46 protein-coding genes, 2 tRNA genes and 1 pseudogene (2 of these 49 only partly in view) are annotated in these 57,671 nt (G+C 52.5%); 30 read left to right on the top strand and 19 right to left on the bottom strand.

The features are described 5' to 3' along the window. The 7 genes from BITS_RS01995 to BITS_RS01965 all read left to right on the top strand — a co-directional run. Positions 1–410: the 3' end of a carbohydrate ABC transporter permease gene (locus tag BITS_RS01995; protein ID WP_026642800.1), read on the top strand. 559 nt of this gene lie to the left of the window's left edge; only the last 410 of its 969 coding nucleotides appear in the window; its start codon lies beyond the left edge, outside the window; its stop codon occupies positions 408–410. Then, a complete protein-coding gene (locus BITS_RS01990; RefSeq protein ID WP_026642801.1) occupies positions 407–1,345 on the top strand; it encodes a carbohydrate ABC transporter permease in 939 nt (312 codons plus the stop codon). Before BITS_RS01995 ends, BITS_RS01990 begins: the two co-directional genes overlap by 4 nt. 115 nt (positions 1,346–1,460) lie before the next feature. Further along, positions 1,461–3,626: a 1,3-beta-galactosyl-N-acetylhexosamine phosphorylase gene (gene gnpA / locus BITS_RS01985; RefSeq protein ID WP_026642802.1), complete on the top strand. Its 2,166-nt coding sequence runs from the start codon at positions 1,461–1,463 to the stop codon at positions 3,624–3,626. A 113-nt stretch (positions 3,627–3,739) separates the two neighbouring features. After that, positions 3,740–4,822, top strand: a complete 1,083-nt coding sequence (locus BITS_RS01980; protein ID WP_026642803.1) for a phosphotransferase enzyme family protein — start codon at positions 3,740–3,742, stop codon at positions 4,820–4,822. Beyond that, positions 4,822–6,306 (top strand): galactose-1-phosphate uridylyltransferase, encoded by a 1,485-nt coding sequence (locus BITS_RS01975; protein WP_026642804.1) that lies wholly within the window; start codon positions 4,822–4,824, stop codon positions 6,304–6,306. The genes BITS_RS01980 and BITS_RS01975 overlap by 1 nt, the downstream gene beginning before the upstream one ends. Positions 6,307–6,308: 2 nt before the next feature. Further along, positions 6,309–7,328 (top strand): UDP-glucose 4-epimerase GalE, encoded by a 1,020-nt coding sequence (gene galE / locus BITS_RS01970; protein ID WP_026642805.1) that lies wholly within the window; start codon positions 6,309–6,311, stop codon positions 7,326–7,328. Positions 7,329–7,379: 51 nt separating this feature from the next. Further along, on the top strand, positions 7,380–8,285 hold the full coding sequence (locus tag BITS_RS01965; RefSeq protein WP_026642806.1) for an ROK family protein: 906 nt from the start codon (positions 7,380–7,382) through the stop codon (positions 8,283–8,285). Between the two features lie 135 nt (positions 8,286–8,420). Here the strand turns inward: BITS_RS01965 and BITS_RS01960 are convergent, their stop codons facing one another. Together BITS_RS01960 and ffh are read right to left on the bottom strand one after the other, a co-directional pair. After that, a complete protein-coding gene (locus BITS_RS01960) occupies positions 8,421–9,614 on the bottom strand; it encodes an endonuclease/exonuclease/phosphatase family protein (protein ID WP_026642807.1) in 1,194 nt (397 codons plus the stop codon). A gap of 150 nt (positions 9,615–9,764) precedes the next feature. Continuing rightward, positions 9,765–11,402: a signal recognition particle protein gene (gene ffh, locus BITS_RS01955; protein ID WP_026642808.1), complete on the bottom strand. Its 1,638-nt coding sequence runs from the start codon at positions 11,400–11,402 to the stop codon at positions 9,765–9,767. Positions 11,403–11,590: 188 nt separating this feature from the next. Here ffh and BITS_RS01950 point away from each other — a divergent pair, with 188 nt between their 5' ends. Then, positions 11,591–12,496: a cation transporter gene (locus BITS_RS01950; RefSeq protein WP_026642810.1), complete on the top strand. Its 906-nt coding sequence runs from the start codon at positions 11,591–11,593 to the stop codon at positions 12,494–12,496. 175 nt (positions 12,497–12,671) lie between these two features. Here the strand turns inward: BITS_RS01950 and cysS are convergent, their stop codons facing one another. Continuing rightward, a complete protein-coding gene (gene cysS / locus BITS_RS01945; RefSeq protein ID WP_026642811.1) occupies positions 12,672–14,273 on the bottom strand; it encodes a cysteine--tRNA ligase in 1,602 nt (533 codons plus the stop codon). 79 nt (positions 14,274–14,352) lie between these two features. Here cysS and BITS_RS01940 point away from each other — a divergent pair, with 79 nt between their 5' ends. From BITS_RS01940 to BITS_RS01930, 3 genes are all read left to right on the top strand, one after another. After that, entirely contained in the window at positions 14,353–15,069 is a 717-nt protein-coding gene (locus BITS_RS01940; protein WP_026642812.1) for a type 1 glutamine amidotransferase, read from the top strand. A 162-nt stretch (positions 15,070–15,231) separates the two neighbouring features. After that, a complete protein-coding gene (locus tag BITS_RS01935; RefSeq protein WP_026642813.1) occupies positions 15,232–15,633 on the top strand; it encodes a GNAT family N-acetyltransferase in 402 nt (133 codons plus the stop codon). 245 nt (positions 15,634–15,878) lie between these two features. Continuing rightward, complete coding sequence (locus BITS_RS01930) at positions 15,879–18,020, top strand: ABC-F family ATP-binding cassette domain-containing protein (protein ID WP_026642814.1); 2,142 nt, start codon at positions 15,879–15,881, stop codon at positions 18,018–18,020. Between the two features lie 241 nt (positions 18,021–18,261). Here BITS_RS01930 and ilvN read toward each other — a convergent pair whose 3' ends face one another. From ilvN to coaD, 7 genes are all read right to left on the bottom strand, one after another. Next, complete coding sequence (gene ilvN / locus BITS_RS01920; RefSeq protein WP_026642816.1) at positions 18,262–18,816, bottom strand: acetolactate synthase small subunit; 555 nt, start codon at positions 18,814–18,816, stop codon at positions 18,262–18,264. 3 nt (positions 18,817–18,819) lie between these two features. Further along, positions 18,820–20,754 carry an acetolactate synthase large subunit gene (locus BITS_RS01915; RefSeq protein ID WP_152571229.1) on the bottom strand — a complete coding sequence of 645 codons (1,935 nt, stop codon included), beginning with the start codon at positions 20,752–20,754 and terminating at the stop codon, positions 18,820–18,822. A gap of 254 nt (positions 20,755–21,008) precedes the next feature. Next, positions 21,009–21,770 (bottom strand): ribonuclease III, encoded by a 762-nt coding sequence (gene rnc, locus BITS_RS01910; RefSeq protein WP_081693600.1) that lies wholly within the window; start codon positions 21,768–21,770, stop codon positions 21,009–21,011. A 79-nt stretch (positions 21,771–21,849) separates the two neighbouring features. Further along, positions 21,850–22,044 (bottom strand): 50S ribosomal protein L32, encoded by a 195-nt coding sequence (rpmF, locus tag BITS_RS01905; RefSeq protein ID WP_026642818.1) that lies wholly within the window; start codon positions 22,042–22,044, stop codon positions 21,850–21,852. A 181-nt stretch (positions 22,045–22,225) separates the two neighbouring features. Further along, positions 22,226–22,846 carry a YceD family protein gene (locus tag BITS_RS01900; protein WP_026642819.1) on the bottom strand — a complete coding sequence of 207 codons (621 nt, stop codon included), beginning with the start codon at positions 22,844–22,846 and terminating at the stop codon, positions 22,226–22,228. 3 nt (positions 22,847–22,849) lie between these two features. Then, on the bottom strand, positions 22,850–23,641 hold the full coding sequence (locus BITS_RS01895; RefSeq protein ID WP_320850624.1) for an ATP synthase subunit B family protein: 792 nt from the start codon (positions 23,639–23,641) through the stop codon (positions 22,850–22,852). Between the two features lie 42 nt (positions 23,642–23,683). Next, positions 23,684–24,169: a pantetheine-phosphate adenylyltransferase gene (gene coaD, locus BITS_RS01890; protein ID WP_026642820.1), complete on the bottom strand. Its 486-nt coding sequence runs from the start codon at positions 24,167–24,169 to the stop codon at positions 23,684–23,686. 212 nt (positions 24,170–24,381) lie between these two features. On the opposite strand from coaD, the gene BITS_RS01885 reads away from it, so the two are divergent. Further along, a complete protein-coding gene (locus BITS_RS01885; RefSeq protein WP_407712186.1) occupies positions 24,382–24,714 on the top strand; it encodes a DUF3039 domain-containing protein in 333 nt (110 codons plus the stop codon). Between the two features lie 121 nt (positions 24,715–24,835). On the opposite strand, the gene BITS_RS01880 is transcribed toward BITS_RS01885, so the two are convergent. Then, on the bottom strand, positions 24,836–26,158 hold the full coding sequence (locus BITS_RS01880) for a nicotinate phosphoribosyltransferase (RefSeq protein ID WP_026642822.1): 1,323 nt from the start codon (positions 26,156–26,158) through the stop codon (positions 24,836–24,838). A 322-nt stretch (positions 26,159–26,480) separates the two neighbouring features. On the opposite strand from BITS_RS01880, the gene BITS_RS01875 reads away from it, so the two are divergent. The 3 genes from BITS_RS01875 to rdgB all read left to right on the top strand — a co-directional run bounded on the left by BITS_RS01875 (position 26,481) and on the right by rdgB (position 28,834). Continuing rightward, positions 26,481–27,104: a Pr6Pr family membrane protein gene (locus BITS_RS01875; RefSeq protein ID WP_026642823.1), complete on the top strand. Its 624-nt coding sequence runs from the start codon at positions 26,481–26,483 to the stop codon at positions 27,102–27,104. A 197-nt stretch (positions 27,105–27,301) separates the two neighbouring features. Next, positions 27,302–28,066, top strand: coding sequence for a ribonuclease PH (gene rph / locus BITS_RS01865; protein ID WP_026642825.1), 765 nt, complete (start codon positions 27,302–27,304; stop codon positions 28,064–28,066). A 111-nt stretch (positions 28,067–28,177) separates the two neighbouring features. Further along, on the top strand, positions 28,178–28,834 hold the full coding sequence (gene rdgB / locus BITS_RS01860) for an RdgB/HAM1 family non-canonical purine NTP pyrophosphatase (RefSeq protein WP_026642826.1): 657 nt from the start codon (positions 28,178–28,180) through the stop codon (positions 28,832–28,834). Between the two features lie 17 nt (positions 28,835–28,851). On the opposite strand, the gene BITS_RS01855 is transcribed toward rdgB, so the two are convergent. From BITS_RS01855 to BITS_RS01845, 3 genes are all read right to left on the bottom strand, one after another. Then, on the bottom strand, positions 28,852–29,853 hold the full coding sequence (locus tag BITS_RS01855) for an AEC family transporter (RefSeq protein WP_026642827.1): 1,002 nt from the start codon (positions 29,851–29,853) through the stop codon (positions 28,852–28,854). Between the two features lie 119 nt (positions 29,854–29,972). Further along, positions 29,973–30,054: transfer RNA gene (locus tag BITS_RS01850), tRNA-Leu, on the bottom strand. A 103-nt stretch (positions 30,055–30,157) separates the two neighbouring features. Beyond that, a tRNA-Thr gene (locus BITS_RS01845) sits at positions 30,158–30,230 on the bottom strand. Positions 30,231–30,462: 232 nt separating this feature from the next. On the opposite strand from BITS_RS01845, the gene BITS_RS01840 reads away from it, so the two are divergent. Continuing rightward, positions 30,463–31,617, top strand: coding sequence for a mannose-1-phosphate guanylyltransferase (locus BITS_RS01840; RefSeq protein WP_026642828.1), 1,155 nt, complete (start codon positions 30,463–30,465; stop codon positions 31,615–31,617). Between the two features lie 32 nt (positions 31,618–31,649). Here BITS_RS01840 and BITS_RS01835 read toward each other — a convergent pair whose 3' ends face one another. Next, positions 31,650–33,053, bottom strand: coding sequence for a DUF6020 family protein (locus tag BITS_RS01835; protein ID WP_152571228.1), 1,404 nt, complete (start codon positions 33,051–33,053; stop codon positions 31,650–31,652). Between the two features lie 261 nt (positions 33,054–33,314). On the opposite strand from BITS_RS01835, the gene pgi reads away from it, so the two are divergent. The 8 genes and pseudogenes from pgi (at position 33,315) to araA (ending at position 43,170) form a co-directional block, all read left to right on the top strand. After that, positions 33,315–35,012 carry a glucose-6-phosphate isomerase gene (gene pgi, locus BITS_RS01830; protein ID WP_026642830.1) on the top strand — a complete coding sequence of 566 codons (1,698 nt, stop codon included), beginning with the start codon at positions 33,315–33,317 and terminating at the stop codon, positions 35,010–35,012. 466 nt (positions 35,013–35,478) lie between these two features. Continuing rightward, complete coding sequence (gene rplS / locus BITS_RS01825) at positions 35,479–35,850, top strand: 50S ribosomal protein L19 (RefSeq protein ID WP_026642831.1); 372 nt, start codon at positions 35,479–35,481, stop codon at positions 35,848–35,850. Positions 35,851–36,145: 295 nt separating this feature from the next. Beyond that, positions 36,146–36,799: a signal peptidase I gene (gene lepB, locus BITS_RS01820; RefSeq protein WP_420795447.1), complete on the top strand. Its 654-nt coding sequence runs from the start codon at positions 36,146–36,148 to the stop codon at positions 36,797–36,799. Positions 36,800–36,826: 27 nt separating this feature from the next. Then, positions 36,827–37,561, top strand: coding sequence for a ribonuclease HII (locus tag BITS_RS01815; protein WP_026642833.1), 735 nt, complete (start codon positions 36,827–36,829; stop codon positions 37,559–37,561). Between the two features lie 117 nt (positions 37,562–37,678). Next, positions 37,679–38,758, top strand: coding sequence for a LacI family DNA-binding transcriptional regulator (locus BITS_RS01810; protein WP_044259258.1), 1,080 nt, complete (start codon positions 37,679–37,681; stop codon positions 38,756–38,758). A gap of 372 nt (positions 38,759–39,130) precedes the next feature. Further along, a pseudogene (locus tag BITS_RS01805) lies at positions 39,131–40,768 on the top strand (xylulokinase). A 108-nt stretch (positions 40,769–40,876) separates the two neighbouring features. Further along, on the top strand, positions 40,877–41,569 hold the full coding sequence (locus tag BITS_RS01800; protein WP_026642836.1) for an L-ribulose-5-phosphate 4-epimerase: 693 nt from the start codon (positions 40,877–40,879) through the stop codon (positions 41,567–41,569). A gap of 83 nt (positions 41,570–41,652) precedes the next feature. Then, positions 41,653–43,170, top strand: a complete 1,518-nt coding sequence (araA, locus tag BITS_RS01795; protein WP_026642837.1) for an L-arabinose isomerase — start codon at positions 41,653–41,655, stop codon at positions 43,168–43,170. 307 nt (positions 43,171–43,477) lie between these two features. Here the strand turns inward: araA and BITS_RS01790 are convergent, their stop codons facing one another. After that, positions 43,478–45,298 (bottom strand): AMP-dependent synthetase/ligase, encoded by a 1,821-nt coding sequence (locus BITS_RS01790; protein ID WP_026642838.1) that lies wholly within the window; start codon positions 45,296–45,298, stop codon positions 43,478–43,480. Between the two features lie 233 nt (positions 45,299–45,531). Here BITS_RS01790 and BITS_RS01785 point away from each other — a divergent pair, with 233 nt between their 5' ends. From BITS_RS01785 to BITS_RS01775, 3 genes are all read left to right on the top strand, one after another. Beyond that, the gene (locus BITS_RS01785; RefSeq protein WP_026642839.1) at positions 45,532–49,230 is read left to right on the top strand and encodes a thiol reductant ABC exporter subunit CydD/CydC; all 3,699 of its coding nucleotides are present in this window, start codon (positions 45,532–45,534) and stop codon (positions 49,228–49,230) included. Between the two features lie 201 nt (positions 49,231–49,431). After that, positions 49,432–50,166, top strand: a complete 735-nt coding sequence (locus tag BITS_RS01780) for a LytR/AlgR family response regulator transcription factor (protein WP_026642840.1) — start codon at positions 49,432–49,434, stop codon at positions 50,164–50,166. Between the two features lie 19 nt (positions 50,167–50,185). Further along, a complete protein-coding gene (locus BITS_RS01775; protein ID WP_160249594.1) occupies positions 50,186–51,451 on the top strand; it encodes an ATP-binding protein in 1,266 nt (421 codons plus the stop codon). Between the two features lie 544 nt (positions 51,452–51,995). On the opposite strand, the gene BITS_RS09420 is transcribed toward BITS_RS01775, so the two are convergent. From BITS_RS09420 to BITS_RS09410, 3 genes are all read right to left on the bottom strand, one after another. Beyond that, positions 51,996–53,096, bottom strand: a complete 1,101-nt coding sequence (locus BITS_RS09420; RefSeq protein ID WP_238556520.1) for a glycoside hydrolase family 3 N-terminal domain-containing protein — start codon at positions 53,094–53,096, stop codon at positions 51,996–51,998. Further along, positions 53,039–53,626, bottom strand: a complete 588-nt coding sequence (locus BITS_RS09415) for a fibronectin type III-like domain-contianing protein (protein WP_238556519.1) — start codon at positions 53,624–53,626, stop codon at positions 53,039–53,041. The genes BITS_RS09420 and BITS_RS09415 overlap by 58 nt, the downstream gene beginning before the upstream one ends. 77 nt (positions 53,627–53,703) lie before the next feature. Further along, positions 53,704–54,828: a glycoside hydrolase family 3 C-terminal domain-containing protein gene (locus BITS_RS09410; RefSeq protein ID WP_238556518.1), complete on the bottom strand. Its 1,125-nt coding sequence runs from the start codon at positions 54,826–54,828 to the stop codon at positions 53,704–53,706. Between the two features lie 472 nt (positions 54,829–55,300). Between BITS_RS09410 and BITS_RS01755 the strand changes: the two genes are divergently transcribed. The 3 genes from BITS_RS01755 to BITS_RS01745 form a co-directional block, all read left to right on the top strand. Continuing rightward, entirely contained in the window at positions 55,301–56,143 is an 843-nt protein-coding gene (locus BITS_RS01755) for an aldo/keto reductase (protein ID WP_034534440.1), read from the top strand. Further along, entirely contained in the window at positions 56,143–56,886 is a 744-nt protein-coding gene (locus BITS_RS01750) for an HNH endonuclease family protein (protein ID WP_026642844.1), read from the top strand. The genes BITS_RS01755 and BITS_RS01750 overlap by 1 nt, the downstream gene beginning before the upstream one ends. 122 nt (positions 56,887–57,008) lie before the next feature. Continuing rightward, positions 57,009–57,671: the 5' portion of an Nramp family divalent metal transporter gene (locus tag BITS_RS01745; RefSeq protein WP_026642845.1), read on the top strand. The gene runs 615 nt beyond the window's last position; only the first 663 of its 1,278 coding nucleotides appear in the window; the start codon lies at positions 57,009–57,011; its stop codon lies off the right edge, out of view.

Raw genomic sequence — 57,671 nt, 5'->3', positions numbered from 1 at the left:
CAAATATCACCACATGGACCTTTACCGGTTACAATATGCTGATCTTCCTCGCAGCATTGCAAGCCATCCCACACGATTTGTATGAAGCGGCACGTATCGATGGCGCCAACGGTTTCCAGATCGCCATGAAGATCAAGCTGCCGAATGTGCGCGGAGCCGCGTTGCTTGCCATGCTGCTGTCCATCGTAGGAACCATTCAGCTCTTCAATGAGCCGCAGATCATGCAAACCGCTGATCCGGGCATTTCCAAATCGTATACGCCAATGATGATGGCTCTCAATACTTCTCAGGGAACGCTCACTCCTGGTGGTGACGGCCCGGCCTCGGCAATCGCCATCGTCATGGCATTGATCGCAGGCGTACTGGCAACCATCTACGCACTTGTCGAAAGGAAGGTGAATGCAGAATGAGCCGCATGACTCCCGAAGCCCGCGCACGCAAGAAGGCAGATCGCATTCGCGAAAAGGCGGCACATGATTTGCCGCGCTCAATGAGGCCCTCGCCGTTGGTCCGCGTCATCACCACGGTCGTATTGATCGCTGCGCTGATCTATTTCCTCTTCCCGATTTATTGGGCAATAATCGCATCCACCAAGACCCCGTCTCAGATGACCGGCAGCAATGGCATGTGGTTTGCGGTGGGATTGGATCAAATCCCTGATGCCATCGCCACGAATTACAGCAAATTGCTGGGATGGACCCGCGGCCAATTCTGGCGCTGGGTGCTTAACTCCTTGATTTACTCAGGTATTTCGGCGGCTGTCGGAACCATCGTCTCGGTTATGGCCGGATATGCAACGGCCAAGTTCAACTTCATAGGCAAGAATGCCGCAATCGGCATCGTTATGGGATGCATGCTGATGCCTGCTGCACTGCTGACCATTCCGCAGTATTCCATCTTCCATGCACTGCACCTGACCAACACCATGCTGGCGGTTATCATCCCCTGCTCGGTCTCGCCTTTCGGCTTCTTCCTCGGGCGCGTGTATGCACAGGGATCGGTACCCAATGAGTTGCTCGAAGCGGCCCGCATCGATGGCGCAGGGGAGGCTCGAATCTTCTTCACCATGGTGCTGCGCATTTTGGCACCAGCCATGGTGACGATATTCCTCTTCCTCTTCGTCGCGACCTGGAATAACTTCCTCCTGCCATTGATGATGCTTTCTTCGGATGCGTTGAAGCCTGTTACCCTAGGCCTCTACGGCATGGTGGCGCTCCCGACATTCACCGATCGAGGTGCATTGATGATGGGTGCGTTGCTGGGCGTATTGCCTGTAATGGTGCTCTTCCTCGGATTGCAGCGTTACTGGCAGGCAGGCTTGGCTGCAGGTGCAGTCAAGGGATAAATCGGTAAGCGGCGGCGCATTGCGCAGTCTATGATCGTCGCCGCAGCCTAACACAAAGACGGTATACAACGGAATTCAACCGAACTCCGTGCAACCATTGAAAAAGGACGGATTCATGACCACCACCGGACGTTTCACGCTTCCCAGTGAAGAGAATTACGCCGAAAAGACCAAAGAACTCGCTGAGTTGTGGGGCGCTGATGCCATTCGCAATTCGGACGGAACCCATCTCGATGAAGCAGTGCTCTCGCTGGGCAAGAAGGTATACAGCGCCTACTTCCCGACACGTGCTCATAATGAATGGATCACCTTGCATATGGATGAAACCCCGCAGGTGTATCTGCTCTCCGAGCGTATTCTTGCCGAGGGAGAGTCCGTTGACATCCCGCTTATGGCAAAGTTCTATGAGGAGCAGTTGAAGCCTAACCGCGATGCTGACCCGCATCGCTACTGGGAGGTCGTCGACCGTACCACCGGCGAAATAGTCGATACCGCTCAGTGGGAGCTTGATGAGCATGAGGATATCGTGCATATCAGCGGTGCTACGCCCATGCACGAATACACGGCTGCCTTCATGGCATACATCATCTGGGATCCGGTGGAAATGTACAATCACCTCACCAATGATTGGGGTGACAAGGAACACGAGATTCCTTTCGACATCTACCATGAAGCAACACGCAACTTCGTATTCGATACCTTCCGCAAGTGGTTGAAGGATAATCCTCAGACCGATGTGGTGCGATTCACCACCTTCTTCTATCAGTTCACATTGCTCTTCGACGAGAAGCATCGCGAGAAGATCGTCGACTGGTTCGGTTGTGCCTGCACGGTTTCCCCCAAAGCCTTGGATGATTTTGAAGCCAAGTATGGGTACCGTCTGCGTCCAGAGGATTTCGTGGATGAAGGCAGCTATAACTCCGCATGGCGAGTTCCCCGCAAGCCTCAGCGTGACTGGATCGACTTCCTGTCCGATTTCGTCCGTGCGAATGTCAAGCAGTTGGTGGATGACACCCACGCTGCCGGCAAAGAGGCCATGATGTTCCTGGGCGACCAGTGGATTGGAACCGAGCCATACAAGGATGGATTCGAAAAACTCGGTCTCGATGCAGTGGTCGGCTCGGTCGGCGACGGCACTACGCTTCGCATGATTGCCGATATTCCAGGCGTGCGATACACAGAAGGTCGATTCCTGCCATACTTCTTCCCCGATACCTTCTATGAGGGCAATGACCCGAGCATCGAAGGTTTGGACAACTGGCGCAAGGCGCGTCGAGCGATTCTGCGCAGCCCCATCTCGCGTATGGGATACGGCGGATACCTCTCCTTGGCTGCCAAATTCCCGAAATTCGTGGATACGGTGACTCATATCGCCGATGAATTCCGCGATATCCATGAACGCACCGGTGGGGTTGCGGCAGAAGGCGAATTGAATGTCGCCATCCTCAATTGCTGGGGAAAGATGCGTTCCTGGATGGCCTTCACCGTGGCCCATGCCTTGCCGAATAAGCAGACGCACTCCTACTACGGAATCCTTGAAGCGCTTTCCGGTATGAGGGTCAATGTTCGATTCATCAGCTTCGACGATATTCGCGAGAATGGGATTGACGAAGATATCGATGTCATCATCAACGGCGGCCCGGTGCAAACCGCATTCTCTGGTGGAGATGTGTGGGCGGATCCAAACATCGTCGAAACTCTTCGCGCCTGGGTTCGCAATGGCGGAGCTTTGGTGGGTGTCGGCGAGCCGACTTCTTTGGCTCGTCAGGGACGATTCTTCCAACTCGCAGACGTCTTCGGCGTGGATGAGGAACGATTCCAAACCCTGTCCGTAGACAAGTACTTCCCGCAGACAGTGAAGGAACACTTCATCACGGCTGATGTGCCAGGTGACGGCAGCATCGACTTCGGCGAGCCGATTCTCAACACCTATCCGATTAACGAGGAAGTGACACTGCTGAAAGCCGACGACGGCCAAGTGCAGCTCGCTGTAAACGAATACGGCAAGGGACGGGGCGTGTATGTTTCCGGCCTTCCGTACTCTGCGGCGAATGCCCGCCTGCTCGAACGCATCCTCTTCTTCGCCAGCCACAATGAAGACAAGTATGATGCGTGGAGCTCCAGCAACCCCGAATGTGAGGTTGCATACTTCCCTGACCGTCACATCTATTGCGTCATCAACAATACGGAAGAGCCGCAGACGACTGAAGTGACCCTTGCCGATGGCGGAACGACACGATTCGAACTTGAACCCAGTGCCATTGCTTGGCGTGAGGTTTGATATGCCGCTCTGGGGTCGCGGATTGCATATGCCGCGACCCCAGAGTGACACGGTGCTTTGAACAGTGCAACGCAGTACTGTTCGGTGCCAGTGAATGCGAGAAAGGAATACCTATGACATCGACAGACAGCGTTCTGCTCAATATTGCACAGCAATTTGCATTGGAAGGTGAAGTGACATCCATTTCACCATATGGCGACGGTCATATCAATACCACATATTTGGCCGTAACCACTGCCAAGCGATACATTCTTCAGCGCATGAACACCAAGGTGTTCCCGGACACGGAAAACCTTATGCGCAATGTCGAATTGGTAACCCAGTTTTTGCGCTCGCGCAATCAGGAAACTCTACAGATCGTGCCTACCAAGGATGGCAGGTCATTTCTCGAGCATGAAAGCGGACGCTATCGCGTATACGATTTCATCGAGGACACCATCTCCTACAATCTTGTGCCCGATGCAGCGGTATTCCGCGATGCCGGTGCCGCCTTTGGGCAGTTCCAGAACGATCTGGCTGATTTCGACGCATCGTTGCTCACCGAAACCATTGTCAACTTCCACAACACCCCGGTGCGTTTCGAGACCTTCAAGAAGGCCGTGGAAGCCGATGCATTGGGTCGTGCAGAAACCTGCCGCAGCGAAATCGACTTCTATATGGAGCGCGCGGATCTGTATGCCAAGATCATGGATGGTTTGCAAGACGGTTCAATACCTCTGCGCGTAACCCATAATGACACCAAATTGAACAATATTCTTATGGACGCTCAAACGCATAAGCCGCGTGCCATAATCGATTTGGATACGGTTATGCCGGGTTCCATGCTCTTCGACTTCGGCGATTCCATCCGCTTCGGCGCATCCACAGCGCTGGAAGACGAGCAGGACCTGGACAAGGTGCATTTCAGCCCTGAACTGTTCAAGGCATATGCCGAGGGCTTTATCGGCAAGCTTCATTCCAGCATCACTGAAACCGAGCTTGATCTGCTTGCATTCGGCGGCAATATGATGACCATGGAATGCGGTATGCGATTCCTGACGGATTATTTGGAAGGTGACACCTATTTCGCCACCAAATATCCTGAACACAATCTGGTGCGCACTCGTACGCAAATCAAGTTGGTGCAGGAGATGGAAGCACAGGCAGAGCACAGCAATGAAACCGTGCGTCAGGTTATGCAAAAGGCGGCAGAATAATGGGAACGCCGGAGCAAATGGAAAAAGTGTACGAATGCGTTGACGCTTTGGTGGATTTCGCGCATCGACATCTGAAGCTCGATGAACGCGATGATGACTGGGCTCATAATCGCCTGTTGGCATTGCTTCCTTTGGATGGATACGCTCCTACTTCAGCCACAGCGGGGGACGCTCCGGTGTCGACTATGCTCCATGATTTCTGTGATGCAGCGGTTCAGGCCGGTTTGTTTGCATCGGAAGAAAGTGGGGCATATGCCGATGCTGTGATGGGCATTCTCACGCCTCGACCCTCACAGGTTCAGGATGATTTCCTTGCTGTTGAGCGCGAAAGCGATTCAATGAAGGCGATGCAATGGCTGTATGACCTATGCGTCAATGATTCGTATGTCAAGAGGGCCCAGCTTGAGGCCAATCCACGATTCGAATCCCACGGTCTGGTGGTGACCATCAATACCGCCAAGCCGGAATTCAAGAATATGGCCAAGGCTGCATCCGGAAACAGCGTTGCCGGCGGATATCCACTATGCACCATATGCCACGCCAATGAGGGATTTGCGGGACGGGCCAAGAGTTCATTGCGCACCATTCCTGTGAATTTGGATGGCGAATCCTGGTTCTGGCAGTTCTCTCCATACGGATATTTCAACCAGCACGGCATATGTGTGAATGACGAGCATACGCCCATGCATGTGGATCGTTCCACCTTTGTGAAACTCCTCGATTTCGTGGACCGTTTCCCTGGATATTTCCTCGGCTGCAATGCGGCTTTGCCTCGTATTGGCGGATCGGTATTGGCCCACGATCATTATCAGGGAGGTGGCGAGCGCCTGCCCATGCATACTGCGCAGGCATGGTGCACATTCTCCACTGGTGTCGAGGATGCGATCGTGGAAATTCTTGACTGGCCGGGAACTGCGGTGCGCGTGGTGTCCAAATCACGTGAGCGCATTGTCGAAATAAGCGATGCGATTCGTCAATCTTGGGTGTCATATGAGAATGCTCAAATTGGCATTCTGCCCGAGGATGAGGATGGAAGGCGTTCAGCCGTGTCGCCAAGCTTGATCATAACCGAACGAGGATATGAAATGAGCTTGATATTCCGCAACAACGCGGTCAGTGAAGAGTTCCCGGAGGGTGTGTTCCACGCCCATCCAGAATTCTGGCCGGTCAAACAGGAACCCATCGGCCTTATCGAAGCGCAAGGATTGTTTATCTTGCCAGGGCGTCTCATCACGCAGTTGGCAGCCATCGAGGATGCCTTGGTCAATGGCGAAGAATTGCCGTCGCAGCTTGAGGAATTCTCCATGGTGTGGGATGAGCTGCAGCGCCAACTCGGTGATGATCGCTCTGCAAATCGGGTTCATGAAGCCGTTCAAGATGAGCTTGGCTCTGTCTGCTTCAGGATTTTGGAAAACACCGCAGTATTCAAAACCAAGGAACTCACAGTCGAGTTCCTTGAAAATCTTGGATTTGTCAAGGAGTAACAATGACAACAGTACTGGTCACCGGCGGCGCCGGATATATTGCAACTCATACGGATATCGAACTGCTCAATAAGGGTTATGACATCGTATCCGTTGATAATTATGACAACTCTTCTCCAGAGGCTTTGGATCGTGTGGAGTCCATAACCGGCAAGTCGATTGTGCGTTATGAAGGTGACGTTCGCGACGAGAAGCTTATGGAACGCATTTTCACTGAGAATTCCATTGATTGGGTCATTCATTTCGCCGGATTGAAGGCAGTGGGCGAATCTGTGGAAAAGCCGATTGAGTATTACGACAACAATTTGTATTCGACCTTGGTCTTGCTCAAGACCATGCGCGCACACAATGTGAAGAAACTGGTGTTCTCCTCTTCCGCAACCGTGTATGGCAAGCCGGAACATTTGCCCTTGACTGAGGAGAGCCCCATAGGCGGTACCACCAACCCATATGGAACCTCGAAGCTCTTCCAGGAGCAGATACTGCGCGATGTGGTCACGGCTGATGACTCATGGACCGTCGTGATTCTGCGGTATTTCAACCCAGTGGGAGCGCATGAATCAGGTTTGATTGGCGAGGATCCCAAGGGAATCCCGGCAAATCTTACGCCGTATATTGCCAAGGTCGCTTTGGGAGAGCTCTCAGAAGTGCAAGTGTATGGCAATGATTACGACACCGTTGACGGAACAGGCGTCCGCGACTATATCCACGTTGTCGATTTGGCCAAGGGACATGTCGCAGTAATCGACAAGGTTGATGAGCCGGGATTGCGGACATATAACTTGGGCACGGGCCACGGATATTCTGTGCTCGAAGTCATCGAGGCATATGAGAAGGCTGCAGGTCATCCCATTGCATATGCCATCCGTCCTCGTCGCCCTGGCGATATCGATGCCTGCTATGCGGATTGTTCAAAGGCCCAAGAGGAATTGGGCTGGAAGGCGACGCTGACCATGGATGATATGGCGGCTTCATCGCTGAATTGGCAGACGCGCAACCCGCATGGATTCGCAAAGAACTGACGGCGAGAAGTCGCTGGCGGTACCGCATATCAAGTCTGTTGGAAGGAGGATATGATGGCGGAAACATTGATTGGCATTGATGTCGGGGGCACCAAAATCGAAGGCACGCTTGTCGATCGATTCGGGCATGTTCTTGATACGTACAAGGTACCGGCTCGAAGTGGCAACGCATGCGTGGTTGAGGATGTTGTCACAGTGGCCCGTCATCTGAGCGATGAGGCATTGCCTGTCGGCATCGGCATTCCCGGACGCGTCGACACAGCGCATGGCATGGTTTGGGATGTGGTCAATCTCGGTATTCTCGAATTGCCGTTGGCCGAGGAGGTGAGTTCGCAGCTGGGGAGCGATGTGCGCGTGGTCAACGATGTGAATGCCGCCGCGCTCGGTGCCTCTGCGGCTCTCGCTTCCGGTGATGTGGGCAATGATGCGCTTGAGGTTATGGCCTTCCTGAATCTGGGGACGGGCCTTGCCGCAGGTGTGACCAGATATGGAAAACTGGATCATGGATTCAGCGGTGCATTGGGTGAAATCGGTCATATTCCTGTGGATCCCAATCAGCTGCCTTGCCCGTGCGGTCAGCGAGGATGTTTGGAAACCGTTGGATCCGGCAAAGGGCTGAGGGAATTGTGGCCTCAGGCGAATCCTGCCATGCCTGATATCATCGCCCGTTGCGAACAAGGTGATGAGCATGCCCAAGAAGTGCTTGCCAAAGTGATGCATGCCATTGGCGATGCCTTGCAGATCATTACGCAGACCTATGATCCACACATCATTGTCATAGGCGGGGGCATTTCCAAAACCGGTGAACCCTTGTTGCAGGCGATATCGAAGGAAATGACTCGGAGGGCATCTTCTAGTCATTTCATCGAGACAATAGATATTCCAAGCAGGTTAAGGCTCGCGCCGAGTGGTGTGCCTATCGGGGCAATTGGAGCGGCCATGTCACTATTGTCATGACGATGAATATGTAGCGACAGTGCTCGAGGCGACACTGGTTGAAACCATAAGCCGTGTGGTGGTTCACCATGAATGCATCAATCGGCTCATGGCAATGCCAGTGTCGCCTCGCTGTCGTTGTGTGTGATGGTCCACTCAGACAAAGTGGAGTACTGTATGCAAGCCCATATGGTCGGTTCCTTCAATGAACAGTGTTTCGACGAGTTCAGGAGTCAGCCCGTTGGTATGCAGCACATGGTCCAGCTCGATGCGCGGCCAGCGCAGCCAGCTGGGATAGGTCATTGCAGCTCCTCGTCCGAGGACCATTGCGGCATCGTACAATCCGTAACGCAGCAGGCGTCTGAAACTTGGATGGTTGAGATTGGCGTTGAAATCACCACATACGACGAGGTCTTGAACGCTTTGATCAGTTGAGCGTGCCGTTGGGGAATCGTTGACGGTTCGGGTCGATTGTGCTGCTGATGTCCGTGACGGATCGGTTGTGGGACTCATTAAGGAACCCAGGGCGATAATGCCCTGCGACCATTCACGGCATCCTCTCATGGGTGATTTTGGATGGGCGGCGGCAATGGTGACCGTTCTGCTTGGACTCACCTCAATGCTGATACTTGGCACGGCTGCCGCAGGGTAATCCGGTATGCCGGAGGGTTGTGAACAACTGATCGGCAGTGAGGTCCAGATTGCATTGAATCCGCCGTTATCCGTGTCCGCGATCGTGCCGATTTGCCTGTGGGGAAGAAGATCCTCAAGACCTGCCTGTTCGAGTCGCTGCACCAAAGCAGAAGTCAGCTCTTCTAGGCACAGTACCGAAATGGATTGCTGCTGAACCGCGTCGATAATGGCTTGTTCATTGGCGCGGCCATAACGACAGTTGATGGTGAGCATGCGTAATGGTTCAAGCGTGTGATTGGTTTCTGGTCGTTCGTCGGATGCGTCGGTCAGATGTGTTTCGGCAGAGCCGTCAGATGTTTCACGGTGCGTTTCACGCGATGCCAATGATGTTTCACGAATTGTTTCACGGTCTGATGCATGGGGCGCGTTTGACAGATGCAACCTGTCGGAATCGGTGGATCCGTTTGATCGATGGCATCTGAAATGAGGCAAGTATTGAAGACATGACCATATCGCCACCACACATGCAGCAGCAATGCTGACACCATCTCCTAACCACAGAGACAGCAGAAGTGCAGGAAAGGTGATGAAGGGAGCGAAAGGCAATAAAGCGATCAGATAGGGGAGAGGATTATGCCCATCGGCTCCGGCAGGGAGCTGGCGCAAACCCAGCCATACTGCGCAAACAAGAATAATGCACCATAGTAATGCGGTCATAGCGGGCTCCTTGCAATATATTGTGAAGCATGTGGTATTCAGGATTGAAATCGAATCTGTGACAGCGCTGTAAGGCATTTGAGAATGCTATGAAGATGGGCATGACACCACATGGTGTGCATGCCCATCTTGACGTTGCGAGGCTATTAATTAGCCGAACAGTCCTGAAAGACCTCCGCCCAGATTCGGTGGCAGATCTGGATTGCCGTTGGCTTCAAGCATATCCTGCAAACCGGCCGGCAAAGCTGGGTTCTGAGGCTTCTTGGCGAATGCGGAGCCGCCGCTCTTCGACTTGCCTGCCAACTTGTCGCGCAATGCTTTTTCTTCGGCTTCCCTCTTCATCGGATTGCCAGAGCGTGACACCTTCTTTTTGTTTTTCTTTCCCTTTTTGCCGCCTCGGGATGCAGGGCCGCCGAATCCTGGAATGCCACCCATTCCTGCGTTGTTTGACATGCGCTTCATCATCTTGGCAGCTTGCTCGAAACGCTGCAACAAGCCATTGACCGCAGAAACGGTGGTTCCGGCGCCATACGCGATGCGTGCACGACGGGAGCCGTCGATTATCTTGGGGTCGCGGCGTTCCTGCGGAGTCATCGAACGGATAATCGCTTCCGTACGATCGATCTCCTTTTCGTCGAATTGCTCGAGTTCCTTGCGGTGCTGGGCCATGCCTGGAATCATGCCGAGCAGGCTCTTCATCGATCCCAGTTTGCGAACCTGTTGCAATTGATCAAGGAAATCGTCAAGACCGAAGGTGCCCTCCGACATCTTCGCGGCGGCTTTGCGGGCTTCCTCTTCGTCGAACTGACGCTGTGCCTGCTCGATAAGGGTCAGGATATCGCCCATGTCCAGGATTCTGGAAGCCATGCGATCCGGGTGGAATACCTCGAAATCCTTCAGTCCTTCACCTGTTGAAGCAAAAAGAATCGGCTTTCCGGTGACACTTGCCACGGACAGTGCAGCACCACCGCGGGCATCGCCATCGAGTTTGGATAGCACAACGCCTGTGAAATCGACACCTTCATCGAAGGCTCGAGCGGTTTGCACCGCGTCCTGACCGATCATGGCGTCTATGACGAAGAGGATTTCATCCGGATTCACAGCATCACGAATATCTCGTGCTTGCTTCATAAGCACTTCATCAACGCCCAGACGACCTGCGGTATCGATAATAACCGTGTCGTAGAGCTTGGTATGTGCCAAAGCGATGGAGTCACGAGCCACTTGAACCGGATCGCCGGTGGTCTCGCCCGGAGCGGAGACTGCATCGCCGCCATCGGATTGCACACCCTTTTCAGGGGCAAACACAGGCACTCCGGCGCGTTCGCCCACAACCTGCAACTGGGTTACGGCGTTGGGGCGTTGCAAATCGGCTGCCACCAGCAGAGGCGTGTGACCCGCATCCTTAAGCCAATAACCGAGCTTGCCGGCGAGTGTGGTTTTACCGGCACCTTGCAAACCTGCCAACATAATCACGGTTGGAGGGTTCTTGGCAAAATTCAGCGGCCTATCAACGCCCTGGCCGAGAATGGAAGTCAACTCTTCATTGACTATTTTCACCACTTGCTGTGCTGGATTCAGAGCCTGTGAAACCTCCGCACCCAAAGCACGTTCACGCACTCTTCCGGTGAAGGAACGCACCACGTCGAGAGCCACATCGGCATCGAGCAGGGCACGGCGAATTTCGCGGATTGTGCCGTCGATATCGGACTCAGAAAGCTTACCTTTGCTCTTGAGATGCTTAAAGGCATTCGAGAGACGGTCTGTCAAAGAACTAAATGCTGCCATAATGGGGTCAAGTCTACCGCAGTGGGCAAACCAAAGCCGCGCTGCGCCATGGAGATTTATGGGGTGAAATGGCCCTTCCTTATGCATACGCTCAGAGCGGATGCCGCTGCCTCGAGTCACATACCATAGATGTGGATACTTATGGACACCCCTGCCGCGGAGAAGCTGTGCAATGACGGAAGGCCCTGATGCAACATAAGAGAATTGAATATAAAGCGTTAATTGTGGGCATTGTGGTGAATGTCCTTATGGTAATTGCCGGAATGGTCGTTTTCTTTATTTCCGGCTTAAAAGCGATGTTTTTGGATGCGGCATTTACCGCAATCTCGGTGCTCTCCGGATTGGTGGCGGCCACGCTGTCGTCACGAACCGTACGCACCACTGAACGATTTCCCAATGGCCTATTCGCCTTGGAACCCATATATGCCATAGGCAAAGCCATGGTGACGATGTCACTGTTGATCTTCACTCTGATCGATGTGACACAAGTGGCATATGACTACTTCGTATTTGGATACGGTTTTCCTATATCCATGGGGCCTGTGGTGATCTATGAAATTGCCACAGTGGCATCGTGCGCGATGCTGTACGTCTATTACACACGTCAAAACGAGTTGATCAACTACTCAAGCACAATGCTTACCGCCGAATCCAAGAGCACGTTCATCGACGGCATGATGTCGCTGGGCATCGGCGTAGTGGCCATTGTCTTGGTATTGCTTCCGCAGGGGACGCCACTTGACTTCCTGCATTACACAGGGGACTTTTTCATAACACTTGCGATTGTCGTCTTCACCATCCGCGAGCCCATTGAGGTGTTGCGTGATGCCTTTGTGGAATTGGTGGGTGGCGTGCATGATAACGATGACATCAATGCATTCGTGGAAGGCAGAGTGCAATCTTATCTGCCGGAAGGCACCGAATTGGATAAGGTGCTGGTGTTCAAAATGGGCATGAGCTATTCGGTGGAAGTGTATTTGACAGGTGTCGGGCCGACGATTTACGTCAACGATATGGTGCACTGCAAAAAGGCATTGGAAGAGGATCTGGCATCCAAACTGCATCTTGTGGATGTGGATTTCGTATTCGATTAGGCCTATTTCGCCTTGGTGGATTTCATCCAGTCAGCCCTATGGTTAGGTCCCTGAGCAATGCATGATTGCTCAGGGACCTAACCATTGAGAACGACAGAAGGGTTGCGGGGCAATCGACTGATATCGATGTGGCTCGGCCCTGTCAATCAATCGCTCAGTCGATCGATACGCGGTTCTATCGACTTATGCTCCATGTGCTGCCGTCAGGCCCGTCCGTGATTGCGATTCCCGAATCCTGCAAGCTGTCGCGTATGGCATCGGCCTTGGCATAGTCCTTGTCTTTGCGCGCCTGCGCTCGTGCGTCCAACTGTTGGCGGATAAGAGTATCCAATACCTGATGTTCGGCTTCGGCCGTTTCATTTGAGGAGTCCGCTTGATTCCAAGGAGACGCTTCAGGATCCAATCCCAGGGTGTCCAGCATTGCGCGGACCTGTATCAGTGCGGTTCGAACGGTTTCACGATCGGCATCTGCTTGGGCAAGCAGGGTATTGCCATTGCGTATGGCGGTGAATATTGCAGCGATGGCGCCGGAGACATTGATATCGTCATTCATCGCAGTGACAAAATCTGCAGGCAACTGATCCGCGGCGATCGCAGCGATTGCGTCACTGCTGGGTTGTTCGCCCGCAACGGCAGTGGCACGTTCGATGAATCCACTAATACGATCAAAGGCCGCTCGAGCCTCATCAAGCGCTTGATCAGACCATTCCAGCATGGAACGATAATGCACAGAACCCAATGCATAACGCACAACCCATGCGCTATTGCTAGCAAGCACCGCGGGAACCGACAGGCCGTTGCCCAGAGATTTGGACATTTTCTCGCCTTTGGCGGTCACCCATGCCGAATGCATCCAACGAGCTGCAGAATCATAGCCGGCGGCCTTGGTCTGAGCCATTTCGTTTTCATGGTGAGGGAATCGCAAATCCAATCCGCCGCCATGAATGTCAAACATGCCTTCAAGATAGCGATGGCTCATAGTGGAGCATTCGAGATGCCAACCTGGACGACCCTTTCCAAAAGGAGTGTCCCATGTAGCGGTTGCAGGATCCGTTTCCTTGGAGGCCTTCCACAAAGCGAAATCCCGGGGATCGTGCTTATCAGGTGATGCGTCCGCAGCGTCAACTGGATTGTATTTGTCATTGCCCGCGTTATCGACGCTCGGTCCCATCTGATCGGCAATAGCAGCGTCTTCATCGGCAATGACGGTTTGCTTCTGGTGGGTGAGCTCGCCATATTGCGGCCAGCTGGGGACGTCGAAATACACGTTGCCGGTGAGCTTTCCGTGTTCATCGCGAACCACATAGCCGTGTCCACGCTTCAAAATGCGTTCAATCAGCGTAACCATATCCCCGATATGGCCAGTTGCGCGAGGTTCATAAGTTGGAGGCAATACGCCGAGTACGTCATAGGCCTGTGTGAACTCGCGTTCGTAGTGATATGCTCGTGCCCACCACTGCTGGCCGGCATCAGCGGCCTTGTTCAGTATCTTGTCATCAATATCAGTCACATTACGAATAAAAGTGACGTCATATCCAAGTCGCATCAACCAACGGCGCACCACATCGAAGGCAACCGCTGCGCGAATATGGCCGATATGGGGAGAGCTTTGCACCGTTGCTCCACACACATACATGCCGACTTTCCCGGGTTTGATTGAAGTGAATGCAGACACTTCGTGGGTGGCGGTGTCATACAACCTCAACCCAGCTGCGGATTCGGATAATACGACAGCTTGGGAAGTATTGGAATCATGCGGTTTTTCGGCATTGCTCATGCTGTCGAGAATATTCAGATTGGCAGACAAAATAACACAAGCGCACAGAAAAACAAGGGGGAGTGTCACAATAGAAAGCATGACGTCACCGCATGTGCTTATCGTCCAACACGCCCCATGGGAGAAGCCGGGGCGCATTTTGGATAACTTAGAAGACTTGGAATTGCCCATTGAGGTGCAAAACGTCGCAGCTGTGAAAAAACCGGAGTTTCCGCATTTTGATGAACTTGCCGGCGTGGTGTTCATGGGTGGGCCCATGAATGCCACCGATTACGACAAATACCCGGGGCTGAAAGCCGAGGCGAAGCTTGCGCGGGCTGCCATAGGAGTGGGAAAACCGGTTTTGGGAATATGCTTAGGGCATCAAATTGTCGCAAATGCCCTGGGCGCCAAGGTCACTCATGCCGAGGAGCCTGAAATCGGCTTCTCGACGATCAAGCGTGTGGACAAACACGATTATTTCGCCATGTGGGGCAAGGAACTCAATGTGCTGCAATGGCATAACGACGAAGTGTCGTTGCCGGATGGTGCACAATTGCTCGCCCGTTCGGCAGCTACGAAGAATCAAGCATTCCGACTTGGCTCAGCGCTGTGCTTGCAATTCCATCTCGAGGTTTCAGCAGCTTTGCTTGAAGAGTGGCTCGATGAAAGCTCAATGGTCAAATGGCTGAAGAAATCCCAAATAGCTCAGATTCGCGAAGATATGAGCCAATATGACGCCCAGATACAACCCTTGGCGGAACAGGTCTTTTCCGGCTTCGCCGCAAGATGCAATACCTATATGCAGAGCCTGTGATTCGTGCCTTATGAGAGGTGCGGAGTCCTTTTGTCCTCTTCTTTTGGCGCATTATTGTCCCCGCTGTGCCAAGTCGATTCCAAAGTTCGGAAAGCTGAGGTATGCGCAATCCATAACCGCTTATTGTTTGACCACGAATAATCGGCTTGTATGGAGGGTGATATGAGCATTTCGTACACAGAAGACAAACGGTTCTCCGAGCATGATGTAGAGGAGCTGTTCCTCTCGGTAGGCTGGGTTTCCGGCCGTTATCCGCAACGGCTCCATAAGGCATTGATGCATTCTTCGACAGTGGTGAGTGCCTGGGATGGCGATACTCTGGTCGGTTTGGTACGGGTTTTGGACGATTCTGCGATGGTGGCGTATGTGCACTATGTGTTGGTCAAACCCGAATATCAAGGTCAGGGCATTGCCGGCACCATGATTGAACGCATCAAACGCAAATACGAGGATTTTCTCTATATCGAGGTTATGCCAGAAGAGAGCAAGAATGCCTCGTTCTATGAGCGGCACGGTTTCCATATCATGGAGGACGGCGTGGCGATGCAGATTGTGCATGCTTAAGCGCGTTGCGAATCCAGACTTCTGTGCATAAGGGGAGTCGAAGGTCGTTGAAGGAACGTTGAAGGAGCATTGAAGGGGCATCGAAGGGACGTTGCCCCAAATATATGGGGACGCTGCTTCAACATATATTGGGGCATCCTTTCTTGAAATGTGTCATATGCCTCTGTCGCTCGAATCAAGGGATCATAATCCTCAGCCTTCGGCGATAGGTAATGGACAAGCATATCGGTAGAATTACCTGCATTATGCCGATTTATGATTTGGGTTTGGAACGAGTATCTCTGGCGTTTGCCACAAAAACCATTTTTACCGATGTGACGCAGGGTGTTTTCGAAGGCGATCGCATCGGTATCGTGGGTCGCAATGGCGATGGAAAATCCACGCTTTTGCACCTTTTCGCAGGCAATCAGGAGCCTGATTCCGGGCGCGTCACCAAGCGTGGCGGTTTGACCTTCGGCATGTTGGATCAGCGAGATCCGTTGGATGATGCCGCAACGGTGAGAGAAGCGGCTTTAGAAGGGCGAGAAGATTATGAGTGGGCCGCAGACACCACCTCTCGCGAAATCGTCGAGGCATTGCTTGGTGGAATCAATCTGGAATCCACCATCGGCTCGCTTTCAGGTGGGCAGCGACGTCGTGCGGATCTGGCTCGTTTGCTTCTGCATGACTGGGATATTTTGGCACTTGACGAGCCCACGAACCACTTGGATGTGGTGACCATTCACTGGCTGGCGGAGCATTTGAAGCATCGTTGGCCTTCTGGGCAGGGCGCACTGTTGTTGGTGACCCACGACAGGTGGTTCCTGGATGAAGTCTGCGAATCCATGTGGGAAGTGCATGACGGACAGATCGATCCTTTTGAGGGCGGATACAGTGCTTACATGCTGCAGCGTGTGGAACGCGAACGTCAGGCGAATGTGCGCGAGGAGAGGCGCAGGAATTTGGCTCGCAAGGAACTGGCATGGCTTTCTCGCGGCGCTCGCGCCCGGTCAACAAAGCAGAAATTCCATGTCAAGCAGGCCCGTGAGCTCATAGCGGATGTGCCTGAAGTGCGCAATTCATTGGAACTGAAACAGATAGCGACCTCTCGTCTGGGCAAGCAAGTGGTCGATCTGATCGATGTCACTCAGGTTTTCCAATCGAGGGAACCGAAGCGTGACCCCGAAAATACCCAGGTATCGGCATCTCATGTGGATGTGGTGACACCTATGGTGAGCGAGCCCAAAATAATGGGGTCAGTCGATATTGCAGTGGACTCCTTGGATGATCCTCGGTTGGTTGATGCGGGATATACCGTAAAGGCTGATTTGCAAGCCGGATCGGAGGAACCAAAGCAAGCCGAAGCACGTGGTGCGTGGGCAGTGCAGGATGCTGAATCCTCTTCGCAAGATGACGAGGCAATGAATGGGGAGATTACCTCCGCGGCTCAGCATGTCACGATTAGTGGCAGAAAAGTCCTTGATGACGTGACATGGCTTATCGGTCCCGGTGACCGTTTCGGCATTGTTGGCGCCAATGGCGCAGGCAAATCGACATTGCTGGGTATTATCGATGGCACCATTACGCCCACTGTCGGCCGGGTCAATATTGGCAAAACCGTCAAATTCGCAGTGCTCTCACAGAGACTTGACGAGCTTGAGGAATTGGGAAAATACCGAATTCAAGAGGTCTTGAGCCGATATAAAAACAGCTATATGGTGGATGGCAAAGAGGTGACTCCGGGCCAGCTTATGGAGCGCCTTGGCTTTGAATCCGCCCAGTTGATGACACCTATCAAGGATCTGTCCGGTGGGCAGAAGCGTCGTATGCAGCTTTTGCTGATTCTGCTTGATGAGCCGAATGTGCTCATTATGGATGAGCCCGGCAACGACTTGGACACCGATATGTTGGCCGTTATGGAGGATTTGCTGGACACTTGGCCCGGCACTTTGATTGTGGTAAGCCACGATCGATATCTTTTGGAACGAGTTACGGATCAACAATTTGCACTTATCGGTGGCAAAATACGTCATCTTCCCGGCGGTGTTGATGATTATCTTGAGATGGTGGAAACACTGCGCAACGGCGGAAGCCTTGATGGCGATGGCAGTGCTTTGCCCGACGCTCCCTCTTCGGAAGATCAGGACGAGCCAAGCCAGAGCGATTCCGGAGAACAGAAGCTTTCTGGCAAGGCATTCCACGAGGCTTCCAAGCGTGTTTCCGCTATCGAGCGGAAGTTGGCAAAGCTTGAGGAATCCAAGGAATCGCTGGAATCGCAGATGGCCTCACATGATCCCAGTGATTTTGAGGGGTTGAACGATCTCAATCAGCAACTCAACGCCGTCAATGAGGAAGTGGAGTCATTGGAAGGCGAGTGGATGGAGCTTTCTGAGCAATTGGAGCAATAATACGGCCGATTCCACACTGTGCCTGAAGCGCTAGGTGTGGATGAGAACAAGGTCATCGGACTGAGATTCAATACCCCGCAGCTCCACTATGTGATGTCTCGCGACATAGTTCAGTGTGTTGAGGGACATTGTCTGTTTGAGCGGTGTTTGAAGTCAGCGGGCGTTGGGAAAGATCTTGTTATGCCTAGAAAACAATTGAGGCTCCCGAAGGAGCCTCAACAGCAAGCAGATCAGTAACGAATTAGCGACCGGTGATCTCTGAACCGATCACCTTTTCGCTCAATGCCTTCGGTCCGCGTGTAACCGCGACGGCGCCAGATCGCACCAATTCGATAACGCCATAATGCTCGAGCAAGCCAAGCAGAGCATCGATCTTGCCTTCGGCACCGGTGGCTTCGATGGTGAGCGAGGCAGGGTTGACGTCTACGACGCGCACACGGAAGAGACGAACGATCTCCAAAACGTCAGAACGGTTGGATTCGTCTGCTGCGACCTTGATAAGCACGAGTTCTCGTTCAACGGTGTTGCCAGGATCAAGGTCGACGATTTTCAACACATGCAGCAACTTGTTCAGCTGCTTGATTATTTGCTCCAAAGGCACGCTATCCACGTCGGCGGTCACCGTAACACGGGAAATGTCAGGACGCTCGGTAGGGGATACCGAAAGCGAATTGATATTGAACGCGCGACGAGCGAACAGTCCGGCGATACGAGCCAGAACGCCAGGACGATTTTCCACAAGAACGGAAAGCGTATGCCGTTCGGAACCTGGTTGTGATGCAGGATAATATGCCATAGGTCACTCATCCTCCTTGTTTTCCGATGCGCTAATGGCCGCTTGTTCAGGAGTCTCATCATTTGCGGCAATACCCTCGGTATTGTGAAAGCGCAATGAAAGTGGCTTGGTGCCAGGCTTGTATGACACCTCGTCATTGGCCTCTCCTGCAGCGACCATGGGGAATACCATGGCATCCTTCCAAACTCTGAAATCAATGAGCACAGGCCTGTCATTGATTTCATTCGCACGTTTTATGGCCTCGATGGCCTGCTCCTGGGTGAAGGCGCGGATGCCGACGCAGCCGTATGCCTCGGCCAGCTTGAGGAAGTCAGGAACATCCATGATGGCATCGGTATTTTCGCCGTCAAGCAGATTGGTTTGCGAATAATGATGTTCATAGAACAAGGTTTGCCACTGGCGCACCATGCCATACACGGAATTATTCAGTATGGCGATTTTCAAAGGCGTATGGTCGAGGAATGCTGTGGCAAGCTCCTCCGAAGTCATTTGGAAGCTGCCGTCGCCATCGATAAGCCATACCGGCTTTTTGCCGTCAAACACCCTGGCCGAACCGACAGAAGCGCCGATTGCCGCAGGCAGACCGAAGCCCATTGTGCCCAATCCGCCCGAGCTGATCCAAGAATGAGCATTCTCAAAGTCAATGAACTGAGAAGCCCACATTTGGTGCTGGCCCACGCCCGAAACCCAGATAGAGGAGGGATCGGCAAGTTTGGAAAGCTGTTGTATTACCCACTGAGGAGCCAAAGTCCCATCATCCGACTGCTCGTAGGTGGGAGGATATTGTTCGCGCCATTGATTGATGGTATTCCACCACGGGGTGAGATCAGGCTTGCCCTGCTGCTCCTGCACTCGCCTGATTTCAGGGATGAGATCATCCAACACTGTGGCGACATCACCCACAATAGGAACGTCGGCATGGCGGTTCTTGCCGATTTCCGCAGGGTCGATGTCAATATGGATGACGCGGGCGCCTGCAGCAAATGCGTCGAGCTTGCCGGTCACGCGGTCGGAGAACCGTGCGCCAATGGCGACCAGCAGATCGCTACGCTGCACAGCACCGGTTCCTGCTATAGAACCGTGCATGCCGACCATGCCCAATACCTTGGGATCGGAATCCGGAACGATACCGCGCGCCATCAATGTGGTGACCATAGGGGCATTGGTGAGATCAGCCAAAGCTTTGACCTGTTTTCCTGCATTCGAGCGCATGGCGCCACCGCCCACATACAGCACAGGACGGTACGAACGGGCGAAGAGTTGAGCCGCGTCAGAAAGAACCCTGCCATGAGCTTTGGTGGTGGGGTTGTAGCCAGGAAGAATCATGCGTTGAGGCCATGAATATTGCATCATGCCTGTTTGCGCAGTCTTGGTGATATCCACGACAACAGGGCCAGGTCGACCCGAACGTGCGATGTAATGCGCTTCCGTGAGCACACGAGGGATATCCTGTGCATCGGTGACCAAGAAGGAATGCTTGGAAATGGGGTAGGTCATCCCCACGATATCGGCTTCTTGGAATGCATCAGTACCGATTGATGCTACTCCCACCTGACCGGTGATGACGATGAGCGGAATGGAATCCATATTGGCATCCGCTATTGCAGTGACCACATTGGTGGCTCCAGGACCTGAGGTGGCGATGCATACGCCGACACGACCGGTTGCCACTGCGTAGCCTTCGGCCGCATGTCCGGCGGCCTGTTCGTGACGCGTGAGCACGAAGCGGAACTTCGTGTCGTCATTAATGGCATGATAGACAGGCAGAATGGCGCCTCCGGGGATGCCGAATACATCCTGAACGCCCAGATCTTCCAAAGAACGCACCAGAGCCTGTGCTCCGGTCATCCTCTCGCCTTCGACGTTATTGAATTGTTCAGTGGTTGACGGTGTTTTTGGCACACCGCTAAATGCTTGAAGTGGCGTTGGTAATGCCATGATCCCTCTCATGATCTTGGGTCAGTCCGTACATGCCGCTGCCCACGCAGGATATGCGCTCAGCCTATAGCTACACGAATGCCGTTTCCGCTTGTGGCGAGGTGCAAACGTGTACAGCGATTCAGTCCATCCTAGATGTGGCATCGATAATTGTGTGCGCGCTGCCCACATCGTGGCACATCTAGTGGCGTAATGCCGCGTAATGGCTCAACCCAACTTCATGATCAGGGAATCGGCCTGTTTCGGCCCATGCGTTATTGCTTATCTCGCTTGTCCAAGGTTTTCCAGGCAACCCGAGCTGCGGCAAGTTGCGCCTTGCGTTTGCTGGTTCCTGTGCCCTTGCCTAGCAATTCGCCGGTGTCGGGAAGTACTGCCCGTGCGGTAAATCGAAGCGCGTATTCAGGTCCTTCGACCGACATGCGATATTCAGGATCAGAAAGACCCATGGAATGAGCCTTTACGGTCAGAGAAGTCTTCCAATCCAATGCCGGGCCTTCGGTGGCCACTTCCGCCAAGGTATCGTCGATAAGGCGGTGCACGACCTCGCGTGCCCCATCGATGCCGTGTTCAACAAAGGTCGCACCGATAAGCGCCTCGACGATATCGCACAGAATGGAATCCTTCTGTGCCCCGCCGGATTCTGACTCTCCATTGCCCAGCAGAATATATGGGCTGACATGCAGCTTCTCTCGTGCAATGGCTGCCAATGACTCCTCGGAAACTGCCTTGGCCCGCATCTTGGCCAACTGTCCCTCATTCATATCGGGGTGTGCGGTAAACAATGTTTCGGTGGAAACCAACTCAAGCACTGCATCGCCGAGGAATTCAAGGCGTTCATAATTCAAGGTGCCGGGGTGTTCGTGGGAGAAGGAACGGTGCGTCAGAGCCTGCATCAGCAATTCAGGGCTGATAGTAGTGCCAAGGGCATCCAGCAGTTCTTGGGTTGCCGAGCGGTCATCATGGCCGTTGACCAATTGTTCATTCGATGCCGTCGATGCTGAATCGGTTGTTGTCATTTGCTAGTGCTCCTTGCAGTACGACGAAGCCCCGCCACCCGTCGATGGCAGGGCTTCGTCAAGACTATTCCAGCTGAACTCACTTGGCGTGAGTGGAGTGGATGGCTTCGCGATAGATGCGGCCACGGAAGGAACCGCAGCTCGGGCATGCCATATGAGGCAATGCAGGAGCGCCACAGTTCGGGCAGGTCACGGTCTGCGCAGCAGACGCCTTCCAGTTGGCGCGGCGCGAATGCGTATTGGCGCGCGAAGTCTTGTACTTAGGCAGTGCCATGGTATTCCTCTATTTCGTTCAAACGTTTGAGCTTAAGCGTTCAGTATCCTAGCGCAACCGTGGTACAAAGTCCACCGCAGCACATGTCGCAGGTGCTGCGACGACACGGGGCTTTGCTGTTTAAGCGCAATCGTGTGGCATTCAGGGCTGCAATCCGGATCATCGCAGCCATCGCCAGACTTCAAGCCTTGTGCTGTTCCTGTTCCAGTTGTGCCTTGAGCTGTGCGAGCACATCGAAGCGGCCATCGGTCACATCATGATGATGGTCAGGATCGTCATTCATGTCGAAACCGCATTGGGAGCATAGACCCAAGCAATCTTCGCGGCACAACGGTTGCAAGGGCAGAGCCTCGACCAGCGCATCGCGGAGCAGCGCCTCGACATCGGCAAAATTGCCATCGGCACTCAGCGGATACATATCCTCGGATTCTTCTTCTCCGGCGACGATATCCGCATCCTCGTCTTTTCCTGTTTTGCCGTTTTTAGTGCCGGCGGAATCAGCCTTGGATTCATAGGGGAAGAATACTGTGACATTCACATCCCAATCACGGGAAATAGGCTTCAAACAGCGTGTGCACTCGGCATGAACCGGAGCAGTAATCGTTCCGCTCAAAATCAGTCCGTCGACAATGGAGGACATCGAACCTTTGAGCGTGAGCTCATCACCCTCGTCAACGCCGATAATATTGTCGCCGATTCCGCTGGGTGCAGGGAATTTCGAGTCAATGACTTCACTTTGTCCCGGTCGTGAGGCGACCTGCATAACGGAAATTGCCCATGGTGAGTCTTCTGGACGTGGCATGAATCAAGCCTCCGGATAGTCGTTGTGTTCAATGTGCGGCAGCTGACTGCTTGCATTCTGCTGCCTTTCATGGAGTACATTCAAACCTGCTTGAACATCTTGGCCGAGCTTGCCGAGCTGCTGTTGCAAGCCTTCCATGACGGTTGTGCAGTACTGGTCGGCCCCTTGAGTGAGCCGATCCGATTTTGCTTGTGCTTGGTCGAGAATAGCACGCGCTTTTTGACGCGCAAGCGCTGTGACATTTTCTTGCCCAGCGAGGAATTGCGCCTGATCCTGCGCCTCCCGAATCATGTCTGCGGCGCGGCTTTGGGCAGAAGACACAATTGCATTCGCCTGCATCTGTGCGCTTTCCAGACGGCGTTCCGCTTCGCGCATCAATGCAGAAGCGCGTTCCAACTGCACGGGGAGCATGTCTTTGAGCTCATCGAGCTGCGAAGAGAATTCATCTCGATCGACTTTGACCATAGAAGCGGTGAACATCACGCCCTTGGCTTCGTTCAGGGTATTTTCCAAGGTGTCGATTATGTCGTACACAGTGGTGAACTCTTCGCGACTGCGATCCTCGCCGGATTCCTCCTCAAGTGTCGGAGAGAATGTGGATCGCAAATCAGGAAGATCCTGCATAGAAACATTGTGACGAACAGGCGAGGCGGTGGTTATTTCGCGTTCCTGGGTATCGTCTGCAACCGATTGCGGCGCATTTTCCCAATCGGTATCCACTTCAACATCCGAGGCTGAGGAACCGAGGTCTGCATTCTCGGTCAAGCCATCGCGATTCAACTCATCATCGTACATATGCTCACCTGCTTTACTTGCATACCCTTTGCGTGCGATCCGCTATTCTGACCGCAATGCCTCAGATAATAGCGGAATGACGCCGTCAGGAACCATTCCTGTGACATCTCCGCCATGTCGGGCCACATCCTTGACTATTGAACTGGAAATATGTTCGAGCACAGGGTCAGCGGGCAGGAACAGTGTCTCCACACCTGCAAGCTTACGGTTGACCAGTGCCATTCCCAATTCGGCTTCGTAATCACCGTTCTGCCGCAATCCTTTGACGATGACGGTTGCTCCCACTCGTTTGCAATAATCGGTGATCAATCCATCCGTTGAAGCCACACGCACTTGCTGATAACCGTCGGCATCTAATGCCGTTCGAATAATATTGACACGCACTGATTCGGAAAACATCGGGGTTTTCGCCGCATTGACAGCCACGACGACGTGGACTTCGTCAAAGAACCGTGCGCATCGTTCGATTACATCCAGATGGCCTGCGGTCACCGGGTCGTAGGATCCTGGGCACACTGCAATTGTCATATGAACAAGACTAGCGCGTCGCGCGACCAATATGAGGTATTGCATGTGTCAGGTGTTTTGCATACGGCTGCTGCTTCGATTCGGAAATTCGTGTTATTGAGCCGACATTTGTATTCATCGTTCTAGGCGAACGCCTTGATGCAACGCAAGGTTTATGATTGGGGCAGATTATGGCAATATGTGCCATGGATATGGCCTGAAAGGACGACGAAATGGTGGATTATGCTGTGATGGCCGAATATGGCAGGAATGACGGCAGAATATTTTGGAATGATGCGGACCCCGCTGAATCAGATCCTGGCTCCGGCACGGGAACGGCGGTGCTCGAACGCCCGGAAACCGAGGAACAAACCCAGCGTGATGACGGTGGCGATGCGGATCGGTTTGCACATTATGTGTCAAAAGACCGTATTGCTGAATCGCGTCTGACAGGTCGGCCGGTCGTGGCGTTGTGTGGCAAGGTCTGGGTTCCCAAACGAGATCCCAAGGATTATCCGGTATGCCCGGATTGCAAGCGCATCTATGAGGAAATGACCAAGATGTGATTGCGCATAAATGAATGGGCGGCAGTGCTCATTCAGTCGCGTCATCGAAAAGCGGGCATCGGCCAGACGGTCGGTGCCCGCTTCATAATATGCGCAATACGCGCATTGAACGGTGATTGCTCTAGAGAACGGTGATCTCCGTTGGAATCGCGGGATCTCCTCGCATCAGACTTTGCGCGGTTATCGGCAATTGGGCGAGCGAGGTTGCGCAATGCTTTTGGGCGTTCATAATGGCATCATGGCCTTGATATGACGAGTCAATGGTGCCGTGATCCACATAGTCGACAAGCAGATTCTTCCAATCCTCAGGCGCGTCGAATGCCGCAAGCTTCTCCTCGGATCCGGAAACAACATGCTCGGTGTCGGCCAAATTGTATTCAAAGGAACGATATGCCAGCTTGCGACCTGGTACCGAAGCCTTGTCCTTCGACTTCTTGGCAACGGGCTGCAACACCCCGTCGCCGTTCTCACGCTCGGTGAGCTTGTAAACCATGGCGCAAGTCGGTGCTCCTGAGCCAGTGACCAGCATGGTGCCCACGCCATAGGAATCGACGGGTGCCGTTTGCAAGGCGGCCAGCGCGTATTCATCCAAATCATTGGTCACGGTGATGGTGGTATTGGTCGCTCCCAAGGCGTCGAGCTGATTGCGCACACGCTGTGCCATGGCGGCCAGGTCGCCGGAATCGATGCGAACACCGCCCAGTTCTGGTCCAGCTACCTCAACAGCGGTGCGGACGGCCTCTTCGACGTTATATGTGTCGACCAGCAGCGTGGTTCCCTTGCCGAGCGCCTTGATCTGCGAATGGAATGCATCGGTTTCATTGTCATGTACCAAGGTGAAGCTATGCGCCGCAGTGCCGATGGCGGGCAAGTCGTAAAGCTGTGCGGCCAGCAAATTGGCAGTGCCCTTGAAACCACCGATCACCGCCGCTCGAGAGGCTGCAACAGCCGCCCATTCGTTGGTGCGGCGTCCTCCCATATCCATGCAAGGACGGTTTTTTGCTGCGGAAACCATGCGGGCTGCGGCAGATGCCACGGCTGAATCATAATTCAAAATCGAAAGCAACAGGGTTTCGAGCAGTGTGCACTCGCCGAAGCTTCCCTCGACCTGAAGGATGGGAGAGTTTGGGAAGAACATCTCGCCTTCGCGATAGCCGCGGATGCTGCCTTTGAATGAGAAGTTTTCGAGCCATGCGATGGTTTCTTTGCTGACGATATGACGATCGGAAAGGAAACGCAGCTCTTCGTCAGAAAGATGGAATTGCTCCAGGGCTTCCAAAATGCGTCCGGTGCCTGCGACTACGCCATAACGCCGCCCTTGTGGCAAATGCCTGGTATAAATCTCAAATACGCAATTTCGTTGCGCAGTGCCGTCCTGAAGCGTGGCATCCAACATCGTGTATTCATACATGTCGGTCATTAATGCCGGCGTATAGGTAACCATCGTCGCCCTCCCTATGCAGTTCGTCAACTCGGTGGGCACCAGTGTAGTCGGCTCTTGTGATTTCGGGGTCGATTAGTTCAGGAATGGCAATGTCGGGAATTGACGGATTTTGCAGCACACTCGTGGACGGCAGTCGTCGCATCGAAATGGCTCAGCGAGTCGTTCCCTCGACTTCGGTACGCCAGACATTCCTGTCGGTTTGGTCCTATGGGGGGCAAGGAAGGGCAAGAATTCGCGCTTGCCCCGAGTGATACCCGCGTCAGGATGGTTTCTCTGTGGATGAGCACACGTCAGAGCACGTCTAGAGGTTAAGCTGGTGGGTATGAGGTTTGTGGCTGCTATTTGGCGATTGGCGATTGCCATCCTGTGCTTTGTGAGCACTATGCATGCGTGGAGCCAGCTGAATTACTGGGTGTATTTCACATATCAGATGGGTTTTGTGCTTGGTCTGGTCATGGCGTGGGCGGGTGCTGCAAGCTTGCTCAACGGGGTGCAGCCTCCGGCATGGCTTAAGGGCTGTTTGACCACATATGCGGTGATTACCGCGTTGGTCGCGTATTTCATATTGCCACCCGACGATCCCGCAACGGCGACGATGGTGTGGGGAATCATGACGAATACGATGTTGCATCGCATAGCGCCGGCCATGGCGGTGCTGGACTTCGTATTATTCGACCGCCATCGGCGGTTTGCCTGGCATGTTCCAGTGACCTGGCTGTCATATTTCCCTATATATCTTGGTTTTGTGATTATTCGTGCGCAATGGTGGCCGCATTCGGGACCGCGTGCCAACGGCAATCCGTATCCATATGGCTTCATTGATGTCAATGAGCTTGGATGGATGCAGTTGGCTGTGAATGCCGCCCAACTTGCTGCCGTATTCTTCGGTGTTGGATTGGCGGTCTTCCTTATCGACCGTATTTTGCCGGCAAAAGTGTTGCTGTAATGAGCATTGATCAGCGATGCGCTCGCGAGCTTTCATGAGCTTTCATGAGCTTATGCAAGGTGCTGAGCTCAAAGCGATCGCTGCTGCTGCGAAGCGAATACAGAGCGTTATGGTTTGCCTGTCTCGGTGCCGTCGAATTCCAAGGCGCTTGCATACGCAAATCCGCAGGCGTTGTTGCCTGATGATAGGTTGAAGGCATGGCTGAAATCAAAGATTTGCTGGGTAATGACACTGTGCTGCGTACTGACGGTCGCAAAACCGATGAATTGCGTCCCGTCTCAATTGTGCGTCATTTTACGGATGCCCCTGAAGGGTCGGTTTTGATTTCCTGTGGCAACACCCGTGTGATGTGCACTGCCACGTTTACCGCAGGCGTTCCGCGTTGGCGCAGGGATTCAGGCCTGGGCTGGGTGACGGCGGAATATGCCATGTTGCCTCGGGCGACTTCTGAGCGCACGGATCGTGAATCGGTGCGAGGAAAAATCGGTGGACGCACCCATGAGATCAGCCGGTTGATCGGGCGTTGCCTGCGTGGCGTCGTCGATATGAAGGCCTTGGGGGAAAACCAAATCCAGCTGGACTGCGATGTGCTGCAGGCCGATGGTGGCACGCGCACGGCCTCGGTTACTGGTGCTTATGTTGCCATGGTGGATGCGTTGAGATGGGCTGAGGCGCACAAGCTGATTCGTTCTGCGGAGAAAGTGGTGAAGGATAGCATTTCTGCAGTGTCGGTCGGTGTCATCAACGGAACTCCTATGTTGGATTTGCCCTATATCGAAGACAGTCAGGCGATGACCGATATGAATATCGCCATGACGGGTGCGGGGGAGTTCATCGAAATCCAAGGGACCGCAGAGCATCGCCCCTTCACCCGCGATGAACTCAATGTCTTGTTGGACCTAGCCCAAACCGGTAACCGCCAATTGCAGGCAGCTCAGCGCAAGGCTTTGGCTGCGGAATAATGCAAGAAGGCCGCGGTCCTGTTGGCAATGTGGGATCGCGGCTTGCCTGTTTTCAGACCGTTAATTCGCTGTAAGACGTACAGGCGCAACGTATCACAGTAAGGAATCCACATGAAGCTCATTGTTGCAACGCATAACGAAGGCAAGCTCGTTGAGATACGGCGTATTCTGGCCGAAAGGCTTGGTGCCGATGGGCAGTCGGTTGAATTGGTCTCGGCGGGTTCTTTGGGATTGCCGGATCCTGTGGAAACCGGTGTGACCTTTGAAGAGAACGCCTTGCTCAAGGCTCGCGATGTGGCGCAACGCACAGGAGAAGCTGCCATAGCGGATGATTCAGGATTGATCGTAGACGTTATGGGTCAGGCGCCGGGCATTCTTTCTGCGCGATGGAGTGGCCGTCATGGCGATGATGAGGCAAACAATGCGTTGCTGCTCGCGCAGATCGAGGATATTCCTGATGACAAGCGCACCGCACGATTCCGTTGTGCGGCTGCTCTTGTGGTGCCCCTTGCCGACGGGGAAATGCGTGAGGTGGTGCGCATAGGAGATATGAAAGGTCGCATTATCCGTCAAGCCCGAGGAGAGCATGGTTTCGGCTATGACCCGCTATTCGTGCCCGATGATCAGCCAAGGCGGGAAGGGGAAGGCGCTACGGAGCTTACGAGCGCTGAGATGACGGCTGAAGAGAAGAATGCAACCTCTCACCGTGGCAAGGCCTTGCGCGCTTTGGCCGTGGATATAGAAGAGATCCTGAAGGCGGCTGACTAAGCCGATCCCCATATAGTTCAGGCGCCGATAATCGTATGGGCTATTACCATCATCGCAGTGCCTAGAATTGCTGTGACCGATAGCGTGAAACCCGCCAGTTTTGCATTGCCGAGCACCTTGTCGGTGAACATGGTGGAGAATATGGCAATGGGGGATAGGCAGCACAAAACCACTGCTTCGCGGATCAATGCGTTGAATGGCAATATGTGCCAGGCGATGAAGGCAAATACTATGGCGCAGGGGATGCGCCATGCCAGCACTTCGAGTACTGTGCGAACGTCATGTCGATTGGCGGGGGCATCGGTGAGCATGCCGACCATAAGCATTGAGCAGAAAGCGTTCGCGGCAGAGAAGGGTTGGGTCATCATCGCCACCCATTGAGGCAGATGGATGTCCAAGCACATGAAGACGATCATGATCAGATATACGTCGAATGAGGGCGAGCCTAGGAATCCTTTGGCCACTGCCTCAAATAGCGATTTTCTCGCAAGCCGTTTTGCCTGTGGGTCAGTGGGCTTGGCATAGGGCACCACAGGTGAGTCTCCTGCATGCTGTTGTGAAAGCGTGATCCCCGGTTGAATATGCAATAACGTCCGGGTGATGACATTGGTTCCTGCCGCAACCATGACACAATTGCCGATATCGAACATTGCAGCGGGGATTATGGCGCTTGATCCAAGGAGTACTTGCAGCATGGGGAAACAGAAGCATCCGATATTGAATCCGGCTCCGTTCAGCATAAGGAAAGCACGATCGGCCACGGGTCGACGCCTGGTGGACAGGAAAATCATAACCGGTGGAAGCGCCGCTGCGATGAATGCATACACCGAGATCCACAACAAACTGATTTCATGTGGATTGGTCGCGAATGAGTAGATGATAGCGCCCGGGAGAATCAAATCGAATTCGGCGGTCTGCAGCACTCGGTAATCCTTTGGGGAAAAAAGCCCGGTGCGTTTGAATACATATCCCGCGGCGATGATGAGCAGCAGCGTAAACGGCTGGATAATAACGGACATAATCTCCTCGGTCTGCGGCGACGATACGCATGGTTGCACAGCAGGTATTGCTTGTGCAAGGTCAACGTTGTTTGTGCACAGTCAACGATAGCCGTGGAGGGTGTCATGAAAGAACAGAGTGCGCGAGATGGGACTTGAACCCACACGTCCGAAGACACAGGAACCTAAATCCTGCGCGGCTACCAATTACGCCACTCGCGCTCTTCAGCCGCATCACGGAGCAGTCCTTGCCCATTCACATGCGGTTATCGGTGTGAGAGTGGAGTGTGAAACACGAAAAACCGTGCACTCCACAACACCTGAGAGCCACTTGACAGAATCGAACTGTCGACCTGCTCATTACGAGTGAGCCGCTCTACCGACTGAGCTAAAGTGGCTTTTTGCCCGAGCAGCATTCGCTACCCGCGCACAAATAGAAAAGTATACCGACGCACAGTGACTTTGTCCACGCGCGTGTTGAGTGGTTAAAAGTGTCGATTTGGCCGAACCCGTGGTATGCGAAACGGCATTATTATTGCGAGCGTTTTGTGATCCGTCGAGTCGCCATTGATTGTGCAGGCATATTGCGGCAGAAAGCCGTTGTTTGAGGGATGCGTGAGAATGGAGCGCATGGATGATGCGATGACTGATGACTGGTATGCCGTTATCCCTGCAGGGGGAACAGGGAGCCGCTTATGGCCCATAAGCCGTCGCAATAAGCCGAAATTCCTCTACGATATTTTGGGGCAGGGGCGCACGCTTTTGCAGTCGACATATGATCGCTTGGCGAGGCGTATGGACCCGGATCATATTTGCGTGGTGACGGGTTGGCGACACGTCGACGAGGTTCGTCGTCAATTACCTCAACTGCCGACTCGCAATATTCTTGCCGAACCGGTGCAACGTGATTCAACGGCAGCCATAGCTTTGGCCGCTGCGGTTATGGCGAAGCGACACGGCAAGCATATTGTGATCGGATCCTTCGCTGCGGATCACGTTATTCGTGGCATGGACGCCTTCGATGAGGCAGTGGAGCAGGCGGTGGTGGCCGCGCGAGCCGGATACCTTGCCACTATTGGTATTGCGGCATCACGACCTTCTACGGCATTTGGATATATTCATGAAGGCAACTCGCTGGCTGATGAATTGCCTGCGGCATCCAGAGCTAGGAAAGTACTTCGTTTCGTGGAGAAACCTGATGCGGTAACCGCTCAGTCATATTTATCCACTGGGGAATACCGTTGGAATGCCGGCATGTTCATGATGCGTGTGGACATGTTGTTTGATTTTTTGAGGTCTCATAAGCCGCAAATCGCAACGGCCATTGAGGAGATCGCCGATGTGATTGTGCAAGCCGATGACGGATCCCAAGATGCTGCTGCACGCATCGATGAAGTCATGGCTAGGCACTGGCATGGCATCGAGAAGATTGCCTTCGACTACGCTGTGGCGGAACCCTTGAGCTTGAACGGAGGCGTTGCTGTCGTCCCGGGAGACTTCGGCTGGGATGATGTCGGTGATTTCAATTCGGTAGCAGCCTTATTGCCAAGCGCGAATGAACGCAATGTCAAAATCGTTGGCAATGAAGATGACGTGGTGTTATTGGACAGTGCAGGAGATGTGGTGGTACCGGCAAGTGGACGAACCGTTGCATTGCTTGGCGTCAACGACATGGTGGTCGCCGATACGCCGGATGCGCTGCTCGTTGCGCCGCGTGCTCGCAGCCAAGAGGTCAAGGATATGGTCAAGGTATTGGCCCAGCAAGGCAGAGGCGAAGTACTGTAGCCAGTGGATGCCTGATAGGCGGATTTGCATTATTACATCGGGTTGATTTCTTCCCGCTGCTGTGACGCAGTCTTGTCCAGAATCAACGCAGCTAAGAATGGTATGAGGATGATGGCTCCGAGCATGAGTCGGATCTGAACCGCCAAAGCGGCCAGCATCAAGGAAATGGCGATCCCCAGTGGAATGAGGAATAGCGGCAGCAGATGCTTTTTACCGCGCCGAACCGCGACAATCGCCAATGCGATCAATGCCCAATCGAATGCGGCGAGATTGAACACAATTCGTGGAATCGGGGCCAGCGGCGATTGCGATGCGCTCGCCTTATCCGTGCCGAGCACCGCTGCCAGAATGCTGTACTGATCGTCGGCGGTCTGCATGGGGTTGATAAGCGATCCCTCAAAAAGCACATAAGCGTGTACGCATGTGCCGAAATTGGCGAAGCATAAAGAGCTCCAATTGCTCAGGAATGACCCCAGATCGCTGCTGGTCAGGGATTCCACCTTATTGCTCATGACAAAGCTGCGTTCGATGTCATAATTGGATGACCATTGTTCCGCAGGGCGGATGGCTTGGAAATACGCATCCGCTTCAGAGGGGAGATTCTGCGGATTGCCATGCAGATTTTCATAATAGATATAGGAAACCTGCATCAAAGGAACTCCCAGCATTTCGGTTGTGGGAGAAGGCGTTGCTTTGAGTCCGTAATCGCAGTAAGCGCCCCACGCAACGCTGAGCGAGACGAATATCAAGAATGACGCCATCAAGCGTTTCCAATAATTGCGAAATGCGATCAGCAAGAAGACGATTATGGCAAATACGAAGAGAAAATTGTTTTTACGCAGCTCATTGGTGACGAAGAGCGTCAATCCAAGACCTGTCAAGAACCAAGGACTACGCAGTATTGCCCCATGTGAGTCAATCGCTTCGAACACTTCTATGCACAGCAGCAATGTGAAACCTGCGCAGAGCACATCTTTGGTGCTGGAAACTGCATATGCAGGGAACAGGGGAAAGAAAGTCCATGCCAGTGTTGTTATAAACAAGGCCGTCCGACTCACCCGAGAGGAGAGCACCATCAAGGCAGTGATGATACAGGCGGAGAAGATGAACACTTGCAAAAGGTTGGCAAGCCGCAATTCGTTGCGTGCAATGAAGCCGAGAAAGAACGTGTCCAATATGGAATGCTGTTTGTTGAAGGTCCAGGTGGCGTATTGTTGCCGCTGATCCGAGGCATCAGGCGAGTCGATGCCGGGAAAGACCACTGCATAGGTGAGCAGGTTGACAATAAGCGGCGCGAGAATGAACCAATGTTGGTGCCACGAGAAACGGAGATTGCGGGTTGCAGGTGTGTTGCTGATGGTATCGGTCCCGGCATTGCCCATAGATGCGGTGTTATATGAGCTCAATCCCGCATTTGTCCGTCTACTTGAATCCATGTCCTCTATCTTAAAGAAACGATGTGAAGGTTTACGGGGCTGGGCAGCATGGAGAACAATCCTCTACATTCTGCGAGGGAGCAGGACAGAGTGCATACGTTTGCATGCCGGAAGATTGCAGGCCCGTCGCTGTCCTATTTCATGAGTACCGTGTGAAGAGAAGATACCGGCGTGCAATGCTGTAACGGTATGGCACCGACGCACAGGTGCCGCGAGTCAGAGGCGCGCCGCTTCGTCTGATGATGAAAGGACCTAGTAACCATGGCCATCAATCCTCCCGTTGACGCAACGCAGACCCCTGCTTGGGCTGCACTGCAGAAGCATTACGATGAACTTCAGGCTGAGGGCATCAATCTCAAGCAGTGGTTCGCTGATGATGACTCCCGTGTGGAGAAGCTGAGCTTCGAAGCTGGCGATCTGCACTTCGATCTGTCCAAGAATCTGATCAAGCCTGAGACTTTGAAGCTCTTCGCTGATCTCGCCAAGGATGTGAAGCTGGAAGAGCGCACCAAGGCCATGTACACCGGTGTGCATATCAATAACACCGAAGACCGCGCAGTGCTGCACACCGCATTGCGTCGCCCCGTGGAAGACGAAGGCAAGTACATCGTCGACGGACAGGACACCGTCAAGGATGTGCGCGAGACCCTCGACCGCATCTATGCCTTTGCTGAGAAGGTGCGTTCCGGTGAGTGGACCGGCGTTTCAGGCAAGAAGATCACCACGGTGGTCAACATCGGCATCGGCGGTTCCGATTTGGGTCCCGTAATGGTGTACGAAGCATTGAAGCCATATGCTGATGCAGGCATCGACGCTCGTTACATCTCCAATATCGATCCTAACGATCTGGCGGAGAAGACCAAGGGTCTTGACCCTGAAACCACGCTGTTCATCATCGTCTCCAAGACCTTCACCACTCTGGAAACCCTGACCAATGCCCGTGAGGCACGCACTTGGCTGCTCGAAGAGCTCAAGGCTGCAGGCGCCATCGACGGTTCGGACGAAAAGTCCGCTGAGGCAGTGCGCAAGCACTTCATCGCAGTGTCCACCAACCTTGAGAAGGTTGCTGAATTCGGCATCGATCCAGAGAATGCATTCGGATTCTGGAACTGGGTTGGCGGTCGTTATTCCGTTGATTCCGCTGTCGGCACCTCTCTCGCAGTGGTATTCGGACCGGCACGTTTCGAGGAGTTCCTGCACGGATTCCACGAGATCGATGAATACTTCGCCAACACGCCTTTTGAGAAGAACGTCGTGGTTCAGTTGGGCATGCTGAATGTGTGGTATCGCAACTTCTTCAAGGTCGCTTCCCATGCTGTGCTGCCTTATGACCAGTATCTGCATCGCTTCCCGGCATACCTGCAGCAGTTGACCATGGAGTCCAACGGAAAGTCCGTGCGCTGGGACGGCACCCCTGTGACCACCGAAACCGGTGAGATCTTCTGGGGCGAGCCTGGCACCAACGGTCAGCACGCCTTCTATCAGCTGATCCATCAGGGAACTCAGCTGATCCCCGCTGACTTCATCGCATTCGTGAATACGCCAAACCCCGTCAAGGATGGCGATCAGGATGTGCACGAGCTCTTCTTGGGCAACTACTTCGCACAGACCAAGGCATTGGCCTTTGGCAAGACCGCCGACGAGGTGCGTGCTGAGGGAACTCCTGAGGAGATCGTACCTGCTCGCGTGTTCACCGGTAACCGCCCGACCACTTCTATCTTCGGTGTGGCGCTCACCCCATTCGCAGTCGGTGAGCTGATTGCTCTCTATGAGCACATCACCTTCGTTGAGGGCACCGTTTGGGGCCTTGACTCCTACGATCAGTGGGGTGTTGAACTCGGTAAGCAGTTGGCAAAGCAGATCACTCCTGCCATCTCCCAGGATGATGAAGCTTTGGCTGCTCAGGATGCTTCTACGCAGAGCCTGATCAAGTTCTATCGTTCCAAGCGTGAGTTCTGATTGAGACGTTATCGTCGCCAAGCCGGCGATAGCCGTTGATATTCGAGGCCTGTTCGCATGATTGCGGCAGGCCTCGAATCGTTTATGCGTTGGATTATGCCTTAGGGTGACCTGGTTGTCATTGCGGAATCTCCCACTCAGAGAACACTGATCGTGTGCGATGCATGAGCTTGTCAAGCATTGGATAAGACGAAGACTCATGCTCAGAAACTCAGACTGTCCCGCATATTCGGTAAAATCGTCCGTTGCTATGCCGAGAAGCGTGATGCCGCATAATCATGCTTTTCTTTTGGTCCAGCCGGAACGGTCACAAGACTGCGCAGTAGCGGTTTTCGGCGGATTGGCGAAACTTTGCAGGCAAACCTGTAAAGAACAAATAGGCGTGTGAATCCGAATGGATGAATCGTGCAATGCGCGGGCACGCCCCAACCAGTGCACTGATATGCGGCAGTGACCGAGGAATAGCATGGTTAATGCTGTTGAGGCATTTGATGCCAAGCATATGAAGGCTGCCGAGGAGATCCCGGCATTCCGTCCTGGCGACACCGTTGAGGTCAACGTCCGGATCAAGGAAGGTAACAACTCCCGTATTCAGGCATTCACCGGTGTGGTGATTGCCCGTCACGGAGCTGGCGTGCGTGAATCATTCATCGTGCGCAAGATCAGCTTCGGAACCGGCGTTGAGCGTCGTTTCCCGCTGCACTCTCCGGCAATCGATTCCATCAAGCTGCTGCGTCGCGGTCGCGTGCGTCGTGCGAAGCTGTATTACCTGCGTAAGCTGCGCGGTAAGGCTGCTCGTATCGTTGAGCGTCGTGACAACAGCGCCAAGGCTGCCTGATCATAGAGCTTTCGCGAAATTTGCGATGAACGGTCTGATTCCTAACCCGGAATCAGACCGTTTTTGCATAGAGGGACGCTATGATGGAGTCCGTGCATGCGTGGCACGGTGGCAAAGGTAATCGAGATGCCGCAATGTGTGGCGTATCGATGTGTAACCGCACCTAGGAAGGGACATGATGCCTGTTCGATCTGGTCATGCAACGGCTGGCGTTGTCGATGGGGAAGCCACGACATCCGAAGAGCATGATTCGCGCATACTTGCCATTTCTGACCACGGGGTGGATCCTTCCCCTATGCCGCGCGGACGTCATATGCGCAGTGAAGCGGATGACCAACAAGGCGGTGGATGGGGCAGCCTGCTGATTTGGTGCGGGGTTCCAATAATCGTCATGCTGCTGATTCGTATGTTCCTGTTCGGATTCTATGTGATTCCTTCGGGATCGATGCGTGACACGATTGAAGTCGGTGACCGTGTGATAACCACTTTGTTGGCTCCCAAACATATCGCTTTGCAACGTGGCGATATTGTTGTGTTCACCGATCCGGCGAATTGGTTGCAATCAGAAGACAATACATATGGCAGTAACAGATTGATCAAACGGTTGATTGGAATGCCGGGGGACACGGTGGCGTGTGCGGGGCCTGGCCAGCCCGTGACCATCAACGGTGTGGCCATTGATGAAAGTTCCTACATTCGCCCAGGAGTGGATCCCAGCAGCTTTGCGTTCAATGTGACCGTCACTGCTGATCATGTGTTTGTGATGGGTGACAATCGTTCAAATTCCGCAGATTCCAGATATCATCAGGATGATGGATCCAATGGCTTGGTTCCTATCGATGATGTCGAGGGTGTGGCACTGTTCACCTATTGGCCGATAAGCCGAATGGGTGTGCTTGATGCGCATCATGAGGTATTTGAAAACGTGCCAAATGGCAATGCGCAGTGATTCCGGTTCGTGGAATCCAGGAGTCATATGAAAACAGTTGAAGTGCCCACTTTGGATCTGGAGCAAGCGATTGCAGACCAAGGGGCTGATGTGATAGTGGGATTCGACGAGGTCGGTCGAGGGGCTTTGGCTGGCCCGGTAATGGTGGGCGCAGCGGCGATATGGTCGCGTGATGCCTATGACCTGCAAGTGCCGGTCGGTGTGGCGGATTCCAAGTTGCTTACTGAACGCAAGCGTGAAGCGATGCTTGATGAAGTGGAGTCGTGGTGTGCGGCCTTTGCCGTAGGGCAGGCGAGTAATACGGAAATCGATGAGTGGGGCATATCTCATGCTCTTGGCATCGCGGCATTGCGGGCCCTGCGCGATGTGGAAATACAGCTCGGCATGGGTGCTTCGGCTCATGACGGTGGTCCCACATGCAATGGGGAAGGGGCTTCACGTTGGCAAATCGGTGCGATTCTCGACGGTCCGCATGACTACATAACGAAGGCATTGGACACCTTTGACGCGCCGGATGTTCCTGTTGCGGCAAAGGTCGTGACAAAAATAAAAGGCGATCGATCCTGTGCGACGGTAGCTGTGGCGTCGGTTATCGCCAAGGTGACCAGAGACAGACTCATGGTGGATATTGCGCGTGGGAATGCTCGATACGCACCATATGCTTGGGAACATAACAAGGGTTATGGTTCTGCGGCGCATCGGCAGGCAATTGCGCAATTTGGACCTACACCATTGCACCGTATGAGCTGGCATCTTGTGTGAACGCTCACATGATGTCAGAAACAGAGGTAGACTGCTTGTAGCTGTTTGTGGACAAGGTATGTGCAAGGAGGCGCCATGGTGTCGGCTGGTTCTGGGGGAGGCAAGCGTCGTCCGTCCATGTTTGAGGTGGCAAAACTTGCCGGCGTTAGCCATCAAACGGTATCCCGCGTAATCAACGATTCTCCGGATGTTTCTGCAGCGACACGTGTGAAGGTGCAGCGCGCAATCGATGAACTGGGGTATCGCCCCAGCAATTCGGCCCGTGCCCTTGCCTCACACCGCTCACGAACGATTGGCTTGATTGCGGGAGGGCTCAGGTTCTTCGGGCCGATTTCGGCAATTTCCTCTTTGGAGTCCACGGCTCGTTCCCATGGATTGTTCCTTTCTGTTTCCATGGTTCATGAAGCCTTATGCACGCAGGCCGAATTCGACGGTTTATGCGACACCTTCGGTGAGCAGAACGTGGATGCGCTTGTTTTGCTCACTCCCACGGATGTGATGTTCCGGGCTGCTTGCCGGGCGCCCATTGCCCAACCTCGGGTTATTGTGACATCTACTCACGGCAAAATGAGCGTTCGAGAGGGTTTGGCGCTTGCACAGGCAGAAGGCAGAGGTCCTACCGCGATTGTGGGCATGGATCAATGGGGTGCGGTAAGCCAGGTCGTGCAGCTTATTGCCAATCTCGGTCATCGCAATGCGTTGTATTTCGCAGGTCCTCAAGATTGGCGTGACGCCACGACCAGATTGCATGCCTGGAAGGCTCTGTCTGTTACTCGATCGATACGCTCCACGGTGATTCACTGCAAGACTTGGGAATCTTCTGAGGCCTATGCGCAGATGAATCACATGCTCGATTATTACGGTTCCATTGGGTCGTTGATTCCAACCGTCGTCGTCACGGCAAATGACAGTCAGGCTGTGGGTGTTGCCCGTGCTCTGCATGAGCATGGCGTGCGCATTCCACAGGATGTGAGTTTGGTTGGTTTTGACGATATGCCAGCCATGGATAACCTATTCCCGCCACTTGCGACAGTGCGTCCTGATTTCGAACAGTTGGGTGTGGCGGCAATGCGCGAGGTGTTGTATTTGCTTGGAGAGGGCAGTGAAACGAGTTTTCCTGCATCTTCGCACGGCGTAGGGTTGATTCCCGCACAACTGATCAAACGAGGATCTTTGGGGCCGGTTCCACGGAGATAGCCCATAGATGGCACATTGTGATGCGTGGATGTGGGACGGGCCGTATATGACACGGGGCGTAGCCATATTTCATTGAAATGAGCGCTGGTTTTCGGCAATACATTTACATCGATGCATATGTTGGTGTTACAGCAATCAGATTGATTCATCGGCGTGTTCGTTCCAATAGCGCTCAATGTAATGGACGACCCGAAGCGAGTTGAGGGATTCTTGCTCCGAGAGTTTGCGGTTTTGATTCAGGATGGATACAATGATTGAGGAATGTGAGCGCTCACAATCATTCAACGGCTATTAGGTCGACGAAGAAGTTGACGGCACTCCACAGGTATGCGAATAAGCCCGTATGGTAAGGGCTCAGCAAGGAGCGGCAGCATGGCAACGACGCAAAACGCCTCGGACAAGGTGGCCTCCATCGCGGAAAAGATACGTGGTGGAAAAACATCCTTGGGCATCGAATTTGGATCGACCCGTATAAAAGCAGTGCTTATCGATGACACCTATGCCACCATCGCAGCTGGTGAGCATGGTTGGGAAAACCATTTGGACAATGGGCTGTGGACCTATCCTCTGGAGGAGGTATGGGAAGGTGTGCAGGATGCGTTTGCGGGTCTTGCACATGATGTGGAAACGGCATATGGCGAAAAGCTCACCCGTATCGGAGCCATCGGCTTCTCTGCCATGATGCATGGATACCTTGCCTTTGACGGACAAGGTGAATTGCTTGTTCCGTTCCGAACATGGCGCAATACCAATACTCATGAAGCACATGAAAAGCTCTCAGAGCTCTTCCAATATAATATTCCGGAACGCTGGTCCGTCGCGCATCTCTATCAATGCCTGCTTGACGGCGAAGATCACGTGGGCAAGATCGCCTATATGACCACCCTTGCAGGATATGTGCACTGGAAACTCAGTGGAGAAAAGGTGCTCGGCGTGGGTGATGCTTCAGGCATGTTCCCCATCGACCCTGAAACACACACATGGGATACGGAACTTCTGGATAAATTCCGTGCATTGCCGGAGGTCGCTGCACAACCTTGGAATATCGAAGATATTCTTCCCGCACCTTTGGTCGCAGGGCAGAAAGCCGGCACCTTAAGCGAAGAGGGAGCCCGTCTGCTCGACCGAGTGGGGTGCTGCAAGCCGGAGCCATCATGGCCCCTCCTGAAGGAGATGCCGGCACCGGTATGGTTGCCACCAATTCAGTTCGCGTACGTACCGGAAATGTTTCCGCGGGTACCTCGATTTTCGCAATGGTGGTTTTGGAGCACAAGCTCAGCCGACTGCATCCAGAAGTGGATCTGGTCACCACTCCTGCAGGCGATCTTGCGGGGCATGAGTCATGCCAATAACTTCACTTCGGATCTCAACGCCTGGGTGAAACTCTTCGGCCAATTCGCCCAAGCCGCAGGTATCTCGCTTGATGCAGGAACCTTGTATGGAACCCTTTTCCGTGCAGCCATAAGCGACGAGGCCGATGATGACGCGGGTGGATTGCTCAATTATTGCTTCTATTCAGGCGAATTCCTCGCTGGTCTGGAAGAAGGGCGTCCGGTATTCGCCCGCGGTCCGGAGTCCAATATGACACTTGCCAATTTCATGCGCGCACAACTGTTTGGAGCATTTGCTCCGGTGAAAATCGGCATGGATGTCATGACCAAGGATGAATTCGTACGCGTGGATTCCTTGGTGGGGCATGGCGGTATTTTCACCACGCCAAAGGTTGCTCAGAAGATTCTTGCAGCAGCGTTCAATACTCCAATCAAAGTCATGTCGACCGCTGCCGAGGGTGGCGCTTGGGGAATGGCAGTGCTTGCAGATTATCTGTGGCACGCCGATACCGAGTTGGCTGATTATCTTGATGAGCGCGTTTTTGCAGATTCTCAGTCCACCACGGAACAGCCGGATGCCAAGGATGTTGTTGGCTTCGAACAGTATTTCTCCAGATTCATGGAGGGACTGCCCATTGAAAAGGCCGCAATACAGGCCATTCCGTTGGAGCGTGAATAAATCTCTGGTTGCACTTGGCTCTGATCGGGGATTCTTGGATAGCCCGAAATCAGAGCTATGGCAGTAGTCATTCGATAACGAACCAAATCTCAAGAAAGGATTGTTGTTATGGTGTCTTTGGCTGATTTTGGTCCTGAGGTCAGGGCTGAGGTGAAGCAGGTGCGTGAGGTGGTTGCCTCGTTGCATGAGCAGTTGATCAAGTGGAATCTGGTGGTGTGGACCGCGGGGAACGTGTCGCAGCGTTTGCGTACGGCTGATCTGATGGTGATCAAGCCTTCGGGTCTGCGCTATGAGTTTTTGACGCCGTCCTCGATGGTGGTGTGCGATCTGGATGGCAATGTGGTGGACGGGTCTGAGTCGCCGAGTTCGGATACTGCTTCGCATGCGTATATCTATCGGCATATGCCTGATGTGTTCGGTGTGGTGCATACGCATTCGACGTATGCGACTGCGTGGGCTGCGACGGGTCGGGAGATTCCGTGCGGGTTGACGATGATGGGTGATGAGTTCGGCGGTCCGGTGCCGGTGGGTCCGTTCCGTCTGATCGGTTCGGAGGCGATCGGCCGTGGCGTGGTGGAGACGTTGGAGCGTTATCCGAAGTCTCCTGCGGTGCTGATGCAGAATCATGGTCCGTTCACGGTGGGGAAGGATGCCGAGGCGGCGGTGAAGGCGGCCGCGATGACCGAGGAGGTGGCTCATACGATGTGGGCCGCGAGCCAGTTGGGTGATATCATCCCGATCGCCCAGGAGGACATCGACAAGCTCAACGACCGCTACCAAAACGTCTACGGACAACACTAAATCCGTGGTTTTCTTGCCAGCCGAGTCGCGGTAAGGAAGCCCAATACTGTTCAATACCCTAACAAAGAAGTAAAGGAATAATTATGACCATGGCAAATCCCTTTGAGGGCAAGGAAATCTGGTTCGGCGTAGGTTCGCAGGACCTCTATGGCGAAGAGGCATTGCGTCAAGTCGCGGCACAGTCCGTGGAGATCGTGGATGCTCTGAATGCAACCGGCGCCATTCCTGTCAAGCTGGTGCTCAAGCCCACGTTGAAGTCCTCTGATGCCGTCAAGAACTTCATGGTGGATGCTTCCGCTGATCCTTCCTGCATTGGTGTCATTACTTGGATGCACACCTTCTCTCCTGCGAAGATGTGGATTCGCGGGCTTGAAGCTTTGAAGAAGCCCCTGTTGCAGCTCAATACGCAGCATCATTTTGAGATTCCATGGGAGACCATTGATATGGACTTCATGAACCTCAACCAGGCGGCTCATGGCGATCGCGAATATGGTTATATCGTCACCCGCTTGGGCGTTCCTCGCAAGATCGTGGTCGGTCATTACACCGATCCTGAAGTCGCTCAGAAGATCGGCACATGGGCCCGTGCCTGCGCTGGTTGGGATGCGTCCAACACCATGAAGGTTATGCGCTGGGGCGACAATATGCGCAATGTTGCCGTTACCGAAGGCGACAAGACCGAAGCGGAGCGCGTATTCGGCGCATCCATCAACACCTGGGCGGTCAACGAACTGGTCGATTATGTCAATCGAGTCAAGGACGACCAGGTCAAGGCGCTTATCGAGGACTACAAGACCAAGTACGATATCGCTCCGGAATTGCTGGATGCTCGCTATGATGCACTCTTCACCGCAGCCAAGGAAGAGGCTGGCATGGTGAATATGATGAATGACAACGGCACCACTGCAGGCGTTGACAATTTCGAGGATCTGGGCACACTCGGACAGCTTCCAGGCGTCGGTCCGCAGCGTTTCCCATCCGAATATGGCTGGGGATTCTCAGCAGAGGGTGATTGGAAGACTGCAGTGCTGGTCCGTATCGGTGCGGTTATGGGTTACGGCCTTGAAGGCGGTGCCTCATTGATGGAGGATTATTCCTACAACTTCGCGCCGGGCGCCGAAATGATCCTCGGTTCCCATATGCTTGAGGTCTCGCCATCGGTTGGCACAATCGCCAAGCCAAAGCTCGAGATTCACCCTCTCGGTATCGGCGGCAAGGACGATCCGGTTCGTCTCGTCTTCACCGTGGCTCCTAAGCGTGATGCCGTTGTGGTCTCCATGTCTGATGTGCGCGAACGCTTCCGTCTGCTCATGAATGTGGTCGATGTGGTTGAGCCCGCAGGTTCACTCAAGCAACTGCCATGCGCTCGTGCACTCTGGGAGCCGCGTCCAAGCCTCAAGGAATCCGCGGAATGCTGGCTGCGCGCCGGTGGTTCACACCATACCTGCATGACCACTTCCGTTGGCCGTGAAGCATGGGAGGATTTCGCCCGCATCGCAGGTGTTGAATTGGCCACAATCGACGAGAACACCACGCCTCGCGAGTTCGAACGCGAGTTGGAAATCAATGAAATGTACCATCGTTTGAACAATCGCCACTAAGTAAGAAGTTGCGTGACCGCTGTTATGGGAGTGGCATCGGTCACATAACACTAGGTGACGGTGGATTCCAGTCCTGCTATGCAAAGGTGTTGCACGGCGTCAACGCAATGCCCCAGCATGATCGGTTCAATGCGAATCCGTCATTCGTGGTAACACAAAGCCGGAAGGAACGAATCCTTCCGGCTTTTTTTTGTATTCGCAGCCTTGTGCTGGAATGTATTTGGCCTATACCTGCCAATTTGGTATTGGCTGCAAGGCCAGCACTAGAGATAGATGGTCCAACGTATTCCTTCGCTCATGCGGCTGGCTATTTCTTGAATTCGTACAGATTGCGTTCTATGGTGTCTGCGAATACTTCAGAAACTTTGGGGCGAACAACTTTCAATGACGGCGTCAAGCAACGGTTGTCCTGAGTGAACTGCTGATCGAGAATGACGAATTTGCGCACTGATTCCGCACGTGACACTCCTTTGTTGGCCTTGTCGATATAACGCTGAATCTCTTCGCGAACAGCAGGCTCCTTAGCGGCTTGAGCAAGGCTGAGATCCGCAGGCAATCCTCGGGATGGCAACCATTGTGCCAAGGCATCGGAGTCCAAAGTGATCAGCGCACCGACAAACGGTCGGGCGTCGCCGATAAGGACCGCGTGTTCCACGATCGGACATTGGGAGATATCCTGTTCCATGGGGATAGGGGATATGTTCTTGCCGCCGGCGGTGATGATAATGTCCTTTTTCCTGCCAGTTATTTTCAGGTGGCCTTCCTCATCCAAGGAACCCAGATCACCAGTGCGCAACCAACCATCTGCGGTAAAGGTGTCCGCAGTGGCTTCGGGCAAATGATGATATGCCCGGAAAATATTGTCTCCCTTAAGCTGCACTTCTCCGTCATCCGCGATTCGCACAGAGCCACCGGGGGCAGGCTGTCCGACCGATCCGATGAGATTGTCGTGAACGCGAGTCACCGTGAATGGTGCTGCGCTTTCTGTCAGGCCATAGCCCTGAATCATGCGCAAGCCGATGCCTGCATAGAAATGGGCGAGATCTTCGCTCAAGGGTGCGCCTCCGCAGGCCACATAACGGATATTCGGGCCCAATGCACCGCGGATTGAGCGATATACCAAAGTCTCAAACGCCACATGCTCCGCTGCCTGCTGAGCCGTAGGCCGTGTACCTTCAACCTGCATACGTGACCATTCGCGTGCAGCAACCGTAGCCTTGGCGAAAATGCGACCCTTCAAACCCATGCCGGCCTTTTGGGACGCCGCGTTATACACCTTTTCAAATACTCGAGGAACGCCGAGCAAATAGGTAGGACCGAAGGAACGCAAATCAGGAAGCAAGGTCTTGGTGTCCGGGAGATATCCGACCACACCATCATCAGAACCAATTGAGCAATACTGCACATAGCGGGCAAAGCAATGAGCGAGAGGCAGGAACAAGAGCAGACGGGGGTGATCATCGGCAATCATTTCGGGAACGCATTCATAGCCTCCTCTGACAATCGAGAGGAAATTGCGATGGGTGAGTTCAGCACCTTTTGGAGCGCCGGTGGATCCTGAAGTGTAGACGATAGTAGCCAAATCGTCGGCATGAACCGAATCGATGCGTGCTTGGAGCTCCTCGTCGGAAACGGACACTCCAAGGCCTTCCAAAGCCCCCAGTGCATTGGCGTCCATCATGAGCACCCGCTCAAGCTCAGGGCAGCGTTCAAACACGGAATCAAGACGGTCGTAGCGATCACGATTATCGGTAATGGCAAGTTTGACTTCGGCGTCGTTGATGATTCGCTCGGCCTGCGAGGCGGAATCGGTATCGTAGATCGGCACATTAACCGCGCCAATGGCGGCAAGAGCGAAGTCGAGAATTCCCCATTCGATGCGCGTGGAAGAAAACAGCGTCACTGAATCGCCTTTGTTAATCCCCAAGGCGATCAAGCCTTTCGCGCTCTCCAATACTTGGCGATGGAATTCAGCAGTGGTGACGGTTTTCCACTGGCCCGGAGCGGTTTTGTATGAGGCGATTGCCGTTTGATCGCCGGATCGTTCGATACGGTCGGTGAGGAGTGAATAAAGGCTTTCATCGTCCCGTACGGTGACGGATCCAGGAGTGGTGTATTCGCGAAGCATGCCGATCCTTTGGTGTGTTATTGAATAGTGCGCAGATGTATGCTGATGCATCGAGCAACCTTTCGACATTCTATGAGCCTCGTTTGGGAAATCCGCTGTGAAAATCAACAGAGTTAGCCCGACGTATTTGGGGAACATCACAATATTCATGCGTAATCACTCTGGTGCGCATACGCCGATTGAACTATTCTTCGATGAAGTGAACTATGAGCGAACTGTGCGAAAGGATTTTCATGGTCGATAAACGCCTGTTCAAACTGGCTCCTGGCACAGGACGACTGGTATTTGTGAAAACGGTATGTCTGTGGGTTTCTTTGCTGGCCGACATCGCATTTTCGTGTGCGCTGGTTTGGGGATTGGGCAATGTGCTATTGCATATGGGCATGGTGCCAAGACCACTTTCTGACTCGTGGTCGGTTGCTTTGCCCGTAATCCCTGACAATATTGGATTGATTGCAGCGGTATGTGTGCTGTGCGCAGTGGTCAAGTATGCCGCCACACGATTGGCCGCACGAGCCGGCAGCGAGGCAAGCGAACGGGTCAAGGCGGCTCTGCGTGAGACGCTGTATCGCAAGATGATCTCTTTGGGGCCTTCGTATTCCCAGCGGGTCCGCACCTCTGACATAGTGCAATCAGCAGGAGAGGGCATTGAGCAGATTCAAAGCTTTTTTGAGCTGTTTCTCCCGCAGCTTTTCTTCTCTATAGCGGCTCCCATAACCCTATTCGCCTTCCTCCTTCCCGTAAATGGCCCGGCTGCGACGGTTTTGCTGATTTGTGCGCCGCTGATTGTCATCATCGTGGGGATGGTTGCCATGCGGGCATCCCGAATGTTCAGGAAATACTGGGGAAAATACACCGATATGGGTGCTGCCTTCCTCGATAACGTGCAAGGTTTGGAAACGCTGAAGACCTTTGATGCAGACGATCATGCCGCGGTGGTTATGGATGAGAAGGCCGAAGAATTCCGCGTTATGACGATGAAAGTGCTGCAGATTCAGTTGCGTTCGCTTTCGGCCATGGATTTGGTGGCATATGGAGGAGCTGCGGCTGGAATAGGCGTTGCTATTTGGCAGGTTTCCACGGGGTCATTGGGTATTGCCGAAGCTTTGCTCATCGTTTTGCTCTCTGCAAGTTTCTTCCTGCCTCTGCGCCAATTGGGTTCGTATTTCCACGTGGCGATGAATGGCATGACATCAACCAAACGAATATTCGCGCTATTGGATACCCCTGAACCTCAACACGGCAGTCTGCGTTTGCCGGCATTGGGCGATGGACTGACCGTGGAATTTGACCATCTTGGATTCACATATGGGGAACACGTTGGCAAAGAAGGGCATGACGGGAATGTGAATGCGTCAATCCGCAAGGATGATGCCGAATCAGCAATATCGAATGAGCATGCCGCATTGCATGATTTGAGTTTCATGGCATATCCAGGGACGCTGACCGCCATCGTCGGAGTGAGCGGGTCCGGGAAATCCACTGCGGCATCCTTGCTTTCCGGTTCTTTGGTTGGCTATTCCGGGTCGTTGTCGTTAACATATCCCATCTGGCATGAGTCGAAGAAGCTAGAGCTTCGCGATATCGATGAGCCATCATTGCATGCAGCGGTTACCTTGGTGGGTGCGCAAAGTCATCTGTTCCAAGGCACGGTTCGAGAGAATTTGCTGATGGCCGATCCTGGCGCCAGTGATGAGACCATGTGGAAAGCGCTGAAAGCCGCAAGGATAGATGACGTTGTGCAAGCCAGCGGCCAAGGACTCGATATGGCCATCTCTTCGGGCGGTGAGAATCTGTCCGGAGGTCAGCGCCAGCGTCTGGCCATTGCCCGCGCCTTGCTGCATAACAGTCCAATCATGCTCTTTGATGAAGCCACCAGCAGTGTGGATGTTGAAAGCGAAGAGAAGATACTGGATGCCATCCGTGAGTTAGCGCGCAACAAAACCGTGCTGATGATCACCCATCGCATAGCCAATGCCGTGAATGCTGATCAGGTGGTGGTATTCGAAGATGGCAAGGTCATCGAAACGGGCACGCATCAGCAACTTCTTGTTGCCGATGGGGCATATGCAAGGATGTATCGCACCCAGCGCAGTGTTGAAGAGATACATGCAGAACGCAGCGATATGGAGTCAAAGACCCCTGTAACTGAAAGCGTTGAGGCACCAAGAGATCGGCATTATACCGCTGATGCAGCAGATAGCAAGCTTGTTGCTGCCGATGTTGCAAAGGATGAGCTGTCACGCGGTCGAGGTGAGAATGAAAGCGGTAGCAATAGCAAAATAGTTTCCCGTTTGCTGGGGCAAGTCAGGCCTTTGACAAGATATATGGTTGCCGCAAGCGCTGCCGGCACTTTGGGGCACTTGTCCGCGACCATGCTGCCGGTTTTCGGCATTATTGCGGTGCTGGCTTATATGGGATACCCCGTATGGTCAATGAATGCAACAGCCGCAATAACAGGCATGGCGGTGTGTGCGATTCTACGCGGTGCCATGAGATATCTCGAGCAGTACATGAACCACAATGTGGCATTCAGACTGCTTGCCTTATTCCGATCCAAGGCTTTCGCTGCATTGCGACGATTGGCTCCTGCCAAGCTCACAGGCAAGGGAAAAGGCGATCTGATCGCACTGATCACCACTGATGTGGAATTGCTTGAGATATTCTTCGCACATACCATTTCGCCGGTTGTCATTGCGACGGTATCCACTGCGGCCTATGCCGTGCTGCTGCTTTCGCTCAATCCTTGGATGGCATTCGCACTCTTGGTCTCTCATGTGCTTATTGGCGTGGTGTTGCCGCGTGTGTTTGCAGGATGGGTGCGTAATGTCGGTGCCCAGTTGCGTGGCGATGCTTCCAAGCTGGATGATCTGATGTTGGACGATATGCGTGGCCTGGATGAGATTATTCATTTCGGTCAGGGCGAGACTCGGGTGCAGTCCATTATTCGCGGCACCAAGGAGCTTTGGAAGCGTCGCATACGCTTGAGCAATTGGATCGGTAGGGCATCAGGAGTCAGCTCCATCTTGGTGATGGCATCGACATCGGCATCGATTGTGATTGCGTTGCTCTGTATCGCCTCAGGAAGTTCTGAACCGGCCAATATTGCATCTGTGGTGCTCTTCGCAAGTTCATTTGGTCCGGTTCTGGCATTAAGCGCCTTGCCAGGAAACCTTACGCAAACATTTGCAGCTGCCCGTCGATTGTTCGCATTATTGGATGAGCAGCCTGCAATCGAGGAACAAGGCGCGCTCAAACCTGGATACGACGGTATGAGTATGCATGATGTTCGTTTCGGTTATGGTCTGTCTGAAACTTCTGGTCATACCATTGCTGAGTCGTTGGTTTTGAATGGTTTTTCACTCGATGTGCCTGCTCGCGGAATTCTTGGGCTGAAAGCGCCATCGGGCAGTGGAAAGTCAACCGTTTTACGATTGCTCATGAGATATTGGGATCCGCAGGAGGGTGTCATTGTGCTGTCTGGTCAGCCTTTGCCGGAAGTGGATGCGCATCATCGCCGTCAACTGCAAACCATGATGAGCCAAGAGACCTATCTTTTCGATGGCACTATTCGTGATAATTTGCTCATTGCAGATGCACATGCGGATGATGAACAATTGCGGACAGCGCTTGAACAGGCCTCTGTATTGGATCTGGTCGACTCATTGCCTCAGGGGCTTGACACTCAGGTCGGGGAATTGGGCGGTCGAATGTCAGAAGGCGAACGCCAGCGTATCGGATTGGCACGCATGTTCCTTCGCCACGCTGACCTCATGCTTTTTGATGAGCCGACCAGCCGATTGGATGCGCTGAACGAAGCAGTTATTCTGGCCTCACTCAGACATCTTGCCGATGAGCAGGATGTCGCCATGGTTTTGGTATCACATCGCGACTCCACCATGCGCATCGCGGATAAGGTGAGTAGAGTATGAGTCGATTTCAGGATTCACATTCCACGTATGTGAATCCTGAATCATCTTATGCGCAATGAAACAGTTACCGGAAACAAAGCCACAGTTCTATTTGCGTAGCTTGTTGTTGTTACGTTTTCTCGTAAAAGGAAATACAATAATGTAGGCAAGAGCTCTAATGGGAGTTACCTAAAGTAGTGCAAAAGCAGATATCATGGTCAGGTGCTGAACATTGCGGTTGTTGAAGATGATATCGTCTCAGCGCAGATTGTGCATGAACACATCCAACGTTATGCAAGGGAACATGATGAATCAATTCTGTGCAAGACATTTCCTGATGGTTCGTTGTTCATCGAGCAATTTGAGCAGCAATTTGATCTAATTCTGCTAGATATTGAAATGCCACATATGAATGGCATGGATGTAGCGCATGAGGTCAGAAGCATCGATGATGATGTGGTACTCATATTCATAACGAATATGGCTCAATATGCTATCCAGGGATATTCTGTGAGGGCCTTGTCATATTTGTTGAAGCCAGTGAATTACTATGCATTTGCAATGGAACTCGAACAAGCGGTCCAATTGATTACCAAGCGACGGGCAATCCAAAAACGGTCGATTATCCTTAGTGTCGAACGTCAGACAGTTCGTCTTGGGCTGGATGAAATACGCTATGTTGAAAGTCGACTCCACAATCTAATTATCCACACGTCCAAGGGAGTGCTCACGCTGAGAAAGTCGATGAATGCTATTGAAGAGGAGATTCACGATTCATCGTTTGCACGATGCAACGTGAGCTTCCTAGTGAATCTGGCACATGTAAACGGGATTACTGCAGATAAACAGGTCATAATCGATGACGGAAGCCATATCAACATCAGTAGGCAGAAATACAAGGGATTCATGTCAGCATTATTGACGCATTATGGGAGTGGGCAGGATGCACATGCTTAATTTGCCCATAGTGACCTTAATGGGAATTGCATCAGTCATTGGCCTAGGAGACACGCATTTCAACAAGCGTGCTTTGACTCATGTACTGTCATCTATGACTATCATTGCAGCAATTATGGCGTCGTCAATCTGGTTTGAATTATCACTGATTAGTTTTGATACGAGTTCCACATCGTTAGAAGCTCCAACTAGCCAGTTGCTGTTGGGGATATTTGCCGTGTTGTGGTGCACGAGATGGCAACAAGGCATATATATTTGTGTTTGGGCCCAGATTGTGGCATCTATCTTTTCTGAACTAGTTGACCTGTTATCAATGTTGGCGAGTGATGTTGCTCAGCCAGTTTTGCGCATTGTCTTGTCCATTGTTGTCTGCATACCCGTTTATTGGGTCTGCCGCATATGGTTACGGCCGGTATTCGTTATGCCCGAAAGTCGTGATGAAGCAAGACAAAAGGTAATTTTCGCCTTTATCGTGGCAGTGATATTTATTTTGCTTTCCAATTATCAATTAATATTCCTACTTATTGGTTCGCGGGAACATTCTTTGATGATTCCGGCTTTTCGATTGCTTACTGGAACTCTCAGTTTGTTGGCGCTTTATCTGCAAAACGACATTGATAGAAGACAGCGGGTGCGTACTGAGCTACTCACTATGCAGCAGTTGTGGGAGACGAAGAGATCTCAATACGAGATATCTAAACAGACAATTGATCTCATCAATCGAAAGAGCCATGATCTCAAGTATCATATCGCAGCATTCAAGGCAATGAATGAAAAGCAGATTGTGGATGGAGCTTTTCGCAATATAGAGCGATCTGTTTCGATGTATGATTCTTCGGTGCATACAGGCAATCCAGCTTTGGACGTGGTATTTACAGAGAAAAGCCTGTATTGCGAATCGCAAAATATTGCCTTGATGTGCATGGTTGATGGCAAACAGCTTGATTTTATTGATCCGACTGATATGTATGTCATTTTTGGCAATGCACTTGATAACGCAATAGAAAACGTCAAGGGAAATGCCGATGTTAATAAGCGGATTATCCAGGTAAATGTTTCTGGTCGTGGGAATCTCATCGTGGCTAGTGTGCGTAACTACTGTGATACGCCTGTCGCTTTGATCGGAGGGCTGCCGAAGACCAGCAAAATTGGGGAAGCGGGCTATCATGGATACGGCATTCGCAGCATCCAATACACTGTGGAACAATATGGAGGAGCGATCAAAGTTGATGTTTCGGATAATACTTTTACGCTTCAGATGATTTTTCCTGCCCCGATGCCATGAACCGATGTCCCTTATAACGACGTATATGATGTGTCATGGGGATGATGAACAACGATGTTCGGCTGCACACCCACAACACTTAAAAAGACTGTATTTGCAAATAGCCTTTCGGAGTAGTGTCGATATACAATGCTTGCAATGAAAATGTGGTTGGATACCCCGATTTGGAGGAGTTGTAGGCATCCAACCACATGAAATGCCGCATGAAATCTATTTGTCCATCACTGGCCATTAACGGTGATAGACAATAGATAAGGTGAATCAAACGGCACGGTTATTGTTTTTGGCACGGTCCATCATGACGCCTCTGATTATGCAGAGCGCGAAGACACACCAGCTTACTAGAGATATCAAGAGAGATGGCATGAGCACATTGCTGTTTGTTCCCGAAGTCAATATGTAGCCTATGGACCAGCTTAATATCTGTACATCTTGTACAGCCAATAGGTAGACGGCAGTTGACACTATACCAATAGAAGCGCTTGCTACTATGAGTATGAGCCAGATGATATTGCATACTGCAAATGCATTGTTTTTAGGCATATTACACATTTTGCGATTCCTTTTTTGCAGATGGGGTAGCGAAACACCAAGCACGTACGGGCAAGGCTATGAAGATGGCTATTTCCATCCCCGCCAAGAGCAGATTGCCGAGTATCCACATCCATTGCCAATAAACGTTGTAGCGATCGCTGACTTCTGTTGCTTTACTGTTGGCATAGACATAGAGGATATTTTTTGCTGCTCGCTGCATTTGGGCAATACCGAAAGCGCTATCCAATGTCGCCGATGTGTACCCGCAGTCACCACTTGCTCTGGTGAGCATCATATCGTTACCCGCTGCAATGGCATAGTCGGGGAGCATATAATAATCCCCGCCGGGTCCTACGCCATCAGTTATGATTTTGCCTGTGAATCCCCATTCTTCACGAGGTAGCTCATCGCACAATGCACGGGTAGCCGAACTCCAGGAAGTTCCGATACGAGATAGCTCAGTCATTAGACCTGTGCATTTAGCCTTTTTGATGGCTAATTCGAATGGTCGTGCATAGATTTCGCGCAATGCCTGTTCATTGCACCAGTTTGCAGCGCCATCGCGGTTTGTATCTTGGGTATTGAGTAAGTAGTGCTTTGCATATACATACACACCTTGGTTCTGCATACCGGTTATTTCGGAAACAGCCAGAAGACCTGAAAGCGTCGGGTCTTCGGAGAAATATTCGAAATTGCGTCCACCGAATGGAGACCTATGGGTATTCAAGGCGGGGGCGTAGATGCCCACGATTCCCCATGACAGGGCTTCTTTGGCATATGTGTCACCCATTTCTTGCACGAGTTCCGGATTCCAAGTCATGCCCATAAGTACTTCAGATGTATAAGTGTTCATAAGGGTATCCGTGAAATTGAACCCATTCAAGCCTTGTGGTCCGTCGATGTCTACAGTTGCTTTTTTGCCCACCGATTCGATGGCAGAAGTTTGCCAACCAGCATTGCCTGTCAGTTCAACCAGTTCGTCAACGCTCATCTGCTCGACTAATTTGGTCCAACGCTCATCGTTGTAATCGGCTCCACTGAGATCATCAACCTTTAATCCATTTTTTGCACCGGTGGTGGGCATCTCAATATCTTCTTGTGTGTTTTCCAAAGCAGTAGATCCAGGGCCATTGGCTCCAGTCTAGCTTTTACCGCTGTAGGAATGGAAGTCGGGTTGAGACGGCGTTCTTGATTGGGGAAGGTGCCGGAAAAATCTGCACGTGATAGGTAATGCATGTTTGTTTCCATAGAACCTGCGTCGGCAAATTCTTGCTGACTTACAGCTGCTATCTCATCGGTGGAACGTTTTCCGTCATGATCATCGTCGTACACAATGGTGTTATCAAGATCATAAGTAAATGTGGAAGCGTTGTTCTTGATTGTATGTGCGTCCGTACGTAAGGTGAAGGTATAGGTACCTGCATCCATAACGTATGATTGTGCGTTGCTGTAGTCAAAAGAAGCCATGTCGTCGAATGTCATGGTGAGCTGAACTTCTTGAGAATCGCCAGGTTTCAGAAGGTCGGTTTTTGCAAAAGCGCCGAGGTTTACCGCCGATTTCTCAATACCGCCTTTGATATAAGGGGCACTGTAATACAGTTGGACCACATCTTTTCCAGCAACATCGCCGGTATTAGTCACTCTTACTGTTGCAGTGACTTCTCCGCCTTGACCTCCAACATGCCAATTTTCTAGTTGCCAATCAAAGGTGGTATAGCTTAAGCCATATCCGAATGGATATTGGACGATATCGTCATAATTCGCATAATCATAAACCGTGCCCTCTGCATTAGTGATAACGGCCTTTTCTGCTGCGGCGGTTTCATAGAAACGATAGCTGTATAAATATTCTCTTCAAAGTAGAAGTATTTATCTGACATATTTTGCTTATAGTCGCTATAAAAGCAGTCGCCCATGTTGTAATACGATGGGGCGCTCTTTACATCGTAAGCATATGTATCAACTAAATGGCCGCTTGGATTGGTCGTTCCATTCAGGATGTCTGCGACACCTCTCATACCTATAGAACCAGGCCCTGCTATCTGCAAAGCTGCGTCTATGCCATCTTCGTCCAAGAAATCAAGTTGCATTGCATGTGAGGAATTTACCAATACGATCACTTTGCTGAATTTCTGTTCGATTGAATGCAGTAATTTCAGCTCTGCACTTTGCAATTGCAAGTAGGTTTTTCCTTCATCTCCTCCAACAAGGCCTTGGCCGGAGTCATCTTTAACTCCCATGTCCATCGGCAAATCGCCACCTTCTCCACCAGAGCGGGAAAACACGATAATAGCAGTATCGCTATACTGCTTTGCTTGGTCGAAAAGATCATAGACCCCGGAGCAATTAGCGTCATAAATGTTATAGTCACCACCATTGGGCGAGAACACATTCCAAGAGGCGCTTTGCTGGGATTGTGCAGTGTAATAATTCCAAAGGTCTTCGTTAATGCTCAATCCCTCAGCTTCGAATGACTGCTTCAAAGTCTCATTATGTGACGCTCCCGAAGTCGATCCCGAACCTGAACCGCCGTACACAAGATTGACACTGCTATAGCCGAAAACATTAACCCTGTTGTCAGTGAGAGGGAGTGAATTGTCGTTATTTTTGAGCAGAGTCACACCTTCGCCGCTTATGCGTTGGGTGATCTCTTTGGCTTTTCTATATGTGGCCTCATCGCCTCCGTTACTGATCTGCTTGTTTAGATTCAATGTCGATGAAATTGTATTGGCATATCGCAGCAGCACGAGATTGGTGACAATAAGCAGCACACTGAGTGCTGTTGCCAGGATCAATCCAAGGATGCCATATCGCTTTTTGACGGGGTGCATGAATGATGTCATGATTTCACCTCCGAAAGGTGTATGGAGATGTCGGTAAAGCATGTGATTAGTGAGCTGGTGGGCTTGCAAATGCCTTTCATTGTTCCTTCCTTCTGTTCTTACGGATAGGCTGACAGGTATCTTCTTGAGCAACATCGCGCAATCAGGTACCTGATAGAAACATTCCACATCGGGTAAGAATGAACTTGCGTCCAAAACGTCATTGTTGGGTGTTTTGAAGGCATCATCAGTTGCATAAAAGGTATGAATTGCGATTTTTAATAGGTTGCTTCGCTATCACGTGATGGAGTTATGCATTGAACTTGATCACTGAGAACCATCTATATTGCAATTGGAGTGATTGGAAACATCGGAAGGATGGCAGTGATTGCCAAAAACTATAGTAGATAAGGCGTGGGTAAGTTATACACGACATGAGGCAATGGCATAATCAGATGAGCTGAGCTTTGGTATCGACGATGAGGGAGTGCATATGATTGAGACCATCAGTCTGCGTGATGGCAATACGATTCCGCAAATAGGGCTAGGAGTGCTGCGCATTGACGATGAGGGCGTGGTTCCTGTTGTGGAAAGCGCTTTGGAAGTTGGATACCGTCATATCGATGGCGCAGCCGGCTATAACAACGAAGCTGGCGTCGGAAGAGCGCTCGCGTCAACGGGATTCAACAACGGCGAACTTCGCAAACAGTTGTGGCTGACCACAAAACTGCGCGATTCCGAGCAGGGATATGACAGTGCTTTGAAGGCCTTTGAACGCCAGTTGAAACTGCTTCAGGTCGAATATGTCGATATGTATATGATTCATTGGCCGACTCCTTTCGACTGGCGTTCCGATGAAACGTGGAAGGCATTTGTCCGTCTTCGGGAAGAGGGCCGGATTCGCACTTTGGGCGTATGCAATTTCCTGCCCGAACATCTCGATAAGCTGCATGAACAAACCGGTGAATATCCGACGGTGAACCAAATTGAGCTGCATCCCACATGGCAACAGCGCAATGTGGTTGAGTATTGCAAATCTCATGATATTGCCGTAGAAGCGTATTCGCCAATGGCCCGCGGCGCCGACCTGAAAGCAGGCGATGGGCTTATCGAATCGATTGCTCAGAAGCATGGCGTTTCTGAAGCGCAAGTGATTTTGCGTTGGCATATTGAGAATGGCACGATTATCATTCCCAAATCCGTGCATGCTGAGCGGCAGCGGCAGAATATCGACCTATTTGGATTCAGTCTTACCGAGGAAGAGCATCATGCAATCGACGCCTTGGACGGTCCACAACGCGCCGGTCATGACCCATTGACCTTCACATACGCCTGATGCCTCGCAGAAGAGTTCAAACCCGTTGGCGCAAACGTAGATTCAGTGGGACCAGCCTCACGGAACGGGTGTTGATCCTACTGGTCATTGCCGTCGTCATCGGCATCACCATCGGAATATGGCTACCTCAGGTGAGCCAGCCCATAGGTGAAATTACCGGAGAATATGTCGCCACAGGTCCCGCATCCGATGCGCTTGACGCGCTATCAGTTGACGATAATCCAAGCAAGGCCGGATATGATCGTGATCTATTCGGATATCGCCAGACCGACAGTGATGGAAACGGTTGCGATGTCCGTGAGGATGTGCTGGCCCGTGACCTGAGCAATGTGACATACACGGTAGCGGGCGGCTGCAAGGTGGCGTCAGGCATATTGCAAGATCCATACACAGGAAAGACGATCAATTTTGTGCGTGGACCGCAAACCAGCGCCGCAGTGCAAATCGATCATGTTGTGGCTTTGGAGAATGCCTGGCAGTCCGGTGCTAGAAATTGGGATAGTGCAAAACGATATCGCTTCGGCAATGATATGAATAATCTCTTGGCCGTGGATGGACCTGCAAACCAGGAAAAAGGTTCAGCTTCTGCAGCGTATTGGTTGCCTACGAATAGTGCATACCGTTGCACCTATGTCGCCAAACAGATCGCAGTAAAATCCACATATTCCTTGACCGTAACCACAGCTGAAAAACGCGCGATGAAATCCGTATTGCGCTCTTGCCCTGCGCAGCAATTGCCTTAATCTAGAAGTAGTGTGTCTGCAAGTCTCGGGATGAGAAGTTCTTCACCGGGGACTGTTTGCGGTGGGCGGATGATACGCCGATGAAATGAAGTGGATGTATATCGGTAGACGTACCGAGGGTAATGACGGGGAGCATTGTGACAGATTTGGAACAGCAGGTGCGTGATGATGAAACCGTTGGAGCTGAACGGCCGCATGCGCTGACATCGATTCTGGGGCCGGCCTTCGTTGCCGCAGTGGCGTATGTCGATCCAGGCAATGTGGCGGCAAATATCACCTCGGGTGCCCGTTACGGATATTTGCTGGTGTGGGTTTTGGTGCTGGCCAATGCCATGAGTGTGCTGATCCAATATCAAAGCGCCAAATTAGGAATAGTCACAGGCAAATCGCTGCCTCAGATTTTGGGGGAGCGGCTCGGCAAGGTCGGGCGTATTGCCTTCTTCGTTCAGGCTGAAATCATTGCCATCGCCACGGATCTTGCTGAAGTGATCGGTGGGGCAATAGCCCTGAATCTGCTTTTCGGATTACCCATGTTTCTCGGCGGTTGCATAATCGGCGTGGTTTCCACGGGATTATTGCTCTTCCAAGGTGGCAAGGCGCATCGTGTTTTTGAAAAGTTGATTATTGGCCTGCTCTTGATCATCACTTTTGGTTTCGTTGCAGGTTTGGTTATCGATCCTCCATCGGCCGGTAATGTGCTCAGCGGCCTGGTTCCGCGTTTTACCACTCCTGATTCGGTGCTTATGGCTTCGTCCATTTTGGGTGCGACGGTGATGCCTCACGCC

Origin of the sequence: Bifidobacterium tsurumiense, from assembly GCF_000741765.1 — a bacterium.
GTDB lineage: Bacteria > Actinomycetota > Actinomycetes > Actinomycetales > Bifidobacteriaceae > Bifidobacterium > Bifidobacterium tsurumiense.
This window is presented reverse-complemented; position numbering and strand designations above follow the sequence as displayed.

What these genes read in the sequence shown, in the direction of transcription:
- BITS_RS01800 (WP_026642836.1), top strand. Translation starts at nt 40,877, where the DNA reads ATGGTGTCTTTGGCTGATTTTGGTCCTGAGGTCAGGGCTGAGGTGAAG.
- rpmF (WP_026642818.1), bottom strand. Translation starts at nt 22,044, where the DNA reads ATGGCACTGCCTAAGTACAAGACTTCGCGCGCCAATACGCATTCGCGC.
- BITS_RS01895 (WP_320850624.1), bottom strand. Translation starts at nt 23,641, where the DNA reads ATGTACGATGATGAGTTGAATCGCGATGGCTTGACCGAGAATGCAGAC.
- BITS_RS01990 (WP_026642801.1), top strand. Translation starts at nt 407, where the DNA reads ATGAGCCGCATGACTCCCGAAGCCCGCGCACGCAAGAAGGCAGATCGC.
- BITS_RS01750 (WP_026642844.1), top strand. Translation starts at nt 56,143, where the DNA reads ATGCCTCGCAGAAGAGTTCAAACCCGTTGGCGCAAACGTAGATTCAGT.
- rdgB (WP_026642826.1), top strand. Translation starts at nt 28,178, where the DNA reads ATGAAGCTCATTGTTGCAACGCATAACGAAGGCAAGCTCGTTGAGATA.
- BITS_RS01815 (WP_026642833.1), top strand. Translation starts at nt 36,827, where the DNA reads ATGAAAACAGTTGAAGTGCCCACTTTGGATCTGGAGCAAGCGATTGCA.
- rplS (WP_026642831.1), top strand. Translation starts at nt 35,479, where the DNA reads ATGGTTAATGCTGTTGAGGCATTTGATGCCAAGCATATGAAGGCTGCC.
- pgi (WP_026642830.1), top strand. Translation starts at nt 33,315, where the DNA reads ATGGCCATCAATCCTCCCGTTGACGCAACGCAGACCCCTGCTTGGGCT.
- BITS_RS01900 (WP_026642819.1), bottom strand. Translation starts at nt 22,846, where the DNA reads ATGCCACGTCCAGAAGACTCACCATGGGCAATTTCCGTTATGCAGGTC.
- BITS_RS01880 (WP_026642822.1), bottom strand. Translation starts at nt 26,158, where the DNA reads ATGGTTACCTATACGCCGGCATTAATGACCGACATGTATGAATACACG.
- BITS_RS01935 (WP_026642813.1), top strand. Translation starts at nt 15,232, where the DNA reads ATGAGCATTTCGTACACAGAAGACAAACGGTTCTCCGAGCATGATGTA.
- BITS_RS01775 (WP_160249594.1), top strand. Translation starts at nt 50,186, where the DNA reads ATGGGAATTGCATCAGTCATTGGCCTAGGAGACACGCATTTCAACAAG.
- coaD (WP_026642820.1), bottom strand. Translation starts at nt 24,169, where the DNA reads ATGACAATTGCAGTGTGCCCAGGATCCTACGACCCGGTGACCGCAGGC.
- araA (WP_026642837.1), top strand. Translation starts at nt 41,653, where the DNA reads ATGACCATGGCAAATCCCTTTGAGGGCAAGGAAATCTGGTTCGGCGTA.
- BITS_RS01975 (WP_026642804.1), top strand. Translation starts at nt 4,822, where the DNA reads ATGGGAACGCCGGAGCAAATGGAAAAAGTGTACGAATGCGTTGACGCT.
- BITS_RS01940 (WP_026642812.1), top strand. Translation starts at nt 14,353, where the DNA reads ATGACGTCACCGCATGTGCTTATCGTCCAACACGCCCCATGGGAGAAG.
- rnc (WP_081693600.1), bottom strand. Translation starts at nt 21,770, where the DNA reads ATGACAACAACCGATTCAGCATCGACGGCATCGAATGAACAATTGGTC.
- BITS_RS01915 (WP_152571229.1), bottom strand. Translation starts at nt 20,754, where the DNA reads ATGGCATTACCAACGCCACTTCAAGCATTTAGCGGTGTGCCAAAAACA.
- BITS_RS01840 (WP_026642828.1), top strand. Translation starts at nt 30,463, where the DNA reads ATGGATGATGCGATGACTGATGACTGGTATGCCGTTATCCCTGCAGGG.
- BITS_RS01835 (WP_152571228.1), bottom strand. Translation starts at nt 33,053, where the DNA reads ATGGATTCAAGTAGACGGACAAATGCGGGATTGAGCTCATATAACACC.
- BITS_RS01855 (WP_026642827.1), bottom strand. Translation starts at nt 29,853, where the DNA reads ATGTCCGTTATTATCCAGCCGTTTACGCTGCTGCTCATCATCGCCGCG.
- cysS (WP_026642811.1), bottom strand. Translation starts at nt 14,273, where the DNA reads ATGAGCAATGCCGAAAAACCGCATGATTCCAATACTTCCCAAGCTGTC.
- galE (WP_026642805.1), top strand. Translation starts at nt 6,309, where the DNA reads ATGACAACAGTACTGGTCACCGGCGGCGCCGGATATATTGCAACTCAT.
- ffh (WP_026642808.1), bottom strand. Translation starts at nt 11,402, where the DNA reads ATGGCAGCATTTAGTTCTTTGACAGACCGTCTCTCGAATGCCTTTAAG.
- BITS_RS01875 (WP_026642823.1), top strand. Translation starts at nt 26,481, where the DNA reads ATGAGGTTTGTGGCTGCTATTTGGCGATTGGCGATTGCCATCCTGTGC.
- BITS_RS01950 (WP_026642810.1), top strand. Translation starts at nt 11,591, where the DNA reads ATGCAACATAAGAGAATTGAATATAAAGCGTTAATTGTGGGCATTGTG.
- BITS_RS01885 (WP_407712186.1), top strand. Translation starts at nt 24,382, where the DNA reads ATGGTGGATTATGCTGTGATGGCCGAATATGGCAGGAATGACGGCAGA.
- BITS_RS01930 (WP_026642814.1), top strand. Translation starts at nt 15,879, where the DNA reads ATGCCGATTTATGATTTGGGTTTGGAACGAGTATCTCTGGCGTTTGCC.
- BITS_RS01790 (WP_026642838.1), bottom strand. Translation starts at nt 45,298, where the DNA reads ATGCTTCGCGAATACACCACTCCTGGATCCGTCACCGTACGGGACGAT.
- BITS_RS09410 (WP_238556518.1), bottom strand. Translation starts at nt 54,828, where the DNA reads ATGACATCATTCATGCACCCCGTCAAAAAGCGATATGGCATCCTTGGA.
- BITS_RS01980 (WP_026642803.1), top strand. Translation starts at nt 3,740, where the DNA reads ATGACATCGACAGACAGCGTTCTGCTCAATATTGCACAGCAATTTGCA.
- BITS_RS01755 (WP_034534440.1), top strand. Translation starts at nt 55,301, where the DNA reads ATGATTGAGACCATCAGTCTGCGTGATGGCAATACGATTCCGCAAATA.
- ilvN (WP_026642816.1), bottom strand. Translation starts at nt 18,816, where the DNA reads ATGGCATATTATCCTGCATCACAACCAGGTTCCGAACGGCATACGCTT.
- BITS_RS01965 (WP_026642806.1), top strand. Translation starts at nt 7,380, where the DNA reads ATGATGGCGGAAACATTGATTGGCATTGATGTCGGGGGCACCAAAATC.
- gnpA (WP_026642802.1), top strand. Translation starts at nt 1,461, where the DNA reads ATGACCACCACCGGACGTTTCACGCTTCCCAGTGAAGAGAATTACGCC.
- BITS_RS01785 (WP_026642839.1), top strand. Translation starts at nt 45,532, where the DNA reads ATGGTCGATAAACGCCTGTTCAAACTGGCTCCTGGCACAGGACGACTG.
- BITS_RS01960 (WP_026642807.1), bottom strand. Translation starts at nt 9,614, where the DNA reads ATGACCGCATTACTATGGTGCATTATTCTTGTTTGCGCAGTATGGCTG.
- lepB (WP_420795447.1), top strand. Translation starts at nt 36,146, where the DNA reads ATGCCGCGCGGACGTCATATGCGCAGTGAAGCGGATGACCAACAAGGC.
- BITS_RS01810 (WP_044259258.1), top strand. Translation starts at nt 37,679, where the DNA reads ATGTTTGAGGTGGCAAAACTTGCCGGCGTTAGCCATCAAACGGTATCC.
- rph (WP_026642825.1), top strand. Translation starts at nt 27,302, where the DNA reads ATGGCTGAAATCAAAGATTTGCTGGGTAATGACACTGTGCTGCGTACT.